52 protein-coding genes and 3 other annotated features (1 of these 55 only partly in view) are annotated in these 57671 nt (G+C 31.6%); of the genes, 10 read left to right on the top strand and 42 right to left on the bottom strand.

What is annotated here, in order from left to right; all coding sequences use genetic code 11:
* Positions 1-294 precede the first annotated feature (294 nt).
* From eutM to B3040_RS03475, 14 genes are all read right to left on the bottom strand, one after another.
* A complete protein-coding gene (gene eutM, locus B3040_RS03540; RefSeq protein ID WP_017416389.1) occupies positions 295-579 on the bottom strand; it encodes an ethanolamine utilization microcompartment protein EutM in 285 nt (94 codons plus the stop codon).
* Between the two features lie 191 nt (positions 580-770).
* Positions 771-2237 carry an acetaldehyde dehydrogenase (acetylating) gene (locus B3040_RS03535; protein WP_291570245.1) on the bottom strand — a complete coding sequence of 489 codons (1467 nt, stop codon included), beginning with the start codon at positions 2235-2237 and terminating at the stop codon, positions 771-773.
* A gap of 15 nt (positions 2238-2252) precedes the next feature.
* Positions 2253-2966: a BMC domain-containing protein gene (locus B3040_RS03530; protein WP_291570243.1), complete on the bottom strand. Its 714-nt coding sequence runs from the start codon at positions 2964-2966 to the stop codon at positions 2253-2255.
* 15 nt (positions 2967-2981) lie between these two features.
* On the bottom strand, positions 2982-3638 hold the full coding sequence (gene eutL / locus B3040_RS03525; protein WP_017416386.1) for an ethanolamine utilization microcompartment protein EutL: 657 nt from the start codon (positions 3636-3638) through the stop codon (positions 2982-2984).
* A gap of 17 nt (positions 3639-3655) precedes the next feature.
* Positions 3656-4537, bottom strand: coding sequence for an ethanolamine ammonia-lyase subunit EutC (gene eutC / locus B3040_RS03520; protein ID WP_291570241.1), 882 nt, complete (start codon positions 4535-4537; stop codon positions 3656-3658).
* A 14-nt stretch (positions 4538-4551) separates the two neighbouring features.
* Positions 4552-5919, bottom strand: a complete 1368-nt coding sequence (locus tag B3040_RS03515; RefSeq protein WP_291570239.1) for an ethanolamine ammonia-lyase subunit EutB — start codon at positions 5917-5919, stop codon at positions 4552-4554.
* A gap of 22 nt (positions 5920-5941) precedes the next feature.
* Positions 5942-7375: an ethanolamine ammonia-lyase reactivating factor EutA gene (gene eutA, locus B3040_RS03510; RefSeq protein ID WP_291570357.1), complete on the bottom strand. Its 1434-nt coding sequence runs from the start codon at positions 7373-7375 to the stop codon at positions 5942-5944.
* A 135-nt stretch (positions 7376-7510) separates the two neighbouring features.
* The gene (locus tag B3040_RS03505; protein ID WP_291570237.1) at positions 7511-8917 is read right to left on the bottom strand and encodes a sensor histidine kinase; all 1407 of its coding nucleotides are present in this window, start codon (positions 8915-8917) and stop codon (positions 7511-7513) included.
* 32 nt (positions 8918-8949) lie between these two features.
* Positions 8950-9528, bottom strand: a complete 579-nt coding sequence (locus tag B3040_RS03500) for an ANTAR domain-containing response regulator (RefSeq protein ID WP_291570235.1) — start codon at positions 9526-9528, stop codon at positions 8950-8952.
* Between the two features lie 42 nt (positions 9529-9570).
* Complete coding sequence (locus B3040_RS03495) at positions 9571-10008, bottom strand: EutP/PduV family microcompartment system protein (protein WP_291570233.1); 438 nt, start codon at positions 10006-10008, stop codon at positions 9571-9573.
* Positions 10009-10018: 10 nt separating this feature from the next.
* Positions 10019-10363, bottom strand: a complete 345-nt coding sequence (gene eutS, locus B3040_RS03490; RefSeq protein WP_017416379.1) for an ethanolamine utilization microcompartment protein EutS — start codon at positions 10361-10363, stop codon at positions 10019-10021.
* A gap of 175 nt (positions 10364-10538) precedes the next feature.
* Positions 10539-11708 carry a 1-propanol dehydrogenase PduQ gene (locus B3040_RS03485; protein ID WP_291570229.1) on the bottom strand — a complete coding sequence of 390 codons (1170 nt, stop codon included), beginning with the start codon at positions 11706-11708 and terminating at the stop codon, positions 10539-10541.
* A gap of 367 nt (positions 11709-12075) precedes the next feature.
* Entirely contained in the window at positions 12076-12465 is a 390-nt protein-coding gene (locus B3040_RS03480) for a YbaN family protein (protein ID WP_291570227.1), read from the bottom strand.
* A 399-nt stretch (positions 12466-12864) separates the two neighbouring features.
* Complete coding sequence (locus B3040_RS03475; protein ID WP_291570225.1) at positions 12865-13506, bottom strand: DUF5105 domain-containing protein; 642 nt, start codon at positions 13504-13506, stop codon at positions 12865-12867.
* 528 nt (positions 13507-14034) lie between these two features.
* On the opposite strand from B3040_RS03475, the gene B3040_RS03470 reads away from it, so the two are divergent.
* Complete coding sequence (locus B3040_RS03470; protein ID WP_291570223.1) at positions 14035-15036, top strand: patatin-like phospholipase family protein; 1002 nt, start codon at positions 14035-14037, stop codon at positions 15034-15036.
* A 368-nt stretch (positions 15037-15404) separates the two neighbouring features.
* Here the strand turns inward: B3040_RS03470 and B3040_RS03465 are convergent, their stop codons facing one another.
* The 3 genes from B3040_RS03465 to B3040_RS03455 all read right to left on the bottom strand — a co-directional run bounded on the left by B3040_RS03465 (position 15405) and on the right by B3040_RS03455 (position 18112).
* Positions 15405-15869, bottom strand: coding sequence for a GNAT family N-acetyltransferase (locus tag B3040_RS03465; protein WP_291570221.1), 465 nt, complete (start codon positions 15867-15869; stop codon positions 15405-15407).
* 232 nt (positions 15870-16101) lie between these two features.
* Positions 16102-16374, bottom strand: a complete 273-nt coding sequence (locus B3040_RS03460; protein ID WP_291570219.1) for a CD3324 family protein — start codon at positions 16372-16374, stop codon at positions 16102-16104.
* A 457-nt stretch (positions 16375-16831) separates the two neighbouring features.
* On the bottom strand, positions 16832-18112 hold the full coding sequence (locus B3040_RS03455) for an FAD-dependent oxidoreductase (protein ID WP_291570217.1): 1281 nt from the start codon (positions 18110-18112) through the stop codon (positions 16832-16834).
* 275 nt (positions 18113-18387) lie between these two features.
* On the opposite strand from B3040_RS03455, the gene B3040_RS03450 reads away from it, so the two are divergent.
* Positions 18388-18924, top strand: a complete 537-nt coding sequence (locus tag B3040_RS03450) for a hypothetical protein (RefSeq protein ID WP_291570215.1) — start codon at positions 18388-18390, stop codon at positions 18922-18924.
* 171 nt (positions 18925-19095) lie between these two features.
* Here B3040_RS03450 and B3040_RS03445 read toward each other — a convergent pair whose 3' ends face one another.
* The 4 genes from B3040_RS03445 to metG all read right to left on the bottom strand — a co-directional run bounded on the left by B3040_RS03445 (position 19096) and on the right by metG (position 23492).
* Positions 19096-20550 carry a PH domain-containing protein gene (locus tag B3040_RS03445; RefSeq protein ID WP_291570212.1) on the bottom strand — a complete coding sequence of 485 codons (1455 nt, stop codon included), beginning with the start codon at positions 20548-20550 and terminating at the stop codon, positions 19096-19098.
* Positions 20540-21031, bottom strand: a complete 492-nt coding sequence (locus tag B3040_RS03440) for a PH domain-containing protein (protein WP_291570210.1) — start codon at positions 21029-21031, stop codon at positions 20540-20542. Before B3040_RS03440 ends, B3040_RS03445 begins: the two co-directional genes overlap by 11 nt.
* 14 nt (positions 21032-21045) lie before the next feature.
* On the bottom strand, positions 21046-21603 hold the full coding sequence (locus B3040_RS03435; RefSeq protein ID WP_291570208.1) for an HD domain-containing protein: 558 nt from the start codon (positions 21601-21603) through the stop codon (positions 21046-21048).
* A 263-nt stretch (positions 21604-21866) separates the two neighbouring features.
* Positions 21867-23492 carry a methionine--tRNA ligase gene (gene metG / locus B3040_RS03430; protein ID WP_291570205.1) on the bottom strand — a complete coding sequence of 542 codons (1626 nt, stop codon included), beginning with the start codon at positions 23490-23492 and terminating at the stop codon, positions 21867-21869.
* A 215-nt stretch (positions 23493-23707) separates the two neighbouring features.
* Positions 23708-23969, bottom strand: a binding site (T-box leader).
* Positions 23970-24185: 216 nt separating this feature from the next.
* On the opposite strand from metG, the gene B3040_RS03425 reads away from it, so the two are divergent.
* The 3 genes from B3040_RS03425 to B3040_RS03415 are packed head-to-tail and all read left to right on the top strand — an operon-like array spanning position 24186 to position 27848.
* The gene (locus B3040_RS03425) at positions 24186-25298 is read left to right on the top strand and encodes a hypothetical protein (RefSeq protein WP_291570203.1); all 1113 of its coding nucleotides are present in this window, start codon (positions 24186-24188) and stop codon (positions 25296-25298) included.
* Entirely contained in the window at positions 25291-26388 is a 1098-nt protein-coding gene (glf, locus tag B3040_RS03420; RefSeq protein ID WP_291570200.1) for a UDP-galactopyranose mutase, read from the top strand. Before B3040_RS03425 ends, glf begins: the two co-directional genes overlap by 8 nt.
* Positions 26388-27848 carry a flippase gene (locus B3040_RS03415; RefSeq protein ID WP_291570198.1) on the top strand — a complete coding sequence of 487 codons (1461 nt, stop codon included), beginning with the start codon at positions 26388-26390 and terminating at the stop codon, positions 27846-27848. The genes glf and B3040_RS03415 overlap by 1 nt, the downstream gene beginning before the upstream one ends.
* A gap of 46 nt (positions 27849-27894) precedes the next feature.
* Here B3040_RS03415 and B3040_RS03410 read toward each other — a convergent pair whose 3' ends face one another.
* Positions 27895-29139, bottom strand: coding sequence for a dicarboxylate/amino acid:cation symporter (locus tag B3040_RS03410; RefSeq protein WP_291570196.1), 1245 nt, complete (start codon positions 29137-29139; stop codon positions 27895-27897).
* Between the two features lie 129 nt (positions 29140-29268).
* On the opposite strand from B3040_RS03410, the gene B3040_RS03405 reads away from it, so the two are divergent.
* Complete coding sequence (locus B3040_RS03405) at positions 29269-30132, top strand: AraC family transcriptional regulator (protein ID WP_291570194.1); 864 nt, start codon at positions 29269-29271, stop codon at positions 30130-30132.
* 268 nt (positions 30133-30400) lie between these two features.
* On the opposite strand, the gene B3040_RS03400 is transcribed toward B3040_RS03405, so the two are convergent.
* From B3040_RS03400 to B3040_RS03355, 10 genes are all read right to left on the bottom strand, one after another.
* The gene (locus B3040_RS03400; protein WP_291570193.1) at positions 30401-31078 is read right to left on the bottom strand and encodes a CPBP family intramembrane glutamic endopeptidase; all 678 of its coding nucleotides are present in this window, start codon (positions 31076-31078) and stop codon (positions 30401-30403) included.
* Between the two features lie 129 nt (positions 31079-31207).
* A complete protein-coding gene (locus tag B3040_RS03395) occupies positions 31208-32632 on the bottom strand; it encodes a sensor histidine kinase (protein ID WP_291570190.1) in 1425 nt (474 codons plus the stop codon).
* 6 nt (positions 32633-32638) lie between these two features.
* A complete protein-coding gene (locus B3040_RS03390; RefSeq protein WP_291570187.1) occupies positions 32639-33322 on the bottom strand; it encodes a response regulator transcription factor in 684 nt (227 codons plus the stop codon).
* 319 nt (positions 33323-33641) lie between these two features.
* Positions 33642-34613, bottom strand: a complete 972-nt coding sequence (locus tag B3040_RS03385) for an Ig-like domain-containing protein (RefSeq protein ID WP_291570184.1) — start codon at positions 34611-34613, stop codon at positions 33642-33644.
* Positions 34614-34792: 179 nt separating this feature from the next.
* Complete coding sequence (locus tag B3040_RS03380) at positions 34793-35557, bottom strand: ABC transporter permease (protein ID WP_291570182.1); 765 nt, start codon at positions 35555-35557, stop codon at positions 34793-34795.
* On the bottom strand, positions 35554-36471 hold the full coding sequence (locus B3040_RS03375; RefSeq protein WP_291570180.1) for an ABC transporter ATP-binding protein: 918 nt from the start codon (positions 36469-36471) through the stop codon (positions 35554-35556). Before B3040_RS03375 ends, B3040_RS03380 begins: the two co-directional genes overlap by 4 nt.
* Complete coding sequence (locus tag B3040_RS03370) at positions 36471-36671, bottom strand: PLD nuclease N-terminal domain-containing protein (protein ID WP_017416352.1); 201 nt, start codon at positions 36669-36671, stop codon at positions 36471-36473. Before B3040_RS03370 ends, B3040_RS03375 begins: the two co-directional genes overlap by 1 nt.
* Positions 36672-36684: 13 nt before the next feature.
* Positions 36685-37791 (bottom strand): helix-turn-helix domain-containing protein, encoded by a 1107-nt coding sequence (locus B3040_RS03365; protein WP_291570177.1) that lies wholly within the window; start codon positions 37789-37791, stop codon positions 36685-36687.
* A gap of 375 nt (positions 37792-38166) precedes the next feature.
* Positions 38167-38991, bottom strand: coding sequence for a DUF2785 domain-containing protein (locus tag B3040_RS03360; protein WP_291570175.1), 825 nt, complete (start codon positions 38989-38991; stop codon positions 38167-38169).
* Between the two features lie 262 nt (positions 38992-39253).
* Complete coding sequence (locus tag B3040_RS03355; RefSeq protein ID WP_291570173.1) at positions 39254-40138, bottom strand: LysR family transcriptional regulator; 885 nt, start codon at positions 40136-40138, stop codon at positions 39254-39256.
* Between the two features lie 111 nt (positions 40139-40249).
* Between B3040_RS03355 and B3040_RS03350 the strand changes: the two genes are divergently transcribed.
* Positions 40250-41443 carry a coenzyme F420-0:L-glutamate ligase gene (locus B3040_RS03350; protein WP_291570171.1) on the top strand — a complete coding sequence of 398 codons (1194 nt, stop codon included), beginning with the start codon at positions 40250-40252 and terminating at the stop codon, positions 41441-41443.
* Positions 41444-41542: 99 nt separating this feature from the next.
* Here the strand turns inward: B3040_RS03350 and B3040_RS03345 are convergent, their stop codons facing one another.
* Both B3040_RS03345 and B3040_RS03340 read right to left on the bottom strand, forming a co-directional pair.
* Positions 41543-42205: a B3/B4 domain-containing protein gene (locus B3040_RS03345; protein WP_291570169.1), complete on the bottom strand. Its 663-nt coding sequence runs from the start codon at positions 42203-42205 to the stop codon at positions 41543-41545.
* 223 nt (positions 42206-42428) lie between these two features.
* Positions 42429-42980: a CGNR zinc finger domain-containing protein gene (locus tag B3040_RS03340; RefSeq protein ID WP_291570167.1), complete on the bottom strand. Its 552-nt coding sequence runs from the start codon at positions 42978-42980 to the stop codon at positions 42429-42431.
* Positions 42981-43090: 110 nt separating this feature from the next.
* Between B3040_RS03340 and B3040_RS03335 the strand changes: the two genes are divergently transcribed.
* Entirely contained in the window at positions 43091-43972 is an 882-nt protein-coding gene (locus B3040_RS03335; protein ID WP_291570165.1) for an arginase family protein, read from the top strand.
* A gap of 182 nt (positions 43973-44154) precedes the next feature.
* On the opposite strand, the gene B3040_RS03330 is transcribed toward B3040_RS03335, so the two are convergent.
* From B3040_RS03330 to thrS, 5 genes are all read right to left on the bottom strand, one after another.
* Positions 44155-46005 carry an ABC transporter ATP-binding protein gene (locus B3040_RS03330; protein WP_291570164.1) on the bottom strand — a complete coding sequence of 617 codons (1851 nt, stop codon included), beginning with the start codon at positions 46003-46005 and terminating at the stop codon, positions 44155-44157.
* On the bottom strand, positions 45989-47824 hold the full coding sequence (locus B3040_RS03325; RefSeq protein ID WP_414632516.1) for an ABC transporter ATP-binding protein: 1836 nt from the start codon (positions 47822-47824) through the stop codon (positions 45989-45991). Before B3040_RS03325 ends, B3040_RS03330 begins: the two co-directional genes overlap by 17 nt.
* Before the next feature lie 184 nt (positions 47825-48008).
* Positions 48009-48848 (bottom strand): alpha/beta fold hydrolase, encoded by an 840-nt coding sequence (locus tag B3040_RS03320; protein WP_291570160.1) that lies wholly within the window; start codon positions 48846-48848, stop codon positions 48009-48011.
* Positions 48848-50071, bottom strand: a complete 1224-nt coding sequence (gene arcA / locus B3040_RS03315) for an arginine deiminase (protein WP_291570158.1) — start codon at positions 50069-50071, stop codon at positions 48848-48850. The genes B3040_RS03320 and arcA overlap by 1 nt, the downstream gene beginning before the upstream one ends.
* A 395-nt stretch (positions 50072-50466) precedes the next feature.
* Entirely contained in the window at positions 50467-52230 is a 1764-nt protein-coding gene (thrS, locus tag B3040_RS03310) for a threonine--tRNA ligase (RefSeq protein ID WP_349679160.1), read from the bottom strand.
* A gap of 261 nt (positions 52231-52491) precedes the next feature.
* Positions 52492-52716: a binding site (T-box leader), on the bottom strand.
* Positions 52717-52920: 204 nt separating this feature from the next.
* Positions 52921-53146 (bottom strand) — a binding site (T-box leader).
* Positions 53147-53573: 427 nt separating this feature from the next.
* On the opposite strand from thrS, the gene B3040_RS03305 reads away from it, so the two are divergent.
* Positions 53574-54803 carry an MFS transporter gene (locus B3040_RS03305; RefSeq protein WP_291570156.1) on the top strand — a complete coding sequence of 410 codons (1230 nt, stop codon included), beginning with the start codon at positions 53574-53576 and terminating at the stop codon, positions 54801-54803.
* A gap of 217 nt (positions 54804-55020) precedes the next feature.
* On the opposite strand, the gene B3040_RS03300 is transcribed toward B3040_RS03305, so the two are convergent.
* Entirely contained in the window at positions 55021-55506 is a 486-nt protein-coding gene (locus B3040_RS03300) for a CD3072 family TudS-related putative desulfidase (RefSeq protein ID WP_291570153.1), read from the bottom strand.
* Positions 55507-55862: 356 nt separating this feature from the next.
* Between B3040_RS03300 and B3040_RS03295 the strand changes: the two genes are divergently transcribed.
* Entirely contained in the window at positions 55863-56429 is a 567-nt protein-coding gene (locus B3040_RS03295) for a CD3073 family putative ECF transporter S component (protein WP_017416339.1), read from the top strand.
* 164 nt (positions 56430-56593) lie between these two features.
* Here the strand turns inward: B3040_RS03295 and B3040_RS03290 are convergent, their stop codons facing one another.
* A complete protein-coding gene (locus B3040_RS03290) occupies positions 56594-57592 on the bottom strand; it encodes a lipoate--protein ligase (protein WP_291570150.1) in 999 nt (332 codons plus the stop codon).
* Positions 57582-57671 carry the final stretch of a dihydrolipoyl dehydrogenase gene (gene lpdA, locus B3040_RS03285; protein ID WP_291570148.1) on the bottom strand. It continues 1611 nt past the right edge of the window, so 90 of the gene's 1701 nt are visible here — the last part of the coding sequence; its start codon lies off the right edge, out of view; the stop codon is at positions 57582-57584. The genes B3040_RS03290 and lpdA overlap by 11 nt, the downstream gene beginning before the upstream one ends.

Here is a 57671-nt window from a genome sequence, read left to right as displayed (position 1 = left end):
ATTCCCTTTTTTATTGATATACAAGTCCTAGGTAGGTATGTTCTTTATATATACTAAGGTTACAATGGGAAGAGACAAATTTTTTAAGTACACTGAGGACTTGTATATCTTTTTTTGAAAAACAACTTCTTGGCTATTAGTTAGTTTAAGGTTAGGGTTGGTTATAGAAGTTGTTTTTCTATATATGAGGAGTCATGGTAAAACTTAACTTGCACATAGATTAATCCTTGACTCCTCTGCTTAAATATGAATTAATTTAAACCCATCTTGAAAGCCTCTATTAATTAAGTTTAACTAAATAGTAGTTTTAGGAAGTATAACTTCTACTTCACTGTGTGGTCTTGGAATTACATGTACTGATACTAATTCTCCAACTCTTTCAGCAGCTGCAGCTCCTGCATCTGTAGCAGCCTTAACAGCTCCAACATCTCCTCTAACTAATACAGTTACTAGTCCGCCACCTACTTGCTCTTTTCCTATTAATGTTACGTTTGCAGCTTTAACCATTGCGTCTGCTGCTTCAATTGCTCCTACTAATCCTTTAGTTTCGATCATTCCTAATGCGTTCATATTTGCCATTTTAATATCCTCCTAAAATTTCATTTAATATTTTATTTTTTGTGTTGTTTATAGTGAACCAAGGCTTGAGCTAAACTTTCGTATACACTCACCTTGATTCTTTAAGGCTTTAAAGTAATTTTTATCTTATAAGCCTAAATTTTTATATTATATTGCGTGGATTAAAGTTTGAATTTTATTATTGGAAAATGTTATTTATTTAGGGCTGATAGTTTTTCAACTACCTTACTTATGATTAGTTCTAAGTACTCTTCATTAATTGTGTTACTAGGCTCTACCTGCTTACTTCCTCTTAAATCTTCAAGTTCTCTAACTCCATAAGCCACTCTTTTTATGTTTAATAGATTCATTGGACCTATATTGTCAGAGGTTGAACTTCCACCAACAGCTCCACAACCTAGAGTTAAAGCTGGTACTAAGTTTGTTGAACCACCTATACCTCCTAGAGCTCCTGGAGTGTTTACAAGAAGCCTTGAAACTGGAATTCTTAGTCCAAATTCCTTAATCACATTTTTATCTTCACTGTGAAGTACTAGAGTATGTCCCTTTCCTTCATTCATTAATATTTCTGTGCAAAGTTTAATACCTTCTTCTAAGTTTTCTACAGTGTAGAAAGCTAGAAGTGGAGTAAGCTTTTCTCTTGAGTAAGGATTATTTTTTCCTACTGTAGTTTGCTCTGAAATTAAAACCCTTGCACCTGTTGGAACCTTTAAATTTGCCATTGAAGCTAAAGCTTCAACACTTTTTCCAACTATTTGTGGATTCATAGTTCCATTGGCTCTTAGAATGAAATTCCCAAGTTTTTTAGATTCTTCTTCATTTAAGAAGTAAGCACCTTGCTTTTTAAGTTCATTCATCACCAATTCCTTCATTGATTTCTCAACTACTACTGATTGTTCTGAAGCACAAATTACTCCATTGTCAAAGGTCTTACTATCTAAAATTCTCTTAACAGCTAGTTCCACCTTTGCAGACTTGTCTATAAAGGCTGGTCCATTTCCTGGTCCTACACCAATTGCTGGCGTTCCAGAGCTGTAAGCTGCCTTTACCATTGCCTCTCCACCTGTCGCAAGAATTAATGCTGTATCCTTATGACTCATTAGTAGGTTTGTACTTTGAAGGGATGGTAGGGTAATGCATCCAATTAATCCTTCTGGTGCTCCTGCTTTAATCGCTGCCTCATTTAGAATTTTTGCTGTTTCAATAATACAGTTTTTAGCATTTGGGTGAGGAGAAACTACTATTCCATTTCCTGATTTTAATGCAATTAAAGTTTTGTAAATTGTAGTAGAGGTTGGATTTGTTGATGGAATTAAACCAGCCACTACTCCAACTGGAACTGCTACCTCAAAGAATTTCTTTTCTTCATCTTCTCTGATTATTCCAACAGTTTTCATATCCTTTATGCTTTCGTACACTACTCTACTTGCAAAGGTATTCTTAACTACCTTATCTTCCCATTTACCAAACCCAGTTTCTTCCCATGCCATTTTCGCAAGTTTAACTGCTTCTTTTTCTACTGCCTTTGCTACTTCTTCAACGATATTATTAACTTTTTCTTGGGTAAAAGTCTTATATATTTCTTGAGCTTCTTTAGCCTTGGCGATAAGATTTCTAGTTTCTTGTATAGACATCAAATCTTTATCTAAGGTTATCATTTATCTTACCTCCTATTAGCCCTTTAGTATGGCTTCAATTAGTTGTTCTTTCTTACTAAACTTAATCTGTTTCTTTGTTAAAGAAATCCTTTGTTCTTCTCTAAGTTTTCTTGCTAAGGATCTAAGTTCTGTAACTTTTAAAGTTTCAAGTTCCTCTCTTTTCATAGAACCATCAAGCTTTTCCTTTGCTTTGATCTGAGTTTTATCTTCTTCTAAATCTTCACTTAGGTTTTCTTTTTTACTTTCTAAAGAGTTTTTATTCTCATCTGTAGATTCAATTGTACTCTTGTCCTCTACTAAGCTGCTGTGCTCTATGGTTGTTATGTCAACCTTTGTATTATCATCCTCTTTAGATTCTTGTTCTTCCTTTTCTTTAACTAAATTTTGATTATTATCTTCTAATTCATTCTTATCTTCAATTAGCTCTGAGGGACTTCTTCTCTGAATTATATCCCACACACCTTCATCCGCTCTTGCAATAACGTGGGTGTTTCTTAAAACTCCTAGCTTGTCTACTGCAATTGCAGCGGCTTCTACTGCTGCTTTTACATAACCTACCTCTCCAGTAATAAGTATGGTAACAATACCACCCTTTACAAACTCACAGCTAACAAGTTCAACACTTGCTGATTTAGTAGCTACATCTAAAGCTTCAACAGCTCCAATAAATCCTTTGGTTTCAATTAATCCTAAGGTGTAATTAGCCCTAGTTAATTTGGAATTAATCATAATCTCTACCTAAGATTAGTAATCTGTAGGATTATCTGCTACAAATTTAACTGCTGCTGCAAAAGCATCACAAGCTGCTTTACAAGCTGATTGGCTTCCAGTTAATAAAGCTCCACCAAAGTTTGTTTCTGATGGTGGTCCAAAGAAAGCTTTAAGATCTACTGCTGCAGCCTTCATTGCTGCATCTAGAGCATACATAGCTTCAAGTGGTGGTGCAATTAAGTAAGCTAGTGCTTCTCCTTCTTCTATTCCAGCTGTTTTAGAAAGATAAGAACCTGTTCTTGATATGCATTGTGCATAGTAAGCAATGCTATCATCTTCATTTGCGCTATAGAAAGTAGCTACTCCACTCTCTATAAAATCTACTGCTGCATTAAGTCCACTTCTAACTTCTGCTGGACTTGGGCCTGCAATGATTCCAATTACTTCTCCAGCAAGTTTTGTGTTAGCATTTGCAGCTCCACCATAAAGGGATCTTCCATATACTACTTCCACATCTGCTGCTTTTGTAGCTTCGTCTAAGGCTGTATATGTAACATCATCGCAATCAGCTGTGATTATTCCTATACTCTTGTGTTCTGGTTTTAATTCAAATTGCTTTGCCATGTCAGTACTTACATTTGGAATTATTTTAACGCTTAATACTGATGGACGAAGTTGATCATTTTTCATTTCTTTTTCCCCCTAAATTATAGTTTTAAATCTAATCCACTGGCTTTTTTCTCTAACATTAATTTAATAATATCTGCTATATAAGCACCTGCTTCAACTGAAGGTGTACCACCCTTGTGAATGTTAGATACCACAGTTCTTCTTGATTCTGGCATTCCAACAGTTCCTTTATAGGCAATGTAAGCACTCATACTTTCTGCTGTAACAAGACCTGGTCTTTCACCGATTAGTACGCAAGTTACATCTGCACCAATTTCTTCAGAAATTACATCCATTGCTCCAACTCTTCCAAGTTTTACGAAGAAAGGTGTTCCAACAGTGATGCCATAACCCTCAAGACCTTGAATTAAAGCTGGTAATATATCTTTTACGTTAGCTTCAATAGCTTTTGAACTTAAACCGTCTGATACATAAATTTGAACTTGAGGTTTTTTCTTGAAGGAACTTAATTTAGCTAGCTCTTCTTTTGATAATTGTCTTCCAAGGTCTGGTCTTGTTATAAACTCATCTTTAGAAGAACAATTAGTTTGTAGAGTTATTAAGTTCATTTCCTTTAAAATATCCTCATTAACATCTGTAAATACTGAGTCCTGAGCTGATGCGTGGTCTGCTCTGAATCTTAGCATGGTTTCAGTTTTATATCTTGCTCCAGTTCTACCGATACCAATTCTTGCTGGAGTGTGTTTTTTCATTTTTAAGTAACCTTCTCTATCTGTAGGATTTTCTACAAGAAGAGTTGTTTTTATGTCAACTTCAGTTATATCTGGAATCATTCCATTTAAATCAACTTCACAAGTTTCCTTTGTTGTGCTCATATCAGTAGCAGATGCTCCTTGCTTTGTAGTCATTTCTACTAACACTTGCTCAACTAATCTTTTTAATTCATTTTCTGAAAACATTTTTTTACCCCCTCTTATTTCTTAAGAAATATAGACCCGTCGCCTGCTTTTCCTGTTAGTCTTCCATTTTCCATGAAGCCCCACTTTTCAAGCCATGCTTCAAACTCAGCTATTGGTCTTTTGCCTAAAAGTTCTCTTAAGGCAGCAGTTTCGTGGAAGCCTGTACATTGATAGTTAAGCATTACATCGTCTCCATGAGGAATTCCCATAAAGTATGTGCATCCTGCAGTACCAAGTAGTATTGCAAGGTTTTCTATATCATTTTGGTCAGCTTTCATGTGGTTTGTATAACAAGCATCACAACCCATTGGAAGTCCTGTTAATTTACCCATGAAGTGATCTTCAAGTCCTGCTCTTATAACCTGTTTATTATCATATAAGTATTCTGGTCCTATAAATCCAACAACGGTATTTACTATGAATGGTTGATACTTTTTAGCAAAACCATAGCATCTAGCTTCCATTGTTACTTGGTCTGCTCCATAGTGAGCATCTGAAGATAACTCTGAACCCTGTCCAGTTTCGAAGTACATAACATTAGGACCTGCTGCAGTACCTTGAGTTAAGGCAAGCTGTCTTGCTTCTTCAATTAAGTCTCCTGATATTCCGAAGGCTTCGTTTCCTTTTTGTGAACCTGCAATACTTTGGAATATTAAGTCTGTTGGAGCACCTTGTCTAATTGCTTCCATTTGTGTAGTTACATGAGCAAGTACACAGTTTTGAGTTGGTATTTCATATTTTTGTTTTATTTCTTCAAACTTCTTAAGTACCTTTGATACACTTCCAACAGTATCATCTACTGGGTTTAATCCTATAACAGCATCACCTATTCCATAAGTTAAACCTTCTAGTAATGATGCTAATATTCCATCTACATCATCTGTTGGGTGATTTGGCTGTAATCTTGCAGATAATCTTCCTGGTTCTCCTATAGTTGTGTTAGCATGAGCAGTTACTTTTATTTTGCTAGCTCCATAAACTAAGTCTAGGTTTGACATTAACTTAGCTACAGCTGCTATAACCTCACTAGTTAATCCTCTGCTAATTCTTCTTATATCTGCTCCTGTAGTTTTTTCATTTAAAATCCACTCTCTTAGCTCAGATATTGTCCAGTTCTTGATTTCTCCATAGATTCTTTCATTAACAGCATCTTGGATAATTCTTGTAACCTCATCCATTTCATAAGGAACTACTGGATTATTTCTAACATCAGCCACAGTTAAATTGCTTAAAACAACCTTAGCTGCAACTCTTTCCTGAGCAGTAATTGCTGCTATTCCTGCTAGCTTATCTCCTGACTTTTCCTCATTAGCTTTTGCTAGAACTTCTTTAACATCTTTAAATTGATACACTTTACCAAACAATTGTGTTTTTAGTATCACTTTGTTCACCCCTCTATTAAAATTATGAATTGAATACTAATGTTTTGATGACTACTGGAACTACCTTACCATTTACAAGTGGACTACCAATGTCAATGTAATCCCCATTTTCAACCTTAATGCTGTCAATGCAAACTACATTATTGCTTTTATTTAGCTGTCTATGAACAGTTTGTCCTAAAACTTTTGCTATATCATTTTCAACTATAATAAATACTGGATAGTTTCGTTGTAAAAGTTCGGTCATTCCATTTATTAAAGCTTTTGACAGGTTTTGAATATCAATAAAACTTGGACTCTTGGGTCCCTTTATTGCCACCGCTACCTGTTGGCTTTCATTTTCTAAGTTAAACCACTTAAGTTTTTCTCTAAGACTTTCTTCTATAGAGTTAAAGCCCTTGGCCTCATCCTCTGAGGAAAGCTTTAGTATAGGCAAATTCTTTATTGGAAATATATTATCTGTGTAGGTTATGGTACTACCACTTATATCAGTGGTATGTGAGCCTGCACCTACAACAGTGGCTCTAATAGTTTCTTTGGCAGGTTTTAGTTTTAAGTTTTTAACTAAGGTTGATTTTGCAATTTCTTCCCCTAAAACTATTCCCATGTCTCCATACTTAAAGGGGTCCGAGTAGTCACTTCCATAAATATAATCAGCCACTCCACCAGAAAAGGTTATGTACTCAATGGTATAACCATCCTTAATGCCCTTCTTAGTTAGAAGCTCCTCATACATTGGAGTTCTTGTCTTTAAACACACTGACTCTTCTAAAATTCCTACCATTGCCTTAGCAATTTTTCTTATTTTGTCTAAATCAGCAACTTGTCCTACATCAATTGATACACCAATGCTTTCTGCCAGCTTTTTAATTTTAGGGTAGATATAATAAATTTTCTTACTTTGTAAATCTATTTTTATCAGTCTACCACCTATATCTAAGCAGCCTGTATCTACTAACTCTCCATTTTTAAACAAGGCTAAGTTAGAAGTACCTCCGCCAATGTCAATGTTTACAACATAGGCATTTTCTTCATCTGAGACTTTATCTGCTCCTGCACCTCTGCCTGCAATGATAGATTCCAAATCAGGCCCTGCAGTTGCTACCACGAAGTCTCCTGCAAAACCACTAAGATTTTGTAATACTTCATTAGCATTTTCTTTTCTAGCAGTATCTCCTGTGATTATCACTGCTCCAGTTTTAACATCTTTTACAGTAACTCCAGCTCTTTCGTATTCCGATGCTATGATTTCTCTTACCTTATTTCCATCAATTTTCTTTTGATCTATTAAAGGTGTGAAGTGGATATTACTTCTGTATATGATTTCTTTATCCACAATTTTAATCCTAGGCACTGTAAAGCTACTTGCTGTATTTTCAATGGTTATATTACTGAACACAAGTTGAGTTGTAGAAGTACCAATGTCAATTCCTACACTTAAAATTTTTTCTTGTATTTTTCTCACCCCTTTTTAGAGAAATATAAAAGCCCAGAATTTATATTTTAAAATAGCTATACAAAATATAACCATTTTAAAATATATACCCTGGGCTCCGTTGCCACCTAATAAGCACGACCTTGTGCTTATATATTAATTTTTAAAATCAAAGACTACCTTTGTGCCTTCTGAATTAGAAAATATATCTAAGTTTCCTTCTAGCTTATCATGAATAAGGCTTCTTACAATCATAAGTCCTAAACTGTTTTTAGGAACAGTCTCTACCTGAAAACCATTACCATTATCTATAATTGAAATAGTGGAATACATATTTCCTTTTTCAATATTAATTATAATTTCTCCTTGGCTCTTTCCTCTAAAGGCATGCTTTATGGAGTTTTGGAGAAGCTCATTTACCACTAGTGCTGTGGTGGTTGCTTTATCAGAACTTATTCTAAAGTCATCGCCAGTAATCTTAATTGCTAAATCTATGTTATCCCTTTTTTCGAAGGTTACCATGCTAGATTTTATTCTATTGATAACTTCCTTAATATTTACCTCATCAATACCTTGCTTTGCAAGGATCTCGTGGGTAGCGGCTATGCTTAGTATTCTATTTATACTGTCATTCATAGCATTTAAGAAAGCCTCGTTGTCAATTCTTCTAGATTGTAATCTTAAAAGACTAGCAATTGTTTGAAGATTATTCTTAACTCTATGGTGAATTTCCCTTATAACCACAGATTTATGAACTAATTCCTTTTCTTTTTCCTTCATATCAGTTATGTCTCTAATGAGAACAACTAACTTTAGTGCCTTATTACTTTGAACTATATATTTCACCTGTAAGCACATTCCCCCTACTTCATGCTCAAAGGTATCAATACAGCAACTTGAAATTATATTTTTGAAGGGTTTATTTGTTACTGACAAGTTTGAAAAGTTCATTCCGAGAATATCTTCATTGTACCCAAGCTTACTATAAAGCAAATCCGCACCAGGATTTTTAAACTTTAAGGTACCATTCTCATCAAAAATTAAAATAGCTTCGTTAACATAATAAGTTATGTCACTTTCTTTTTCATACTTTCCTGCTATTTGTGTGGTTAATTCTTCATTAGCTTCTGCCAATATTTCTATTTTTCTATCATTGCAAAGATCTTCAGTTACGTCCTTTTCAATGATTAAAATACCAATAGTTCTATTTTCCTTATTTCTAATAGGTTCCACACTTTGTTTTACTTTAATTTGTTCTTGGGTTATACCTTTTATATTTCTTCCAGGCATTCCAATTTCAATAGCTCTAATAACTGCAGGTTCATTTTGTCTTATGGCAAGCTTTCCTACAACACTTTCCTTATATAAGGAAGTTTTATTAGTAGGCTTTGCCTCTGCTACTACAATAGCAGCATCATTATGTGTAGTGGGACAATCAATAAAAACATCGCTTTCCGTTGAATCAGCAATAAACTGAATTGTTCTAGCTATATGTTGAATAATTTCTATGTCTGTTTCTTTTAAATTTGTATGTTTTAAGCATAACTCTTTTATTTCATTCATTTCCTATCACATCGCCTTATATATTAGTAAGATTAAGCTCCATCCTTGCTCATAATAATTATTTCTGAAATATCTTCCATGGTAACTCTTTTCTTCATGCTTAAATTCCTAATCATTGAGAAAGCCTCTTGCTCTGTGATTCCATGCTCAACCATTAAAATTCCTTTAGCCTTTTCAATTACTTTTCTAGCTTCAAGCTTCTTCTGAACATTTATCATGTTAGTTTTGATTTCCTTCATTTCTTTAGCTCTAGAAATTGCCACCTCTACTGCAGGTATTAGCGACTTGTTATCCAGTGGCTTTACTAAATATCCAATTACCCCTGCCTCTTTTGCTTTTTCCACAAAGTTAGTATCACTATAGGCACTTAAAAGAATTATGCCATCAGCAAGACCTTCTTGTATAATTATCTTTGAAGCATTTATACCATCCAATAGTGGCATCTTAATATCCATAATTACAATATTCGGAGAAAACTTTCTACACATTTCTATAGCGTCAAAACCATCGGAAGCTTCTCCTACCACGTTGTAGCCTGCTTCCTCTAACATTTCTCTAATATCCATCCTTGTAATAGGTTCATCATCGGCTATTACAATTTTTTTATTCATGTTCCCACCTCTTCTAGAAGTAATAAACCTTAAGTTCCAAAGTTATTGTTCCCAATTTAAATATTTTTTTATTATGTCTATACCTAAATTTTTAGTTGTACTTATCTGAAAAATCTCTTGTGCTCCTGCTTCTTTTAAGTACTTCTCGGAGTCTTTAAGACTTTTCTCTTCTTCACACAAGTCAATTTTGCTAATAATACCAATAACAGGTTTAGCAAAAATACTTCCAAAGCTAGGTGGAAAAATACTCATTTCCTTATTACAAGGTTGAATTAAAGCGATTACATCCACCTCTACAGAACTTGCAATAATTGCATTGTAGTAATTTCTATTTTCAATATATTCCCCTGGAGTATCTACAACAAAATTGTTGAACTCCAAAGCTTGTGTTTTCTTATACTCTAGTGTTTCATTATTTAGCATTTGTGTCAAGGTCGTCTTACCACAACCTGTTTCACCAATTAACATTATTTTCTTCAAAGGCAGCCTCCTAAGATCTTGTAATGTTTGCAGTAGTGAAATTTAGTACGTTTTGTAGCATTTCAGATACAGCTTTCAAGGAAGCTTCTATACTTGAAACATCTCCTACTATTACTAAGGATCCACTAAATCTGTCTACAAAACCAATTTCTACGTCTGCAGCTTTAGTAGCAACATCTGCTGCAATTATTGCTGCTTCACTAGGAGTTATTGTTAAAATTCCAATAGCTTCACTATACTCATCGGATAATCCTAATTTTTTGTAAACATTTTTACTTGGATGAGCAATTAAGTGAGCTAGGGTAATTTGCTTCCCTGGAACATACTCTTGTATTACTCTTTGCTTATTTTCCAAAGTTAATCACTCCATTTAAACATAAAAAGCCCCTAAAACACACCTCGGTGTAATTAGGAGCCTCGTTGCTCATAGTTTAATTTGTTCGCCATTGAACAAATATTAAAAATTTATGACTTAATTATATTAAATTATATTTAATTTGTCAACATTTTATCAATTATTTTTTTAGTTATTATCTTCCATAAAAAGCCTTCTTAAAGAGTTCATTCAACTCTTCCCTAGTAACTTCTCTTGGATTTGTTGGTGTACACCCATCCATTAAAGCAATGTCACTAATTTCATTTAGGCTTTCCTTAAAATCTACTTCGTTAATTTTCAAGTCTAAAATTTTATTTGAAATACCTAGATTTTTAATTAGAGCCTTTACCGCACTAATTAAGGCTTTAACCCCTTCTCGTACGTTGTTTGAGGTAGTTAACCCTAAAAACTTAGCAATTTCTGCATATTTTATAGCTGCTCTAGTATACTCCTGTGCCGAAGTCATTTTAACATTGGCATTGAATTCTATTACATAAGGTAGTAACAGTGCATTTGCCTTCCCATGTGGAATATGGAATCTTCCCCCTAAAATATGGGCCATGCTATGATTTATTCCTAAAGAAGCATTTGTAAAGGCAAGTCCTGCAATACATGAAGCATTATGCATTTTTTCTCTTGCCTCCATGTCATCACCCTCATCGTAAGCTCTTTTCAAATTTTTAAACACAAGTTTAATTGCCTTTTCTGCTAGGGCATCTGTATAATCCGTAGCATTCGTTGACACATAAGCTTCTATAGCGTGAGTTAACACATCTATTCCTGTATCAGCAGTTATGGCTTTGGGTACAGATTTAACTAGTTCAGCATCCAAAATAGCCATATCAGGTATCATAGCTTCTTCTACTAGGGGATATTTCATATTGAATTTCTTATCTGTAATAACTGAAAAAGCTGTTACCTCAGAACCAGTACCACTAGTAGTTGGAATTGCTATAAACTTTGGCTTCGCAATTTTAGCTGAAGAGTCCAGACCAGTTTTTACTAAAGTTCTAAAATAACTAATAGCTTTAGCTGCATCAATAGCTGAACCTCCTCCCATGGTTATAACCGCATCTGGATTAAACTTGTCCATAACTTTGACGCCCTTTGCAATCACTTCAATAGGTGGGTCAGGAACTATTTCTGAAAAAATTTCATAATCAATATTCCCCTGCTCTAATTGTTCTGTAACCTTATTAATAAAACCTGAGGTTACCATAAAAGGGTCTGTTACAATAAAGGCTTTTTTACAATTTATTTCTCTTAGCTTTTTTAGCTCTCCTTGTCCAAAGTAAACCTTAGGACCAACAGAAAAAACACTCATTTAATCACTTCCTACTTTCATGTTTTATATCTAACAGAACTCTCAATTAATAACCATATTTATGATATTCAAAGCACTGGAAGGAGAAATGACGTTCCTAAAGTTTCTTCATCAAACATCCTCAAAATTTTATAAACTCTTTAACCTTGAGTATCTTTAGAAACCTCAAGAGATTATTTGTCACCTTCCAAAATGTAGTTTTATATAAACAAAAAAGCTCCTTAAGAAAAATCTTAAGGAGCACCGTTGCTCACTAGTTATATACGCCTTTGTATATAAAAATATTAAATTAAAAATTCTGCATTATTTAATTTATATGTTATAACTATAATTTATATTTGTCAAGAAACAAAGTTATTTTCAATTTTTATACCTTCTCAACTTCCATCTTTATGGTCTTAATTTTAAATATAAAATAGTAATATTTACATAAAATAATTAGAATAAGTATGATTTTCATTACTACACTTTTTAATATAATCAGTGGAAATGCTATCATGAAGTCTGCAAATAACAATATTGCAATCTTTTGCTTAATAGTCATGGCTCTTTCCTTAACAAAGGTTTCAAGGTGCTTTTTATAAATCTTAGTCTCCTTAAACCATTTATCAAATTTTTCCGATCCTCTTACAAAGCAAAAGGAGGCTAATAAAAGAAAAGGAGTTGTAGGTAAAATTGGCAGTACTACGCCTATTAGGGCACAAGTAAATGCAATGAATCCCATTATTACAAAAATTAGTTTTTTAAATCTTTCCACTACAAAGGCCTCCTTTATTAACTGCTTATTCTTCTAATCTTGAAACAGCCACCATATCAACCACTGGCTAATTAACTGTTCCTAAAGACTTATCTCTTATAATATTATCAAAATCTCCAAGATAATTAAACCTAATTAAATTATCTTTCATTTAATTAGTTGCATAATTAATGTTGTTCTACAAATTAATGCATACTATTCTCTTACTTATTCTTCCAAATGTAGTTTTACACAAACAACAAAGCTCCTTAAGAAAAATCTTAAGGAGCTCATTACTTACTAATTATGTATATTGTTATATATAAACTTTTAAATTAAAAATTATGTTTCTTGTACTTAATATGTTATTGCCATAATTAATATTTGTCACAGAAATAATTTTCTTAAAATAGCAGACTTTTACTGTCCAGATGCTATCACTCCAATGCCATTTCCAAATTCAACCATACTCTCTGGTAACCAAACTCCATGTTGTTTTGTAATCTTAAAGGTCTTTTCTTTTGTGTCTTGTGAAGGCGTAGCACTTTGATAACCCATTAGTAAATTTTTAATATATTCATCCCCAAATTTACTTACGACTTCATTTTCATCAGTCAGACCCATTTGTTTTACTGCTTCTAATGCATCGTTTGCTGCTTTCTCATCAATGGCAACCTCATCTATATATGTAGATTTCACTTTTACTTCTGCACTATCTTTTGTTTGTGAAAGTATTTCTGATGTGCAGGTCAATTTTTTTAATGTTTCTGCACGTACGTTATAAAATTCTTCTAGCTTCTCTTCCTTAACTTCTAAACCAGCAGCTTTTAAATTGTTTCTTACTGAAGAAATTGTAGTATCTTTTTGAATTTTTGCTATAGCATCAACATCTTCCTTTGATATCTTCATTTTTGCTACTGCTTCTTTATCTCCCTTGATATAAAGATTAAACAAACTGGTAGCTGTAATATCAGGTGTAAGTTTTTCCTTAGCACTGCAACCTACAATAAACAGTACACATAGTGCAAGAGATATAACAGCCATTTTTTTAAATTTTTTCATAGTCCCCATCCTTTCAAATTTAACTCCTATAACAGTATATATTATTACATAAAATTTGTCAAATATTGTAGACTTATCTTAAATATGTAATATAATAGAATAATTTTCTAAACAAACTATTATCAGGTTTTATATCTCATTATAATAGCTTCGTATACTCATACTATGTTTTAAATTGTTTTATCTAATTATTAATTTTAAATGCAGTATGGAACTCTTTAATACTAAGACCTCCTATACATTTCATTGCCGAAAATTTATTTTGCTATATATAATAATGGAGTTAAACTTTATTCTAAAGGTATTTCTTTTATGGAGTTACTTACTTCAATTTTTATCTATTTGTTTGAGAGTTTTAGTAAATCACCGTAATCTCACAGAAAGTTAAGTGTTAATTCTATATTGTCTCTTTAAACTATCCTGAGTAATTTCATTATACAAGTGTATGTTAAAGAAACCTTAATCCTCTGTAACCTTTTAAACTCATCTTGAGTATATTAAAGGGAATTAGTTTAATTAGGTGATTTTATGCATAAAATTAGAAACTTGGTTTTTGAAGGGGGAGGTATACACGGAATTGCATATTTAGGGGTTTTGCAATACTTGTATGAAAACAATATGATGTCCTATGTTAAAAGAGTGGCAGGAACTTCTGCTGGAGCAATAACAGCATGTATAACAAGCTTTAACCTTCCTTTTATAGAAGTTAAAAACATTGCTGATTCCTTAGACTTTAAAAAAGTTCCTCAAAAGTATGATAGTAAAGTTATAGACCTAATTCCTCATGAAGTTAAGCTTTACTTAGACAAAATCTATGGAGATTATACCTGTGTTAATAGATTAGTAAAAAACTATGGTTGGTATTCTAGTGAATACTTCTATCAATGGTTAAAAACTCAGATTGAAGGCCAATTTGATAAAAGTAAAAAGGCCCCTCCTTATACCTTCGCGGATTTTAATAACACGGCAATTCACAAGGATAACAGACCTTTCTTTGACTTATATGTTATTGGTACTGATATTTCCTATAAGGCCTCTAAAGTATTTTCTTTTAAAACCACACCAAACATGGAAGTGGCAGAAGCAGTTAGAATTTCTATGTCAATCCCTCTATTTTTCGAAGCCATTACTGTGGATGCTGCTATAGAAGCTTCTGCAAAAGTTAAAAACATTTACTCTGATGGTGGTATTATGAGAAATTATCCTATTAACATTTTTGACTACCCTACCATTAACGACAAAACCATCTATAGATTTAATCCTCAAACCTTAGGGGCAAGGTTTAAGGGACATACAAAATATAAGGAAGTTAATAACTTTTTAGATTTTATATTAAATCTATTCCTTTGTTTTTCAAAAATTCAACAGGACTCTTATAAGGAAAATACACAAGACATTGATAGGTCAATTGACATAGATACTGGTGAAATATCCTCTGTAAACTTTAACGTATCTCCTGGGGACGAAGCCTACAACTTTCTCTATTCCCAAGGATATAAAGCAACTGAAACTTATTTTATGGCCAAATAAGTTCTGCATGTGACAGCTGCAAAAATGTAAAAGTCCCAACTAATACTAATACTAATACTAATACTAATACTGCTTATAAATTTAGAATATATTGTTGCCTTTGTTATTCTTTAAATTCTATGAACCACAAAAGCCATGGATAAATGAAGAATTAATTCCCCCTATTATTCATGGCTCTATTAATATTCAATTATAACTTTCTTGTTATTATAAGAAACAAGCATGATTTGATTTATATCTTGCTCTTACCTTGATTTACTTAAGACCTTTCACAGATGAGCAAAATAATATCATCCTAAAAAAGCCAATAACTAATAAACAGATTTAAATTAATACATATTCCTTTAATCACAGGCATTCTTTTGTTCTTACCAAATTTTCCTCATTTCAAAAAATTCCTTTTCTTCACCATTTACAAACCAAGTAAACTCTTCTGTAACTTCAAAACCTAGTCTTTCATATATTTTTATAGCTCTTTCATTGAACTTGGCAACAAGTAAGTATAATTCATTAAAGTTATAAGTTTTCTTACCAAATTCAAGTATAGTAGCTATTACTTCTGTTCCCATTCCTTTTCCTGTTAAATTTGGTCTCATTTGAACTCCAACCATATACTTCTTGTCCTCTTCATCGTAATCAAAGGAGCAAGTGCCTATTAACTCATTATTTTCATTATACATAGCAAAAATATCATCTTCCTTATGTATGTTACTTGCCCATTGCTGCTTCATCTCAGTTTTGTCATTATCATAAAACGAATATACCCCTTCATACTTCCAAGTGGAAATATCTCTTGAATCATCTTCAATTGGTTTTCTAAAATCAATATTCATTCCCAATACCTCCTATTAATACTATAGTTATATTTTAACGTCAATCCTTCTCCAATGGAAACTCAAAAACTATTGTTAACCGAATTTGAGACTACAAAGCTACTCTTAAGGGAAGTAATTCTGATAAAATAGAATAAACCTAAATTTTCTGTAGCTAAAAAATAAAGAGATATTTCTTATTAACAATATGCAAATAAGAAATGTCTCTCCAAACTAAATTTATAATGACTTTTCACAGGTTCTTTTCCTTACATATTATCCTTCTTATACTTTTGTCAGAAAGATAATATATTTTTGATAGCTCTAAAATAGTGGCTCCCTTAACATATTTATGAAAGATTTCTGCATCTCTTTCCTTAATCGCCTTTCTTGTGCCATTTCTTTCACCCCAAGCTTTTTCCTTACCACTTTTTCTTGGAATGTACAAACATTCACCATCTATATATTCTTGTATTAAACTAATTATTTCTTCTGGCAGAACACTTTCCGCCTTAATATACCCCATAGCTTTGCCTCCTTATTCATCAAATAACTTAGCAAAGACTACTTCAAAATAATTAAATGTTAACCTAATTTAATTTCTTCATAGCAGTCTTTGCTATGAAGTAAAGTACACCTTTATATGATATTTCATTGAACTTCCCCCAATCCAATATTATTAATCAGCGAACAAATTAATTTTGTCCAAGCTCCTCGGAGTGATAAATAACTTTCATGTAAAGATTATAAGGTAAATATCCTTCCGAAGTTGCATTTGGTAATTTTTACTATATATCAATAATACTAGCATTGTATTTTAAATCAGTCAATATTTCTATCATGTATCAATCTATCATTGCTTAACATTGCAATAAAATAACCTTCTAATTTAATCTTATCTTTACCACTGACCAGGCATTAACGCATTAAACTTTTTTCCCTCACTAGAATCTTAGTTCTTAGTTTTCATAATCATCATGAATTTAACATAGTTTCTCATCATACAAACCAATTAAGCCAGTCTTTTCAACTCTACTAAAAAGATCTTCCCTATCTATTGAGTATAAATTAGTTTCTTTCATTCTTTCAAAATAAACTGATCCTGCAAAAGTGAATTTTAGCTTATCTCCCTCTGGCTCATACATTTTCTCATTAGAGAAGGCTATAAAATCTCCTATAGCTAAAGTAGTTGGAAGCTCCACTTGAGGAAGATTTAAAGCACATCTTACACTATTGTGCCCTGCTAAATATCCCGTTACCATAGCTTCTGTGTGACCAATGTAAAAACCACTTTTTTCTCCTGCCACAAAAAGATTTTCAACACCTCGTACTCTCATGGTGTTTTCTCTAGGTGCAATAGATAAATGCCTAATGGAGTTAGCTACTCCCCCTGAATAGGGATCTTCAAATCGTGCTCTTTCAAAGCCTTTAATTTTTCTTAACCTTTCAATTGGATAATAAGGTGCCATAAGTTTTGCATGACCTGTATCTAAAAGCACTATATTTTCTGCAAAGGCATCTAAGGCATAATGCTGACATATTTTAATATTGAGCTTCTCAGTATTTCTCTCCTCGGGTGACAAGGGAATTATAGCTACTCCTTCTTTATTAAGCTTTTCTTGAATTTCTTCACTTAGAGTTTCTTTATTTATCTTTACAGAACCACTAAAAGACCCATAATTTCCATCTTTACGTCTACCCATTCTGTCTTTAATTCCACATTTTTCTGTGATGCTTACTCTTCCCCCAAAGGTTGGACATCTTAATATGCACATAGCGCAGCCATTTCCGTACTTATGGCAATTATTCATTGGCCCTGTGGATCCTGTTGTTTCTACAAAGGCATCTCCTGTAATTTTCTTACCTTCATCTAATAGAATAGCTTTGATTCTGCCATTTTCCATATCCACATTTTTAGCTGTGGTGTAAAATAAGACTTCAATGCCCATTTCTTCAAGCTTTTTTCTTACTTCACTTTCTACTAAGTTTACATCATAAATACTGGCATGTTTATGTCCTGGGAAATCCACATTTCTATGTCTTGAGCACCTATCTGTAATTTCAAATAATTCTCTTCCTCCAAGTAATATGGACTCCTCTGCTGCAGTGTATCTCCCATTATTTCTGGTGAGTCCTCCTACATTACCTAAGCCTAATAACAAATCTGTCCTCTCTAATAAGGTTACCTTAGCTCCTGCTTTCTTAGCTGCTATGGCTGCAGCACATCCTGCCCAACCTCCACCAATTATTACGATTTCTTTCATTTACTGTCCTCCCTAATATTACTGCTTAATAGTTATACAATAACTATTCTATGAACATATATTAGGATTTGGAACTAACTTATAAAAATCAATTAAAGAAAGAAATTTACTGCCTTCGACAGTGTTCTATTCACTAGGTTTAATAAGTTAGAGAAGCAATCTATGTATAGTTTGTGTAAAATATTTGTAATTATGGAATGACTCAATATATAATAGGGTAGTGAACGATTGCAATATTCTGAATTTAAAACAATTACTATTATGGAGGGGTTAAGATGGTAAATATAGATAGTCTTTTAGGCTTTGTTAAACCATACTATGAAGATAAGGACATAATGCATGATTTGTCTCACATAAGCAGAGTATTAATATATGTTGAAAAGTTATTAAAAACAGGAAACTATGAAGCAGATGTGGATACTCTCAAATATGCCGCCTACTTTCATGGATTTATCTATAATTGTGAAGAAAAGATAGTTGAGTGGTTAAAATGCCAAAAACTTTCGAGTAAGATGATAGATAGAATAATCACTGTTGCATGGGAATCGCAAAAGGAGGAAGCAGCACAAACATTAGAGGGTAAAATTCTTCATGATGCACATATGATTGAAGGAGGAAAGACATATCTTATTGTAAAGTCTTTAATAACAGGTTCTGTCAGAGGACAAACATTGAAACAAACCATTGAATATATCGAGAATAATATATTAGGTAAAGGAATTTGCTACTTACCAGAAGCACAGATAATCTATTATCAACAACAAGAATTTGCAAAAGCTTTTGTTAAAGACTTGAAGGAAGGTTTAGCATAACGTTAAATTTACTTATAATACTAATTAAGGGAACTTTTTATAAGTTCCCTTAAAATATAATATATTATCAACATTATTCTTAAATATAGCCTTATCTTAAAATAATTGAAAACCAAGCTACTAAAAACAGCTTTCTTATGATTCCTATAGCAAATGATGTAGAACAGCATACTAAATAATTAAATTTTCATACAAGCTGTCAATAAGCTCTTCCTCCATGTGTCTTACCTTAACTGAATCAGCTAAATTATTTGATTGAATATCCAACTTATAATCACAGACCATAGCTTTTCTCTGAAGTGGATTTTGAATTTTTTCTATAGATTGAATACTACTTTGTCTAATGTAATTTGTAGTTTTATTAAAGCCGCCAGCACTAGTAACAATGATTGTATCAGTTACTCCTAAAGATGTATTCTTATAATTAAGATATCCTGCTATTGCACTTAGTAAAACTATTACTGCTATAACTACTAGCTTAAATTCACTAGGTATAACTTTAATAATAAAATATAAAGGAATTAAAATTATTAGAGGAATTAAGATCCTCATCAACATAAATCTTTTTATACTACTTTTAGGTGGTTTTTCTACCTTATTAGAAAAAATCATCTCTGGCAGCATTTTATCTAGGAATTCTTCTTTAAATTTATTATTTGCTATAGGGTATAGTATGGCTTTCTCATTTTTTTCATCTCCATAACCTATAGTTACAGTCTCTAAGGTGTATATTCCTAACCATTGCTGTAACAAGCCTTGCTTATATTTTAATCCATGTATTTTTTCTATAGGAATAGAATACTCCTTTTTATTTATCAATCCATAACTTATACTAAAATTATTATTCTTCACTATTATAGTGAAGCCATAGAACTTAACTATCTCAAACACAATTGATAGCAAATTTATAATAATATACATGATTAAGAGCAGTCCTATTATCATGAATACAGCCTTAGTTCTATTCTGTAAAACTGTACTATCAATACTAATTGATTCTCCTAAGTCTTTAATTATGGAAGTTTTGGCAAATTTCTCGAAATCATCTGCAAAATTCATTACAGCAAAAAATCCTCCAAAGGCCCAAGCTAGTTTACCTTTTGTAACAGCATACATTACAATTTCCTTTATAGAAATTACTTTTTCCAAGTTTTTTTCATCTTTTTTATCTAGTAAAACTAGTTCACTTTCATTATCTGTTTTACTAGATAATATAGTTTCTCGAAGTTCTTCTGCTAAACTATATTTAAGCTTCATGTTAAATTCTGTTTCTTTCTCAGTAACATTTCCAGTATTTATTTTCACTGTACAAATATTAAAAATTCTATCTACTAAGCTTTTACCAACATCTAATGTATCAATCTTGCTAAAAGGTATCTCTTGCTTAGTACTTCTAAGAAAGCCTGTTTTATAAACTAGCAAATTTTCCTCTATATAAAACTCAGTATTCTTCCACTTTTTTATTGCTTTAATTACTGATCCAATTATGAGTATTCCCATTCCAATATAAACAGCTGCTTTTCTAACGGAAAACATTAATATAAAGAAGATAAATAAATTCTTTAATGAATTAAAAATATCCTGGATTATAACAGTCCAATGGTTTCTACTGGGCTTACTTGTCATTTGCTTCCACCTTTTCCTTAACTTTATCTTTTAAGAACTCACTTATTTCCTCCGCTGTTTTTAGTTCAATATTTGGAATGGTATAACTTCCTCCTGCAGTATAAATCTGAAGGTTAGCTAAATTATATCTTCTATTTATAGGGCCTTCACTTATTTTTATATGTTGAACCCTAACTATTGGTATTACAACTGTTTTAATCCAATATATGCCTTCTGAGAACTCTATTTTATCCTTTGTTATCCTATACTTCCACTGCTTGTACTCTATTGAAGGATACACTATTGTATTTAATATCATAAAAAATATAATAATGCTTACTCCTATAATCATGTATAAGCTTGGGGTTCCACTTAAAAACTCTAGCTTTGTAGTAAGAAAATAGCTTCCTCCTATTAATATGGCTGAAACTATAACTGTTGTTATGGCTCTAGATATAAACCAAGATTTAATTGAATTAACGTGTAATTTACTGTATTCCATGATGCCCTCCTTATCTATTTGAAAATAACTTTAATCATTTCTTTTTTTTGTTTATAGTGCTCTTTACTTTCCTCAGACATTTTATTATAGCTTCTTTCAAGTTTATTTTTGATAAACTCTGTTCCATCTTCAATGCTTAGCTTTCTTTGAACAAAGGCTAAATAAAATAGTGATGGTAGTGTATCATAATGAGAAATAGCATCTGCATCTGCAACACATATTTCTTCTTTGGTAGTTTTTTCTTTTACCACACTTCCTCTATGATTTAATATACATAACTTCACTAGATGAATTTTATCTGGTGGATAGTTATATTCCTTTAGGATTTTTTCTGCCATATCTGCCCCATGAATATGATGATTTTCGTATAGCTTATAATCAGTAATTGAAGCTATATCGTGAAGCCAGGCTGCAATTTCACATACTTCCACATCTGCTTCATATAATTTAGCAAGTTCAATAGCATGTTTAGCTACAATCTCAATATGTTCATAAATTCCAATACTAAAAAAGTTATTTGGACTTTCACATCTTCTTCTTATATCACTTTTTAGCTCCTCAATGATATACATTCTTCCTCACCCATTCCCTATATTTGTTTATATCTTTCCTTTATATTTTCTATGTTTATATTTAATAAATGTTTGTACTTTTCACTTACAATTATATCATATGTATCCAAATACTACCTAATAATTCCCTGTACCTTTGCCTACCCTAATCCATAAATAAAAAAAGAAGTTCTCTGCTAATAAAATAAACTCTTCAAGATGTTTCTATTTTATAGGTTGTATTTTATAATAGAGTACTTCTTCCTCAGTTTAAACTAAATCCATTAATGTGCTAATAACCTTTTTTTCTCTTCTTCAATTAAGCTTTTATCAAGCCTTTGAAATAATATACTGACTTCTCCAATTTCTCTTCCCTTCTCCAGTTCAATTAGATCCCACTGTTTTTCGTGAATTCCTAACCAAGTTTTTATCTTCTCTGAAGATTCCGGCAAGAAAGGTGTTAATAAGTTTGATAAGTTCCCTATTACATAAATACAGTTATAAATTGTGTTTTTGCACCCGTCTATATTACTGTTTATAGTAATCCATGGCGTATTTTCATCAAAGTATTTATTGATACTTCTTATGAATTCAAAGATTTTTTCAAGAGCAAGCTTTAAATTTCCGTTCTCAATATTAGCTCCTACTTCAACATATAGCTCTTGAAGTTCCTTTCTTACTTTACTCTCAACTTCGCCCTTAGGAATCTCATTATTAAGATATTTTTTAGCAAATACTAAAGTCCTATTAACTAAATTTCCATAGGCCCCAAGTAGCTCTCCATTATTGCTATTTATAAATTCTCTCCAAGAAAAGTCTGTATCTCTTCTTTCTGGCCCGTTAATTAAGAAGAAATACCTTAAAGCATCTGTGTTGTAGCGCTCTATAATATCTGGTATCCATACTGCCCAGTTGTTACTTGTAGATATTTTTTTACCTTCTAAGGTCAAGTACTCGCTAGATATTATCCTATCTGGTAACTTTTTATAACCTATTCCATTTATTAATGCTGGTAGAATTATAGAGTGAAAGGGTATATTATCCTTTCCATGGACATAATAAGAAACAGCATCTTCTCTCCAAAACTCTTCATAAGTTACTTTATTCTCTATTGACCACTTTTTACTTAAGGTTAAATAACCTAATACAGCATCAATCCACACATAAACTTTTTTATCTTTAAATCCTTCTATAGGAATATCTATGCCTAGGGATAAGTCCCTTGAAATTGCCCTATCACATAACCCTTCCTTAAGATATCTTTCTGTATTATTAATTGCGTTAACTCTCCAGTTATCCTTTGACTTTTCCAGATTTTCTTCTACTATTTGTTGAAACTTTGATAAAGAAAAGTATAACTGTTTAGTCTCTTTTACTATAGGCTTTTCATTGCATAACTTACAGACTCTTTCAGATAACTGTAGTGGTTCTAAAAGAGTACCACAATTATCACATTGATCTCCTCTAGCTATAGAATTGCATTTTTGACAAATCCCTTCTACATATCTATCAGGTAAGAATTCATTGCAGTGTTCACAATATATCTGCTCCACCTGTTTTTCATAAATTAACCCTTTATTATATAAAGTGATAATTGCTTCTTGAACCTCTCTTTTGTGAAATTCATCATCAGTTCTTCCATAGTAATCATAAGAAAAACTTAGTTTATCAAAACACTCCTTAAACTCTCTGTGGTATTTATCTGCAATAGCCTTTGGTGATACCCCTTCATCTTTTGCTCTTATGGCTATGGGAGTTCCATGACAATCACTTCCAGAAAGGTATAACACCTTATTCCCCTTAGCTCTATGATACCTTGCAATTACATCTCCTGGTAAAAGCGCTGCTATATGTCCTACATGCAATGACCCATTAGCATAAGGCCAAGCTCCTCCTATAAAAATATTCATTTCAATTCCTCCTTTATAATTTTCAATTCATTTCCTAAAGTTAAGTTTCCTACTGCCTAAAACTGTATTTCCTAGGTACAAAATAAGGCTTACTTTTATCTATAATTATTCTAATATCACTGAATAACAGAGGTCTGTTTTAAAATAATGAGGATAATGTAATTATTCCTTGAAAATGTAGTTAAAATAAAAAACTCCCGTCCTAAGAAATTAATCCTAGGAACGAGAGTTAACCTTCGTGTTACCATCCTAATTCATATATATTTCGCAATATATACCTCTTCAAGTACGTCATATATAAATTATATATGATTATACTCTATCACTATAACGGGTGAATCCGTTGCAGCCTTAACTAAAAAATCTCGGTGCACTGCTCCAAGGCCATTTTCACTTTAATATCCTTCGCTTCCTCTCACCATTAGAAACTCTCTGTAAAAGTATTTTTAAAGTTACTTTCCTCTTCTCTGCTTTATACTAATTATACTACTTTGGAACTTACTGTCAATATATTGTGTGAAAATTTAGTATACTTCATTTTCCTGTGATTTGAAGTTTTATACTATTTCTTTGTACTTATTCAATAAAAAGGTATAACCCCATTTCTCATTGTTAATAATAACCAATGGAGCATGAATTTTTGTATTTTCACAAAATATACATTTCAATTAATGATTTAATAGGAGGAAGCTAATGAATAAGTATGTTTTAGAACCCCAAATTTCAAATAAGTTTCATGCAGGTAGTAAGGCTAGAGAGGATGTTAATTACTTCTTGGGAAATAACGGTTTTGAGGTTTTAACCTTTAAGGTAAATGATTCAAAGAAATTTTTAAAAAAGGTTAAGAACTATATGAGGTTTTTTTTGAACTCCAATTCTTTAGTAAATAAGGTTGAGCCAGGCTCCATAGCTTTAGTACAGTATCCTTATCCTCATCGTGCAATGATTCTAAACTCAATTTTTAAAAAGCTTTCAAAGAAAAATGTTAAGGTAGTTGCTTTAGTTCATGATATTGATACCTTGCGATTTGAGAGACCTGAAAAAGAAATTATCAGAGAAATAAATCGGTTAAATTCTTTTCATCATGTTATTTCCCATAACCCCGTGATGACAGAGTGGCTAAAAAATAGAGGTCTGAAAAATAAGGTTTTTAATCTTGAAGTATTCGATTATAGAATGAGTGATCTGGCACCAAATTTTGCAACTGAATTTGCAGAAGAGGTTGCAGTTTACCCTAATACAAATTCAAATAATAGTATTAGGTCCTTAGTTTTTGCTGGAAATCTTTCGATAGACAAATCTAAATTCTTATATAATTTTACTGATGAAATTCTCAAAGACGTAATCTTGAATCTATATGGCATAGAATTTGATGAAAATAAGGTTAACTGTAAGAATTACTCCTATAAGGGTGTTTTCCAGCCTGATGAATTGCCAAGAAAAATGGAAGGAAACTTCGGCCTTATATGGGATGGTGAGGAGCTTAATACCTGCTCAGGACATTTTGGTCAGTATTTGAGATTTAATAACCCTCATAAGTTATCTTTGTACATGGCAGCTGGAATACCTGTGGTTACTTGGAAAAATGCAGCTATAGCAAACTTAGTTTCAAAAAATAAAATTGGTGTTTTGGTAGATAGTTTAGCAGAAATTGCTGATGCCATATCCGAAGTTAGTAATGAACAATACTTAGAAATGAAAGCCAATATATCTGACTTCAATAAAAAGGTAACTAGCGGACATTATATTCAAAACATAGTAAAAAAAATAGAAGAGGATTTTAGCAAGGAGAATGAAAATGTTTAAATATATTGTAGTTGGGGCAGGTTTAAGTGGTGTAACCATAGCAGAAAGAATTGCATCAGAACTTAATGAAGACGTCTTAATAATTGAAAAAAGAAATCATATTGGTGGGAATTGCTATGATTCTTATAATGAAGATGGCATATTAATACATAACTATGGTCCTCATATATTTCACACAAATCACAAAGATGTGTGGGACTATTTAAGTAGTTTCACAAAGTGGTATTACTATCAGCACAGGGTATTAACTTACATTGATGGACAATTAATTCCTATGCCTATAACCACAGAAACAGTAAATAAACTCTACAATGTGAATTTATCAAATTTTGAAGTTGAAGAATTTCTAAAGAAACAAGCTGAACCAATTGCAGAAATTAAAAACTCTGAAGATGTGGTTTTAAGTAAAGCAGGAAAAGAAATATACGAAAAGTTCTTTAAAAATTACACAAAAAAGCAGTGGGATGTATACCCAGATGCTCTAGATAAATCTGTTATCTCTAGAATTCCCGTTAGATATAACAGAGATACACGCTACTTTACTAATCAGTACCAAGGCATGCCTAAGAATGGGTATACTGCTATGGTGCAACAGATGGTAAAGAACCCTAAAATACATATCTTATTAAACACAAATTATAAGGAGGTTATTCATAACTTCAATTATGAAAAACTCATATACACAGGGCCAATAGACTATTTCTTCGATTATAAACATGGAAAGCTTACCTATAGGTCAATTAGGTTCGATTTTGAAACCTTAGATACTTCTTGCTATCAAGAAGCAGCAGTTGTAAACTATCCTAATGACTACGATTTTACTAGAATTACAGAGTTTACAAAAATGACTAATCAAGAAAGTAAAAGAACCACAATTCTAAAAGAATATCCAACTTGGGAAGGAGAGCCTTATTACCCCTACCCAACAAAGGAATGTGCAGAGCAATATAACCTATATAAAGAAGAAGGTAGCAAAGAAAAAAATGTTATCTTTATAGGACGTTTAGCAGAATACAAATACTATGACATGGATGCCACAATTAAGAGAGCCTTAGATACCTTTAATTCAGAATTTATGGGGAAGGTTTAATGAGTAGTATAGCAAAAAACTACACTTATAATGTAATTTATCAAATACTCTCTGTAATAATACCCTTTATCACTGTGCCCTATGTGTCAAGAATATTAGGAGCTGATGGAATCGGAATAAATGCTTATACTGGTTCCATAGTCCAATATTTTGCACTTTTTGGTTCCTTAGGCATAGGTCTCTATGCAGGGAGAACTGTGGCATATAAAAGGGATGATAAGGAAGAGTTATCAAAAGCCTTCTGGAGTATTTTTACTCTCCAATGTGTGCTATGTAGTATTTCCTTTGCTTTGTACATTATATTTACTATATTTTTTGTTGACAAATATAAGTTGATACAATTAATTCAAGCCTTGAATCTATTATCCATTGCTATTGATATAAGCTGGCTATTCGTTGGCATTGAGGATTTTAAAAAGCTAATTATTAGAAGTATCTTCTTTAGAATCTTAGGGGTAATCTGTGTTTTTATATTTATTAGAACCCCTGAAGACTTATGGAAATATATAATCATATCCACCTTATCTGTATTTCTAGGACAAATTGTAATGTGGGCTTATTTGAGAAATATTGTAAACAGAGTAAGAATAACTTTTAAGGATGTAGCTTCTCACTTAAGACCCTCCTTACAGCTATTTATACCTCAAATAGCCATTCAAGTATATTTAGTTGTAAACAAAACCATGCTAGGTGTAATGTCTACCACCCAAGAGGTAGGCTTTTACGAAAGTGCAGACAAGATTATTAAAATATCCCTTGCATCAATTACAGCTATTGGTGGGGTAATGCTTCCTAGGATATCAAATAGCTTTGCAAAAGGTGATAAAGAGAAGATAAATTACTACATTTACACCATATTAAACTTTGTATCCTATTTAGCCATCCCCTTTATGTTTGGTATAATAGGGATTTCTAGAGGCTTTGTAACTTGGTTTTTAGGCAGTGAATTTTCAAAGTGCAGTATTTTACTAATAGTACTTAGTCCAGTAATTATATCTATAGCTTGGAGTAACGTTATGGGAATGCAATACATGATCCCCACAGGAAGAACACAAGAGTTTACTATTTCTGTAGTGATTGGAGCTGTTTTAAACTTAGGTTTAAATTTAGTTTTAATAAAAAGCTTTCAATCCTTAGGAGCAGCTCTGGCAACGGTTTTGGCCGAAATTGCCGTAACAGGAACTCAAATGTATTTTTTAAGAAAGGATATAAATATTTCAAAGTTATATTCAAATATAGGTAAATACTTTATTTCAGGTTTAATAATGTTTATTCCTGTAATACTTATTGGTCATTTTTTTGAGCCCTCTCCAAAAATCACCTTTACACAAATTTCAACGGGTGGAATTGTATATATCCTATGTTTGTTCCTGCTTAAATCAGATATAAATACTTTCATCTTTAGCAAAGTATTTAGTAAATTGTATAAAAAATTTTTAGCTAGGAAAGCTGAAGCCTAAAAAATTTAAGCTATGCTCAAAAGGCATAGCTTAAATAATAAACAATTTACTTTAACCAATTCCTTCCGTCAACCAATCTGGAAACAAGCATTGCACAAACTGTATTTCCTGTTGAATTCAGCACTGTGGCCGGAGCATCTATAATTGTACTAATTACAGCTATGATTGGAAGAGCTTCTGGTGGAAAGCCATAAATACTTATTATAAGCATCTCTCCAATCATTCCACCTCCAGGTATAGCTCCCATTACTGCTCCAACTAAAAATCCTACTGCTAATATTGAAAGTAAAGTTGGAAGGTTATTAAGGTCTTTGCCAAATATACCAAACAAAAATACTACTTTTAGTACTCCTCCAATAACAGATCCATCCTTATGTGTATTTGCCCCTAAAGGTATAACCGTTTCTGCAATATCCTGAGGTACTCCTATTTTTTTAGTTGCTTCAAGATTAACTGGAATAGATGCAGCACTAGAGCAAGTTGCTAATGCTGTTACAGTTGGGGAAAGAGCATTTTTCCAAAAACTCTTAAAGCCCCTTTTTCCTGCTGATAAATAAGAGTATAAGCTAAAGATTCCAAAATAATAAATAAGAGTTAATCCTCCGTATAAAAGAAATACCTTTAAATATCCCTCTAAAATCTGTGTTCCTAATTGCCCTACAACAGAGGCAAAATAGCAGCCTAAACCTATTGGCGCATAGTACATTATTATATCTACCATCTTCATCATTACAACAGTTGATGAGCTTAAAAAGCTCTTTACTACTACTGCTTTTTCTCCTACTAAAGCCGTTGATAATCCAAATATAGTAGAAAAAACAATTAGTTGAAGCATGTTGCTTTTAGAAAGCAATGCTGAAAAATCTCCTACTGTAATTGTTTTTACTAATTGCTGTGATAATGTTATCTTTTCAGTACTGTTACTAACTTGTACATCTGATTGATATAAAAGTGTTTTTATAACTTCGCCCTTTAGTCCTTCAGTTGGATTAAAGATTAATGTTCCTATTATCGCTAATATGCCAGCTATTAAAGCTGTAACCATAAAAACTATTGCAATATTTCCTATTATTTTCCCGAGCCTATTCATATTCCCCATATTAGCTATAGCAGAAGCTACACTAAAGAAAACTAAGGGCACTATTATGGTAAACATTAGGTTTAGAAATATTTGTCCGAAGGGTTCTAGTACTATGGCTTTAGGACCGAGTACAATCCCTATTATCCCGCCAAATAGTATTGATAAAAGTAACATTATGGAAGTCTTATAATTTTTTAATAACCTATTCATATATATCCAACTCCTAAAAAATTCATTTATATTAACTATTATAATAGCTATTAATACAATTTTTATTGTAACTAATGTTTGATTTATTGCATAAAGTGCTATAATTAATATATAGTTTGAGGTGATAATATGAATAATAATATTTCTACTGAAAAGGTAAAAAAAGGATACCTAAACGAAGATTTTCACTTTTTCAACCTAAAAGATCAAAAGAAAAATGAATTTGAAACTCACTACCATGATTTTAATAAAATAATTGTTTTTATTTCTGGGCAGGTTACTTACATAATTGAAGGAAAATCTTATACTCTTAAGCCTTGGGATATTCTTTTAGTGGGAAAAAATGACCTCCATTTACCAATAATAAGTTCTACCACACCCTATGAAAGAATAATATTATGGTTAAATCCCTTGTTTTTAGAAGAACATAATAAGGATAATTGTAACCTTTTGAATTGTTTTCAATTAGCCACTGAAAAAAGACTTAATTTGATTAGATTAAATAGAATGAATATAACTTCACTAAAACAAAATCTTTCTGACCTAGAAGGAGCAATGCAAGATAAGGCTTTTGGTAGTTATATTTTGAAAAATGCATTATTTCTTCAGCTAATGGTGAAAATAAACAGACTATTTCTAGAAACAAATTTTAGTGAACGTATTGAAGATATTAAATACGATCCTAGAATAGAAGATATTTTAAGTTTCATAAATTTAAATCTCCATGAGGATTTATCCATAGATATAATTTCTGAAAAGTTTTATCTAAACAAATATTATTTAATGCATTTATTTAAGCAAGAAACTGGTTACACCTTGCACAGTTATATACAAAAGAAAAGAGTTATACGTGCAGCTGAACTTCTTAAAAGCGGTCTTCAAGCTGGTGAAGTTTGTTCTCTATGTGGCTTTGGAGACTATTCTACCTTTGTAAGGACTTTTAAAAAGGAATTTAATCTATCCCCTAAGCAATATTGTAAATATAATGAGTAAAATTATAAATTAATGGACACCCACTTAAGGGAATATGGCAACAGGAATATTTATTAATTAATATTAATAAAGCCATGTGTATAGAGATGAATAAAATGTCTACTTTATAGGAAACATTTTAAACTAACTCTCAATTTACACATGGCTTTCGTATTATTTATGACCTTTATACACTATATAACTGTCCATTTGCTAATAAAATTGGGTTTTTAAGTATAATTTATAATTAGTTCTCCTAATTAGTTAATTATACTGTTGAGCATTTTCTTTAAAGTATGCCAAACAACATAAACCCCACTGCATTAATTGCAAAATTAGCAAACATATGGACCATCCAGGATGAATACACATTTTCATTTCTTTCGTTCAAAAAGTTAAATATTACTCCACCTGCTATAAGTCCTATGATTACTAACAAGAAAGTACCTATAGAAAACCATCCAATCATCATAGAAACATGATATAAAGCAAAAGCTAAAGAACTTATACTATAGGCAAAAAATCTAGAATTAAACCTTTTTAAAGATAAAAAGGCAAATCCACCAAAAAAGAATTCTTCCAACATGGAATTTATAAAGGATATATATAAAGAAATAAAAACAAAGTTATCTTTGCTTACACCTACATTATTTTCTAATGAAGTTGTTACTTTAGAGAAGTATGCCGCTAGTATTATAATGAATACTCCAATCCCCAATAATAAGGACTTCACAAAGCTCTTCTTCTGGATATAAAACAACTTCTTTAAAGATACTTCCTTATCATAATAAGAGTAAATTACTGGACATGCCAAAAACAAGAAAATCTTAATTAGTGATTTCATTGCATAGCTTGGACTTATGATAGCATCTACAACCCCCATAATGACACAACACACCAAAATAACCGATAGAATTATTGCTAGTTTAGTAGATTTATTTTTCACTGCTAATTCAACAGTTTTCATACTCTTCCCCCATTAAATAAAAAGTGATTCCTACTTTATTATAACATAGGAAGCTATACATAAATTATATGACTTTCCATATAACAATGTGTATTTTATAGATTATTAATTGATTATTTCAAAGTTGCTTTAAGTCCTTAGCATAATTGTTACTTTTACTAAAGCCCCATTTTCTATAACTATTTCACCACCATGTTCTTTAATGATCTCATTGCATAAGTACAATCCAAGTCCTCTACTATCTTTATTATCTACTCCACTAAATTTTACAAAGGGCTCAAATATATTGTTAAAGGTTTCCTCTGGGATAGGGTTACTACTATTTATAATTTCAATAAAATATTTATTTCCTAAAACATAGGAATTAACATAAATTTCTTTTCCCCCATTGGTGTACTTAATTGCATTATCAAGTACATTAATCATTACTTGTCTGATTCTATCCTCCTGAGCTTTAATAGATCCTTCACTTAAGTTTTGTACTAGTTTTAAAGAATACTTACTAGCCTTTATGTTCATATCATTACAGCTCTGCATAATGAGTTTTTTTATATTAACTTCTTTGACTTCCTCTTCTACAACATACAGACCCTTAGATACCTCTATTAATTCAAGAACTAAATTATGAAGTCTTTCACTCTCTGAATAAATTCTTTCAATACCTCTCTTATCAAAGTCTTTATCCTCAACCATACCTGTTAATAATAACTCTGCATATCCTGATATTGCAGTTAAAGGTGTTTTTAACTCATGGGTTACACTATTGAAAAATTCTCTTCTCCCTTTTTCAAGCTTATAAACCTTATCCTTTTCATTTTCAATGGTTTCTATTTGCTCCTTAATTTTATCTCTCATGCTTATAAATTCTCTTGCCAGTATTGCTACTTCATCTTTACCCTGATCATTGATAGAAATAGCATAATTCCCATCTCCAAATTTTTTTATTGCATCTGTTAACTTAGCAATTGGTTTAGTAATCTTAGTTGTCATTAAAAATAGAAATATAAATATTACTGCAAATATGCCACCTTCAATAATATTTATAAAGTTCATAGTACTTTTATAAGTTTTATATTCCAAATCATAGTTTTTTACAATATTTATAATTCCTATATAATTATCATTAATATATAAAGGATAAGTTAATATTGCATTTATTCCACTATCTTTATACTTCAAATTCACAATAGCTTTACCTTCCATGGCCATTTCATTACTAGGTCCTACCACCTTTTTAAATTCCTCATTGAAATTTCCTACCACAAATTCATCCTTCATATTCTTAATATCTAAACTACATTGATAGTTTAAGGATATATATTTTACAATATAGCTACCTTCTTCAACTAAGGCCTCTTCCTTATCCCTTGAACTGCTGGTTAATAGCTTATACTTTATATATTCATGAGTACTGCTCATTACTTGCTTTAATGAGTTGTTTATACTGCTTTCCATATTTTTATTTAATATATTTGTTATTGCAACATTCATTACTACCACGGAAATTATTAGTATAAAAACTAGCCCAATTATAAACTTATTTCTTATTTTCATTAAAAACTACCTCATCACATATCCTGTTCCAAAAACAGTATCTATAATGGATGCCCCCTCTTCCTTATCAAGTTTACTTCTTAATCTTCTAACATGAACATCTACTGTTCTAATCTCTCCATCATAGTCATATCCCCAAACCTTATCTAACAGGTCTTCTCTAGAAAAAACTCTATTCCTATTGTTAACTAAAAACTCTAACAAATCATATTCCTTTGGTTTCAATTTTACTTCTTCACCATCTTTAATTACAATTCTGCCTTCAAGATTAATTTTCACAAACTTATTAATTTCTATAAACAATTGTTCTGAATGCTCTTTATACTTATTAACTCGCCTTATTGCAACCTTTACTCTAGTTAATACCTCTTTTATATGGAATGGCTTAGTAATGTAATCATCAGCACCTAGTTCTAAGCCTAAAACTTTGTCTACAATATCATTTCGTGCAGTTAACATAATTACTGGAATAGAATGTTTATCATTTATATATCTGCATACTTCGAAGCCATTATCATCTGGCAAATTAATGTCCAGTAATACTAAGTCTGGTTTAAACAAATCTAAAGCATTTCTTGCAGCTTTCGCTAAGAAAACTCCTTTAACTGTGTACCCATCTGCTCTTAATGCAGAAACTAAAATATCATTTATTGATACTTCATCCTCAACTACTAAAACTTTAAGACCCATGATAAACTCCCCTTACTATAGTTTTAATACTTTAAATCTAATATATAGGTTTCTAAGTTTGAAATTTATTACATTTTTCTTCAAACCCTTTAATTAAGTACCTTGAATATTTCTCTTATACTAAGTTTTCCTTAATAGTTTTCAAGGGTGTTCAATGAATTTAAAACTTCAAACACCCTGAAATTTTATTACCTATATAATTAATATTTTTGTTTATAACATTTAGAATAGAATTGGGGATTTTCTCATAAATAGTTTTCTAATAAATTCTTATGATACAATTCAAACTACCAGAAATAATTTAGAGCTATTTAAACATCTATGGTACATATTGTTCTTCAATTTTAACTACTACATTATTCTCTAAATAAAAATGACAAAGCAACCTTAAATCACCCTTTTGATTCTTTAACTCTTCAAAATTTACTGGCTTTTGAACTAAGGTCTCTAGATTATATCTATACCCACAGAGAGATATTTTAGCGTCTTGTGCTACCTGTAAACTTTTCAAAGCTTTATTATTATTTCTAATATAATAAACTCCCTCAGAGGCTATAACACCATCTTTTGCAGCTTCTCTATCAGCAATATTATTATCTTTTTCATTAAAATAAAACTCTATTTCATCCATAGTTATATATCTTTTTTCACCTTCTTCGTACACTTTTGTTATATATCCTGTTTTCTTCTCCCTTCTAGTTTCTAAGATTTCAAGATATAATTCAACAGCTCTATCATATTGCTCTATTCGCCCTTCATACTTCACTTCCCCCACTTTACTTGCATCTACAGTGGTATTATTCCAAACAACCTCAACTTCCTTTTCAGCATTATTAATTTTTGCTTTAATTTTAGTTGGCAAGGTATATTCTTTGTTTTTATATAAACTTACCTCTAGTTTAGTTGGTTCGAATTTCAATTTTAACTCGTTAAGAAGCACTTTCATATTCTCAGTGTCTACATTATTACTTATAGCTAACTTAATAATATAATAAGCATCATCTAGTCTTTCCTTTTCTAGATACTTATTTTTTATTTCTATATAAGCTCCCTTATTTGCTTTATCCATGGAAATGGCTTTTTCAAAAGTACTTTTAGCATCATCATATTTTCCTTCATTTAAAAAGTTTGCTCCATCAATAATTATCTTTTTTATTTCATCTTCTTGCATCGCTGTTTCTTGTTTTACATCATTTGTTAGTACCGTTGTCTTTTCTTTATTTCTGCAACCTACTAAACTTAACATAACTATTAAAGCTAAGATTATTAATAGTATTGATGTTTCTCTCATAAATTATCGCTCCTTATATTTGGTATATCTAAATACTAACATGATGTTTTTTCCAACATTAGTTAAATTGTTTCCATATTATTTCCACCATGAAATTTTATTTTCTTATAAAAAATTTTTTTCTTATACAGAAAAAAAATAGTAACTAACCTAAATGGTTAGCTACTATTTCAATTACTTTATAGTGGATTTTTCTTAAATATTTTCAAAGCCCCAATTATAGATAGTGCTATTACTACAATGGTAACTATTATTGTAATATTCATGTACCCTATATCAACTTTATTATTTAACAAATCCATATACTTTGAAGTTAGAGTATAGGGATTAAACTTTGCAACTTTTGGGAACAAATCTCCTAGCATTAATACTCCGTAGATAATAAAAGTCACTATTAGTCCCCCATAGTTTCCCTTGGCTATTGTACTACTAAAAATAATTGTACTAATTAGAAAAACACCAAAGAGCCATAAACAGAAAAGAGACAATGTTAAATTATTAACTGAGTGCTCTCCAAACAAATAGAAGGTATATAGAAAATTAGTGCCTATAGAAATTAAATATCCTATTGTCCAAATAAGAGCAGCTGTAGTAAACTTGGAAAGTATTATAACACTACGAGATACCCCCTTAGACACCATATTCACTAGGGTTCCCCTTGTTAATTCTCCAGATAATAAACCACTAAATATAAGGATTAAAGCAATAAATCCCATTTGACTGATGTTTTTAAAAAATTGAACATAGGCATCTAAAAAAGTTGGCTCTGGGATTTTAATTTCCATCCCTTGAAAATCCATAGAGCCTATAATATCTGGCATTATTTTTGCAAATAAGGGACTCATCATTCCTAAAATAAATAACAAGGCTAAAAGTATAAATAATTTATAGGTTCTTATTTGCTCCATGAACTCTTTTTTTGCAAAAGCTATATAGCTCTTCATTTTACCACCTCCAAAAATAATTTTTCTAAGGATGGTTCTAGAATTTCGTACTTTCTTATTGATATATTATTTTCTGCAAATACTTTTATTATATCTTTGCTAACTTCCTCCATATTCTTTACTTGAAGTTTAACTTCTTTTCCCTCAACAACAACCTCAGTAATATCCTTTATGGACTTTAGCTTTTCTTCTAATATTAACCCTTTATCTTTATCCTGTAGCTCAATAACTATACTATCAGTCTTAAACTTGCTTTTTATTTCCTGTAGGTTTCCATACATTACTATCTTTCCATCATTTAACAATCCTACAGTATCACATATTTTTTCCACATCTGAAAGTATATGTGTAGAAAAAATTATAGTTGTTTTATTTTTTACCTTGTACAAAATATCTAGTATTTCTTTTCTTCCAATAGGATCTAAGGCTGAAGTTGGCTCATCACATATCAGTAGTTTTGGTTCATTGAGTAGAGCTTGAGCAATACCTAACCTTTGCTTCATTCCTCTTGAAAAACCAGATATTTTTCTATTAATCCCTTCTAACCCTACTAAAGTTAGTAGTTCTTCACTTTTTACTTTAATATCCTTTTTCCTCATACCTGTAACTTCACCACAAAGCTTCAAATATTCCTTCGGTGTCATGTACCCGTAGTATTCAGGAACATCAGGAAGATAACCAATATATTTATTTGTGCTTGTATTACCATAGACAACTTTTTCACCACATACATATATTTCACCTTTTGTGGCTTCAAGAAATCCAAGAATCATTTTCATTGTAGTTGTTTTGCCTGCTCCATTTTTTCCAATAAAGCCGAAAATTGAATTTTCCTTCACTGAAAAACTTAAATCTTCTATAACATTAAGCCCTTTAAAGCTTTTAAAAAGGTTATTTACCTTTAAAACTTCCATCACTCATCACTCCTGCCAATGGTGAAATAAAGAATTGGACCTATGATTTGAAATACCACTGAAACTATTATCCATAATACTTTATTTCCAATCTTAAATTTATCATGTTTTATAATGTGGACTACTGCTGAAATCATTAAAGCAAACTCAATTATAATAATTGGTATTAAAAATGGTATATACTCTCTAATACTTTCCATAACATTTTCACTCCTATACTTCTTTTAATCTTTTAATTAATTCAATGAACCTATCTTCTTTTTCTAAAGCATTAAACATAGGGTTATTTATGACACTTGACTTAATGTCTTCCTTTATAACCTTATCACTTCTTGGTGCCGCCCCACCTAAATCTATTCTTTCAAATAAGTGTTCTATAGAGTCAAATAGTTCATTCCTTCCTAACTTAATTGGAAAGAAATTCTCCCTCTTTGCCGTCTTTACATACTCTTCTAACATACTTATTGCTTCTTGTCTTTCCCCCTGCATAACATGGATATAAGCTGTAATATAGTAAATTGATAGTAGCGTTGAAGGATTTACCTCTTTAACTTTAAATATATTAGCCAATTCTATGGCAGTTTCACTCCAAAGTTTTACCTTTTGCTTATCATTACCATATAACCTTATTAGACTTGGTACAGATCCTAATATGCCTAAAAGGGATATATAAATATATTCTTGAAGAATACTTATGGATTTATTTACTTCACCTTTCATTTCATAGGCATTTGCAAGTAAAACCTCAGAACTTAAATACAATTCCGTAATGCTTTCTAAATCCAATATTGCACTATCAACTTCATTTCTCATTAATAGACAAGTTGCCTTTATATAAGTTGCCTGCCTACTTAAGCTAGAATCCTGACTATTTTTTATTACTCTTTGCAGTATGCTCTCAGCCTGTTTATATATCTCACTACATGCCTCCTTATCTCCTGCTATACTTCCATGGTTAACTAGGAGTAATGCTATATGAAATTGAAGTCTCCAACAGGAATAATACTTTTTAATATACTCCATACATTCTTCATAAACTTCCTGAAAAGGTTTTTTGCCGAAATCATCTGATAATCTTACATATAAAGCCTTTATTTTTTCTTTTGATAATTGAGGATGATATCCTAGTAATTCATCCACACTTACATCAAAATAGGTTGCAATTATTGGTAGTAACGTTATATCAGGATAGCTTTGATTTGACTCCCACTTAGATACTGCAGCCTTTGATACTCCAATAAAATTCGCTAATTCTTCTTGAGTTATTCCTTTTTCTTTTCTTTTAATTGCTATATTAATTCCAACATTTATTTCTGCCATGACTATCCCTCCCTATACTTTAATTTTAGCCCTCACACCTATTACTTACAATGGAGCCAAAGTAGATTATATCAAAAAAAATAAACCATTGGTTAACTATTTCCACCCTAAACTTGTCTAGAAGGCAATAATAGCTGGGAATTTATTCTTCCAAAATATCGTTGAATTAACTATATATGAACAAATGCGTGTGTTTACACCCTCTTTTAAATAGCTAGCCATTACTTACACTTTTTACATACATTCTGAAACCCAGCAATTTCAAGGCATTCCAGGCGCTTTTTTAACGCATAAAAAAGTTGAATTAACTATATAATAAAAAACTACCCCCATATCCTGAGTAGTAGTTTTAAGCTTATTATATATAAGTTATTTCTATAAATTATTTAACAGGCCCTTTATTTCTTCAATTATAGCCTCTGCACCTTCCACATTTAACAATCTAAAGTATAAACTTCTTAAGAAATGCTTTATATTTACCTTTAAGTGATAATATTCAACAGTTCTATTACTAGGATTTTCAATTTTAAAATCCTTTAACCAAGAAATGATTTTTAAGGAATTTAAATTCTTCGCCTTAATACAGTTCTCCACCACTGTAACCATTCTTTCATCCTCTTCATCTATATAAACATAATTCCCTACACATACTTTAGCCTTTATGGAATTTAATATGTCCATAAAATCAATGTCATTAAAACAATCGCACTGAATTAACTCATCTAATGCATCTGCTGTATGGGCAGCTGAGTGTGCCCACCCATGTTCCTTCACATATCCTCTAAGGTCCTTTTCCATAAGCATATATTCTACAACAATATTCTTTACTTTATATAGAGTCTCCTCACATAAGAATTTGTCACTTCTATGCTTATATAAAATAAGTGCAACTATCAAAACGGAAAAAGCTCTTTTAAAAACCTGATGATCTTCTTCGCCATTTATCTCATGATGAAGATTTAAATTTTCCAAACTAATATTTAATAAATCCTTAAGTTGTTCTACAGTAAACCTTCCATCTACAATCCAATGATAAAAGGTTGTATAAATTAACTTATCTCTAAGTTCTGGATCTAACACCCCAATACTCTCCATCATTTCTAAGGCTACTTCATAATAAGCTTCTCCACCTTCTAGTAAATAGTTATTTTCTTTAACTTTAATTAACTTTTCTTTTAACATATTTTCCCCATACTCCATTTATATTCCCCCACTTTTTTACTATTCTCTTTTATTATAACCTTTAACTAAACCCTTTTGAAAAATTATTACTAAAATTGCTAATAATTTTTGTGCCTCATAGCTATAAATACTTCACTAAGAGTCTTTCTCCCCGAAATATTATCTTATAATAAATTCATTCTAGTTTATTTTCAAAATATGATTTGTGTTTTTATCATATGAGGTCTAAAGCTTAAATTATTAGGTTTATTACTTTTATAACCCCCACTCTAATGCATTCTTATTTCTCATCCATTATTTCAATAAACTTTTTAGCTGCTTGAGAAGGTGATACACTTTTTAGATAGCAAATGCCGATACTTCTTCTTGGTATCTTTTCTATTGTTTTCACTTCATATAAAGTTCCATCCTCTAAATACCTTTGAGAAAACTCCTTAATAACACAGGCTATTCCAAGGTTTATTTTTGCAAATTCTAACAGTAAATCATGAGCGCCTAACTCAATCTCAGGAATAATTCTAACATTTTTAGAGGCGAAATATTTTTCTACATATTTTCTAGAATTGGATTTAGGCTCCAATAATATTAATGGTAGTTTAGATAATTCCTCAAAGGTTAGTGGTTTAGAAATTATGTCTTTAAATTTACTGCCACAAACAAAGATATCTTGAATATCTTTACAAGGTACTTTTTCCAGAGATGAGTCTTTAATAGGAAAGTTGCATATTCCCAAATCAACTTCTCCAGATTTTAACATATCACAAATTTCTAGAGTTGTTCGATTTATAATTTGAAGCTTAATATTAGGATATTTATCGTGAAACTCTTCTAAATAAGATAGCAAAAAATATCTTGAATTTGTATCTCCCACTCCAAGTTTTAGTTCCCCTGCCATTAAGTTTTTACATTCTAATAGCTTTGTTTCTCCTACGTTGATTAAATTTATAGCAGAACTTATATATTCAAATAAAAGTTGTCCTTCATTAGTTACCACAACACCCTTTGGTGTTCTTGTAAAAAGCCTTGTGTCAAGTTCTTCTTCTAACTGCATGATAGATTGACTCACAGCTGGTTGGGTCATATAAAGCTCCTTTGCTGCCTTTGAAAAACTTTTACACTTGCAAACTTCACTAAACACTTTATATAAATCTAATTTAGTTATCATATAAGCCCTCCTTATATGTAGTATTACATATATTTATTTTACTTATATCATAGACATACTGTATATTACAAGTATGGGATATATTTTATTTAAAAATGAGGAGATGTTAATTTGGAAAGAGTAGTTGGAACTGTAGTTAGAGGCCTTCGTTGCCCAATTATTAATGAAGGGGATAATATCTGTGAAATAGTTGTAGACAGCGTTTTAAACGCCTCTAGTATAGAAGGATTCTCTATTAGTGATAAGGATATTATTGCCGTAACTGAATCTGTTGTAGCACGAGCTCAAGGAAATTATGCAACTATTAACCATATTGCTAAAGATATAGAAGATAAATTTCAAGGAGATACCCTAGGGGTAATATTTCCGATTTTAAGCCGTAATCGTTTTGCTATTTGCCTTCGTGGTATTGCAAAGGGAGCTAAAAAGAAAATCGTTTTGATGCTTAGCTATCCTTCTGATGAGGTTGGTAATCATTTAGTTGATGTAGATTTATTAGATGAGAAGGGTATTAACCCTTGGACAGATGTGTTAACTGAAGAACAATTCTATGACTATTTTGGTAAAATAGAGCATACCTTCACAGGAGTTAATTATATAGAATATTATAAGTCTTTAGTTGAAGAATATGGTATCCAATGTGAAGTTATCTTCTCAAATAATCCAAAAACTATTCTAAACTATACTAAAGATGTGCTGACTTGTGATATTCATACTAGATTTAGAACTAAAAGGATTTTAAAGGCTAACGGTGGTAACAAAATATATAGTCTTGATGATATTTTATCAACTTCAATTGATGGTAGTGGTTGTAATGAAGCTTATGGCCTTTTAGGTTCAAATAAGTCAACCGAAAACACTGTTAAGCTTTTCCCTAGAAATTGTCAACCTATAGTTGATAACATACAAGCTAAAATTAAAGAAACTACTGGTAAAACTGTGGAAGTTATGATTTACGGTGATGGTGCCTTTAAAGATCCAGTAGGTAAAATTTGGGAATTAGCTGATCCAGTGATATCACCAGCCTATACTTCTGGTCTTGAGGGTACCCCTAATGAAGTTAAATTAAAATACCTTGCTGACAACAACTTTGCTGATTTAAGAGGAGATGAACTTAAAAAAGCTATTTCTGAATATATCAAAAATAAAGATTCTAACCTAGTAGGTTCTATGGTATCTCAAGGAACCACTCCAAGAAGACTTACAGATCTCATTGGCTCTCTAGCTGACTTGACTTCTGGAAGTGGTGATAAAGGGACTCCAATTATATACATTCAAGGTTATTTTGATAACTATACAAAATAAACCAATAACTTATGCATTTTCATAATTATTTTCTATATAAAAGAGTTATATCAAGTGGTTAATCACTTATATAACTCTTTTTCACCTCTTTCTATGGTTTTAAGATATTATCTTCACCTCTAAAATCTTACCCATGGCATAGTTTTCTAATAAATTTATACCATAATCTATGTATTTACTTAGCTCCTTATCCCCATTAAAAGATATAATATTCATAACTATGTGTGTAGTTTCCGAAGTTATCATAGCCCTAGTGGAATCTGATGTTGTACTCCCAAAATGTCCTTGTTTATCACTAAACACTGGAAGATTTTCAAGGTTTATTATCCCTCTTCCTATCCCCTCATAGGTTTCTCCTTCTTTTCCTATTGTAAAAACTATAGGGTACTCTACCTTATCTAAATCATAAGTGCCTACTGAATAACTGCTTGTTAAGGATATAAGATTATTAATATCTACCACATTATTAACCTTGTATAAACCATTCCCCTTTACGATCCTCCTAACTAAAGACTCTGAAGATAACCTGTATCTACTTGGATCTTTTCCTAATGCCTTATATGCTCTTCGTGAACTGTCTATATTCTCAATCTTTAATACATCTTCTGGCTTATACTCACTTTCAATTTCCCTACACTTTGCTTCTATAACAGCCCACAATTCCTCGCTTCCACTTTTCACCTTGACACAGGCTTCAATACATCCTATGGTTATGTGTGGACATTTTTCCTTTAGTTTCTCTTCAATTGTAATATCTATCATTAAAATTCTCCTTGCTTTTGATAAAATTCAATATTAAACTTCCAAAGTAATGATGTGTTTTACTCATCACTAAACTCCTTAGCTAACCCATTTTAAGATTAAAGTATAAATTAGAACCAGTCTTTGGTTTTCTATAAATATATTAACGGATACATCTAAAAAATTCAAAATAAAAAATATACTTTTAATAATTTGCTTTAAGGATAAATCTTTTAATACATTGCTACTCAACCAATTCACTTTTCTCCTTATGTTTGGCTCTAAAATTACGAACCTTTATTAAATTTCTACAAGTATCACAACACCATCGTTTACTGTGATTTTTACTGAAATCATAAAAAACAAACCTACAGCTGGAATTTTCACAAATCTTTATATTATCTACGTTGTGATTGCATATTAATTCTGCAAATGACCCTACTATCCTACTAATTACATATTGCCACTGATAAGAACTACAAACATAATCCAAAACAAGTTGTTTATCGCAAATATGAATTTTTCTATATATAAACTCCTCACACATAACTTTATTCAATTCATCTATATATTTTTTATTTATGCTTCCTCTTTCTTGGATATTATCTACTATACTTATCAGTAAATTTCTAAGATATAAAAGTTTATCTAATTCTTTTTCATTGGCTATAGGAATAATTTCTAGATTCCATTTATTAAGAAAGTTATTCACCCACTTCTCTTTAGTAAAAGGCTCCATTGCATCTTGTTCTTTATACCACTTACTATTTATAAAATCAAAGCATATTAAATCCATTTTGTAACCTCCTAAAATTATTATTGATTATTACACATCTTAATGTTATATTTTTATTATAGCATTGTAACCAATAAATTTGAAATTAAACTATTACTAGGAGGAATTTTATGCAAATAAGATTGATAGGAGTTCCAACCTTTTCAGGCAGCTTACATTCAGGTACAGAAACTGCTCCTGCTGCATTCCGACAGGCTGAGCTCAATAATTTACTTAAGAAATCTAATATTGAAGTTTGCGACTTGGGGGATCTATCACTACCAAGTTATTTACCTCGACATAATATAGCTCCTATAAGAAATTGGCCTTCTCCCAGAATTATTTGGGATGAAGTGAGTAACAATTCCCAAAAACTTTTCAACTCAAAAGATTTTTTATTAATTCTTGGAGGAGATTGTAGCATAATTACAGGAGCTGTTCATGGCTTATACAAATTGTATAGTGATAAACTTTATGTTATATGCATAGATGCCCACTTGGATGCTCTGAAACCTTCTTCCCATACTTGTGTTGGAGCGGCAGCTATGGGGTTATGGTTTTTATGTAATGATAATATGTTCTATAATAAACCTGCTGAATTTAATAGTTCTCATATTTCTGTATTAGGAACTCAAGAAAGTTATGAAGAGAGTTATGGAATATCACTATTTAGCCTAAATGATTTACGCTTAAAAGGAATAACAGCTTCCGTATCTAATTTGCTAGCAACTATTCCCAGCGATTCAAAAATACTTATACATTTTGATTTGGATGCTATTACAAAAGAAGAATTACCTTCAGTTTATGCCCCAAGCGATAATGGTTTTTCTTTAAGAGAAGCAAATGAATTACTTTCATGTATTCTAAAAGATACAAGAACTATTGCTATGGAGGTAACTGAATTTTCCGCTATAAAGGATGAAAATGGAGTTGAAGCTAAAAAGGTAGCGAAGTTATTGAATGATGTTTTAGTTAATTTACATTCTGATAAAACTATAAATTTCATTCCTTAAAAACATAAGAAAGTACTGCCACATAATGAGTAAGTATGCATTATGTGTAGCTCTTTATATTTTATATAAAAATATCTATAGGTAAGTATAAGCTTATAGATAAAATAAAAGGAGTTTCAAAACAATTTTTCACATAAATTGCTTTGAAATTCCTTTTATCTTTTATTTAAGGAAAATTTTAATTACTCCTCATAAGATTGGGTGAACTGCTTTGAGTACATATTATAATAAACACCTTTTTTCTCTATAAGTTCCTCATGGCTACCCTTTTCCACTATTTCACCATTATCAATAACCATAATTACATTAGCATCTCGAATAGTGCTTAATCTATGGGCAATGATAAAACTTGTTCTTCCCTTCATTAACTTAAGCATAGCTTCTTGTATGTTAAGTTCAGTACGAGTATCAACACTACTGGTAGCTTCATCTAAAATTAATATAGAAGGATTTGATAAAATTGCTCTTGCAATGGCTAAAAGTTGCTTTTGTCCCTGACTTAAATTGCTTCCACTTTCAGCTAGTACTGTGTCGTATCCCTTAGGTAATCGTCTGATAAAAACATCTGCATTAGCCATAGTTGCAGCTTCTTCAACTTCTCTGTCACTAGCTTCAAGCCTTCCATACCTTATGTTTTCTCTAATAGTTCCTGAAAAAAGATAAGTGTCTTGAAGCACAATTCCAAAGGCTTTTCGGAGGCTATCTCTAGTATATTCTCTAATATCAACCTCATCAATCAATATTCTTCCCTGGGTTACATCATAAAACCTTGCAAGTAAGTTTACAATGGTAGTTTTTCCTGCTCCCGTTGGTCCCACAAGTGCAATATTACTTCCTTCCCTTGCGTGAAAACTTACATCCTTAAGTATTAATTTATCATCTATATATCCAAAGTTAACCTTGTCAAATACCACATCACCTTGAGGTTTATCTAACTCCCTTGCCCCTGGTAGATCTTCTGGATCTTCCTTCTCATCTAATATTTCAAATACTCTTTCTGCCCCTGCAATTGCAGATTGAAGAGTGTTAAAAATATTAGCTAAGTCATTTAAAGGTCTAGAAAACTGCCTTGAGTAGCTTAAAAAGCTAGCAATTACCCCTATAGTAATCATGTCCTTAACAGCTAAAACTCCCCCAACTCCTGCAACTACTGTAAAGCCTATATTATTAATTACATTCATGAGAGGCATGATGTAGCCAGATAATATTTGTGCTTTTGTTCCAACTTCACAAAGCCTATTATTGATTTCATTAAACTCTTCAATAGCCTTTTCCTCATGATTAAAAGCCTTAACCACTAGAATTCCTGATATGGTTTCTTCAATGTGTCCATTGAGCTTTCCAAGTTCCACCTGCTGGTTCTTAAATAGGACTTTAGTTTTCTTAGCCACCGTTCTTGTTAGTAAAAATACTAATGGTATAGTAATCAAGCTAGCTAAGGTAAGGAAGGGACTTAAATATAGCATCATTATAAAAGATCCTAATAAAACTATAGTTCCCGACATTAGTTGAATAGTTGACTGAGAAATTGTGGTACTTACGTTTTCAATATCATTAGAAAGTCTACTCATGATTTCTCCATGGGTATGAAGATCAAAAAAGGAAACAGATAGCTTTTGAAGCTTTTCAAAAAGTGTATTTCTTAACTTCTTCACTATTCTCTGAGCTACTCCTGCCATAAGCCAGCCTTGAAAAAAGTTAATTCCCCCATCAATTATATAGGTTATTATTAAAATACCCACAACTATACTAAGCATATGAAAATCTACACCCTTACTAAAAGACATAGCATCTATAGCTCGACCTAATAAATAGGGTACAGACAATCCAATTGCTGAACTAAACAATATAAAAACAAATATTATAAATAACAGTTTTTGTTCTCCACCGAAATATTGCCAAAGCCTTAAGAGAGTACCTTTAAAATTCTTAGGCTTAGCCACAGGTCCCATTGGTCTTCTTCCTCCAAAACCTCCCCCTCTGTTTAATGGACTAGGAACAATAACTTCACCTTCCTTATGCTTCTTTTCCATTATTTATTGCCTCCTTCCCAATTTGAGAGCGGAATATATCTTTATAGACTTCACTAGTTTTCATAAGATCCTCGTGTTTTCCAAGACCTGCTACTTCGCCATTTTCTAAAACTAATATTCTGTCCGCATTCATAACTGATGTAATACGTTGAGCAATTATAATGGAAGTTAAATTACTCGAATACTTTTTTAAGGCTTCTCTAATCTTTTCTTCAGTAGTCACATCTACAGCACTTGTACAATCATCAAGTATCAGTATCTCTGGCTTTTTAATTAAAGCTCTAGCAATGGAAATACGCTGCTTTTGCCCCCCTGATAAATTAACCCCACCTTGTCCTAAAATAGTGTCATACCCCTTAGGCTGAGTGCTGATAAAGTCATGAGCTTGAGCCACCTGAGCCACTTGAACTACTTCTTCTAGGGTAGCATTTTCCTTTCCCCATTTTATGTTGTCCATAATGGTTCCAGAGAAAAGAACTATTTTTTGAGGTACTAGTGCAATACTCTCTCTTAAGGTTTTGATATCCATTGTTTTTATATCTACATTATTTACTTTTATACTTCCAGAACTTATATTATAAAATCCATTAATTAAGTTCACTAAGGTGGTTTTTCCTGAACCAGTAGAACCGATAATTCCAAGAGTTTCCCCTGGAAGGCAAGAAAAGCTTATATTCTTAAGTACAGGCTCTCCCGAAGTTCCAGCATAGGAAAAACTCACATTATGAAAGTCTATTCTTCCTTTAACTAAAGAGTCTTCCATTGTAGTATCTTTGGAATTAACCTGTTCCTTTAAAACTGCCTGCTTTTTATTAAGCCCATTTGTTACCATGGGTTTTGCAGTTGCACCACCATTATCTATAGGAGAATTCCCCTCAGAAAAAACCTCATCAATTCTCTCTGCTGAAGCCTTTGCTCTAACAAACATATTAAATACATGGGAGATCATCATCAAAGAAAATAATATTTGAGTCATATAATTAGTGAAAGCAATTATCTCTCCCACCTGCATATTTCCCCTATCTACTCTAATTCCACCAATCCAAAGAGTTGCAACTATACCTAAGTTTACTGTTAGGGTTATTCCTGGAGAAAATATTGCCATAACACGCATCCCTCTAGTTGAAATATCCGTTAATTCTTCATTTGTCTTCTTAAATCTCTTAGTTTCATAATTAAACCTATTAAAGGCTTTAACTACTCTAACCCCTGATAAATATTCTCTCATTACACTATTTACATTATCCAAAGCCTTTTGTATCTTTCTGAAAAAAGGATATCCAATTTTCATATTCATAGCTATGAGTAAAACTATTATTGGGATTACAATTAAAAAAATTACAGACATATAGGCATTTAATCTTACAGCCATTATAAGGCTTCCTATGCATAAAAGTGGAGCCTTTACAAATATCCTCATGAGTCCATTCACAAAATTTTGTACTAGGGTTATATCATTAGTAAGTCTTGTAACTAAGGATGCTCCATCATATTTATCTATTTTTTCAAAGGAAAGACTTTGAACCTTACTAAACAGGTCACTTCTTAGCTCTGTGCCAAACTTTTGCGATACAATACTTGCTATAATATTACGGCTAACTGCTCCTAAAGCGCCCATAGCAGTAACTCCAAGCATTAGAAAACTCATTTTTACCACAAAATCCAAATCTCTATTTTTCACTCCTATGTCCACTATTTTGGACATGATAGTGGGCTGTAATAGGTCACAAGTGGCCTCAATAGTTAAGCAAGCCACTGCAAGACAAAAAGGTTTCCAGTATTTTTTAATGTACTTTTTAAGAAATTTCAATATTATCATCCCCATAAATATATTTAAAAGTATTAGCGTTCTTCAACTTATAATTTAAGAGATTTATCTAATACTAAACAACCAACTCATTGATATTGAACATATTCGACAATTAGTTCTTGTATCCTTCAATGAAATAAGCAGGTGCCTTGATAAATTGTCTTTTATCTTAAAACACCTGCTTCATATAACCTTATTTTTCTCTTAAATTATTGATCATATATTTTATCTCATCAATTATTGCCTGTGGGTTATCATCTTGAATCATATGTCCAGAGCCTTTCACTGTAATTTGCTTACTATTATCTGACAAAGTAGCTATGTCTCTTTGAAGTTGTGCCCACCCTACTAATATGGTGCCAGGCACATTTAAATCCGTATTTTCAGCTGAAAGCACAGTGATTGGTATATCTCTCAGTCCATCACTTCTTCTTGCTTTTCTAACTTCAGCAGCACTGTTTAATAAATCATCAAAGGTTCCCTCAGGATTTACAAATTCACCTCTAGTATTTTCATATTCTTTAGGTGCTAATAACTTGTATAAGCTAAACATCTCTTCATGAGCAGCATCCACAAATATTATTCCTGCAACTTCCTCGGGATAGCTATCTGCAAATAATCTAGCATTAAACCCACCAATAGAGTGTGCAACTATAATGTAAGGCCCTTTTACTTTAGTTTTTTGAAGCAACTCATGAAGTTCTCTTACTTGATTTGAGCTAGTTCTGTCTAGAGTGCTTTTATCACTTTCACCAAGTCCTGCCCTATCATAGGAGAAAGTTCTCGTAAGCTTTGAAATCTCTGGCTGTACATTTGTCCAAACGCCAATTCCTCCACCCAATCCTGACTCAAAAATCACAGTTGGAGTTCCCTTGCCTTCAACTTTCACATTAAGTCCATAGCCTCCAATATCTACTTTTCCATTTACTGGCGCTAAGGTTTGTAGCTTTTCATTATACTTAATTATGAAGAAAACACTTGCTATAATTAATAGAGTAACTCCACTAATTATTAACTTGGTTGTTTTTCTCATTACAATTTATCCCTAACTAAAGGCATACTCATACATCTTGGACCTCCACGCCCTCTTGATAATTCATAAGAATCAAATTCTAACACCTCTATTTTACTCCTTCTCAAGGCTTCATTTGTTATATAGTTTCGATTATAACAAACTACCTTTCCTGGAGATATAGCAAGTGTGTTACTTCCATCATTCCACTGTTCTCTACTAGCAGCAATAGGATCCCCATCACCACATCTTATTAGCTCTATTGCTGGCAATCCTAAATGCTCCTTTAATACGGTAGACAAATCTTCATGTTCATATCTAATATTAAGTAAATTATCCTTGCCCTTAGTAATGCTATACACATCAAGAGGTGCCTCTATGCCTGGGAATATAGTAAACTTATCATAATCCACCATAGTAAATACTGTATCTAAATGCATATAAGCTCTTGTTTTAGGAATATCAAAAGCTAAAACTGTATCAAAGGAATCCTCTGAATATAAAAGTTTGTGGGCTAATCTCTCCACTGCCATTGGGTCTGTTCTATCACTAATTCCAATAGCTACCACCTTACTTGACAACACTAAAATGTCTCCGCCTTCAATTGGGTGAGTTTTATCTCTATTATACCATCTAGGCACATTTTTAAATCTAGGATGATAATTAAAGATATACTTTGCAAATATAGTTTCTCTATTTCTAGTTTCATTAGCCATAACATTCAAAGAAATTCCACTTCCTATTGAAGCAAAAGGATCTCTTTGAAAGTACATATTAGGAATTGGATCAAGATAAAAAGGATAAGGTTTTTTCACCATATCACCCAAAGCCTTAGGTTTAATGTGCTTAAGCTCTTCCTTTTTAATACCTCCAATACACTTTACTATAAGTTCCTTTGAGGATAGTGGACTTAAAACTTCCATTATGGCCTCCTGAAGCCCTTGAGTTACAACCTTTCCTTCCTCCACGAATTCTTTCAAAAACTCTTCTCTAACTTTGGTATCCTGCAAAACCTCCGACATTAAATCCGTAAGATAAAGTACCTCTACCCCTTCATTCCTTAAGATTTCTGCAAATTGATTGTGCTCCCTTTGTGCCTGATGTAAAAATACAATTTCATCAAACAAAAGCCTTCTAAGGTAATCTGGAACTATGTTTTCAACTTCCTCTCCTGGACAATGAAGAAGAACAGTTTTAAGCTTTCCAATTTCACTATAAACAGAAATGCTGCTATCAAAACCCATATTCTTCATCCTTTCTTTATAGATTCTAATCAATAGTTTTCTCTATAAAATTTTCATTATTCTTTTTGAAGTTTTTATTTTAAAGTTTAACCCCTAAACTTTAGAAAGCTTAGGGGTTAATAATTAATTTAAGCTTCAAGTAAATTATGCTAAGAATTTATGCGCTTTTATAAAATACCAGCTATAGGGAACCAGAGTTAAAACTTAACTTATACATGAGTCCTACCCTGGTTCCCTTAAGGGGTTATGAAGATGAATAAGTTAAAATTATATCATGGAACCCTATATTCTACCCACTATTTGTAATTCCTTATATTTTTGTATTTATTACTCATAAGCTCTATTGAAAAAACTTTATCCTATTTAAACATACTTAGCTCTCTATATTACAGATTTTATATTTCCTTATTATTTATTTCCTGAGAAATTTTTCTAACAAATTCTTCTAATAATAGATTTCCTTCATCTCCTCCCTTTCTACTTCTAAGAGCTATACTTTGTGACGCTTCTTCCTTTTCACCTACTACAATGATATAGGGAACTCTCTCATTTCTAGCTTCTCTTATTTTAAACCCTATTTTTTCAGCTCTTACATCCATCTCAACTCTTATATTATTATCTTCTAACCTATTTTTTACAGCCTCTGCATAATTATTATATTGCTCTGCTATGGGAAGTATCTTAACTTGAACTGGTGATAACCAAGTTGGAAATTTACCAGCAAAATGCTCTATTAAAATTCCTATAAATCTTTCAATACTTCCAAAAATTACTCTATGAATAACAATTGGTCTATGCTTTTCTCCATCACTACCAATATAATTTAAGTCAAATCTTTGAGGAAGCTGAAAATCTAGTTGTATTGTTCCGCATTGCCATGTTCTTCCTAGGCTATCTTCCAGATGAAAATCAATTTTAGGTCCATAGAAGGCTCCATCACCCTCATTTATTTTAAATTCCATATTCATTTCTTCTAGAGCCCCTTGAAGTGAGTTTTCAGCTAACTGCCACTCTTCATCTGTTCCCATAGAATTTTCTGGTCTTGTAGAAAGTTCTACCTTATATTTAAAACCAAACCTTTTATAAACTTCATTAATAAGCTTAACTACTCCTTTTATTTCATCCTTAATTTGCTCTGGTAACATAAATATATGAGCATCATCCTGAGTAAAGGCTCTAACTCTCATTAGGCCATGAAGGGCTCCTGACAGTTCATGTCTATGAACTCTTCCAAGCTCACCAGCTCTAATTGGTAAATCTCTATAAGAATGAACTTCGGATTTATATACCAGCATTCCACCAGGGCAGTTCATTGGTTTTATTGCATATTCCTGTTCATCAATGTTTACAGTGTACATGTTTTCCTTATAGTGATGCCAGTGTCCTGATGTTTCCCAAAGCTCCCTATTTAAAATCATAGGAGTTTCAATTTCTACATAACCATATTTCTTGTGAAGTTCTCTCCAGTATTCAATCAGCTTATTTTTTAAAACTACACCCTTAGGTAAAAAGAATGGAAATCCTGGCCCTTCTTCCATTATAGTAAATAACTTTAGCTCTTTTCCAAGCTTTCTGTGATCCCTTTTTTTAGCCTCTTCAAGGATATTTAAATATTCCTCTAACTCACTTTTCTTGGAAAATGCTGTACCGTATATCCTTTGGAGCATTTTATTTTTCTCACTACCCCTCCAGTAAGCTCCTGCCACTGACAATAATTTAAAAGCCTTTACCTTTGAAGTTGAAACCACATGAGGTCCTGCACAAAGATCAACAAACTCCCCTTGTTTAAAGAAAGATAATTCCTCTCCCTCAGGTAAATCATTAATAAGTTCTTTCTTATAAGGTTCTTCCATTTTGTCCATTAAATCTAGAGCTTCCACTCTAGACATCACTGACCTTTCCAGCTTTAAATCTTCCTCAATAATTTTTCTCATTTCTTCTTCTATCTTCTCTAAAGCTTCCATTGTAAAAGTCTCTTCCACATCAAAATCATAATAAAAGCCATTGTCTATAGAAGGTCCAACAGCTAGTTTAGCCTTTGGATATAACCTCTTTACAGCTTGAGCAAGAATATGAGCTGCTGTATGTCTTAGTGCCCCTCTTCCTTCTTCTTCATTAGAATTAACTATACTTCCATCCTTTAAAATAACCTTTAACATACTATTACCTCCTCTATAATTATTACATTTCTTTAATTTCCTTTAATTTTCTTCGATTTCATTACTTATTCTTTAAATAATGAACAAGTTCATTTTGTTTAACAACTTTGGAAGCAGATTTTGACTACCACCAAAGCAATTTCTCTAGGCAGAGCAACTGCTACTTAAAGAAGATGGCAGACTTGAAGCTTCCAAAATATTGTTAAATTTTAATTTTTACAATGTAAAGATCCCTCAAAAAAAATAAAACTCCTCCCTAAAATAAGGGACGAGTATCTTCGCGGTTCCACCCAAATTACAGAAGCTTAAATTATTTTCCTTCTGTCACTCAAAGCCATTAACGCTAGCACACGGAATTGTCTACTTTAGTTCAACAATCAACTCAGAGGTGGTTTTCAACAATACTTGCCTAAGAAACCTTTCAGCCGATGAGTTTCTCTCTCTTAAAGCAGTAAATTATTTACTCTTCCTCTTCATAGCTTTCAATTATAATTTTTTATTAACTAAACCTTTCAATTGCAAAGGTCCAAAGGTAAAACTTAAAGCATTCCATAAACTAAGCGATTACCTATGAAATATAGTCCATAAATGAACTAAATTATATCTAGGACTACTATAGACCTTTTATCATGATAAATTTCTTACTTATTAATAATATAAATTTATATAAAATAAAAAACCCGTACCCAAATAAGGGACGAGTTTAATCGCGATTCCACCCAAATTACAAAAGTATAATTTAAACCTACTTTTGTCACTTAAAACCATTAACGCTGGTATGCGGATTTACCTACTTAATTTCAGTAATCAACTCAGAGGTGGTTTTCAATAATACTTGCCTAAGAAACCTTACAGCCGGTGAGTTTCTCTCTCTTAAAGCAGTTAACTATTTACTCTTCCTCTTCATAGCTTTTAATTTAAAGTAATTTTAATCCAACTTATATTTCTTGTCAATACATTTTTTAAATATTCGGAATGTTTATAGCTTTTTTCATTAATTTATTATCTTAAAAAGCATATATATCCAAAATTCTTTTTATTTATTTTATGATAAAACTCCAACAATGTGCTAATATTTCAATGCTCTGTATTATATATTTCAAATTTTATTGAAAAGCTATTAGCATATATAGTAAAATAGTTCAATGACTCTGTTGATTCACCTTAAATATAAAATAAACAAGATCAAAACCCAATATATCTTTAAGTATGTAACCTCTTAATATTAATCCTAAGATATTTACAATAAGTTGATCTTGTCAGACTGTAAAATCTATTTTATATAAAGCTTATTGTTTTAAGTTTCAGAGTTATTAAAGTCAGATTGGAGTGATTAGTTCAATATGAAAACAAATTGGAAGAGAAACGTAATACTTTTTTTGCTTAGCCAAACTATTTCTCTCTTTGGCTCTTCCTTAGTTCAGTATGCAATTTTATGGTATATTACCCTTAATACTAAGTCTGGAGCAATGATGACAATATCTATAATCTGTGGCTTTCTTCCTACTTTTTTTCTCTCTCCCTTTGCTGGGGTGTGGGCAGATCGTTATAATAGAAAGAATTTAATTATGTTATCAGACTCCTTTATTGCCCTAAGTACACTTTTGCTTGCCATATTATTCTTAATGGGCTATGAATCTATGGGTTTACTTTTTGTTATGTCTGCCTTGAGATCCGTAGGTACAGGAATTCAAACCCCAGCTATTGGAGCATTTCTTCCTCAAATAGTTCCTGAAGATAAACTTACAAAGGTGAATGGCATTAACGGTAGTATCCAATCCATGGTGATGCTGATTTCACCAATGATTAGTGGCGCCCTTCTTTCTATGGCCTCCATAGAATCTATCTTTTTTATTGATGTGATTACAGCTGCAGTAGCAGTTTTGGTACTATTATTCTTTCTCAAAATACCAGCTCATAGTAAAGCTCAAGGTCCTCAAGAGGTTAGTTATTTTAAAGATTTACAGGCTGGTGTCAACTACATAAAGGGACATACATATGTTAAAAAGTTCTTTATATTTTGTGCCTTTTTCTTTTTCTTAGTAGCTCCAGTAGCTTTTTTAAGCCCCCTTCAAGTTACAAGAACCTTTGGAGAAGATGTGTGGAGATTAACAGCTGTTGAGATTACCTTTTCTATTGGAATGATGGTAGGTGGAATTATCATGGCTTCTTGGGGAGGCTTTAAAAACAAAATTCATACAATGGCCTTATCTAGTTTCATTACTGGTATGTGCACCTTTTTACTGGGCATTGTACCTAACTTCTGGTTTTACTTATTTATAATGATAGTAGTAGGTATTACTATCCCCTTCTTTAACACACCATCTACGGTTTTACTGCAAGAGAAGGTTGAGCCAGATTTTTTAGGAAGGGTATTCGGTGTTTTAGGTATGATTTCTAGTTCAATGATGCCACTTGGAATGTTGGTTTTTGGTCCAATGTCTGATGTGTTTAAAATCGAATGGATTCTTATTGGAACTGGTCTATTAATGTTCTTTCAAAGTTTCTTCTTAATTGGTAGTAAGGATTTACTTATAGCAGGTTTGTCAAAGGATAATCCTGATAAAGACTAAACTTTCCTATGAATTTATAGATATAAAAGGATGACTGCTAACTATTTATGCAGGCATCCTTTTATATTTATAATACAATTTTTATATAACTTCTATTAATTTTAAATAACTTATATTCTAATCTAAGTGCTGAACAAACTCATTATACTCACCGACTTCAAAAGAAGCTTTAACTTCCACCTAAAAAAGATGGGAGAATTATTTTTCCGCAATGCAATTAAACACCTAATTCTTTTCTCAAAGAGGAATATAGTTCATTGTAATCTTCACCTTCTGTGTAGGTTGTAGGAATTTCAAAATAATTAATTTTTATATTCTCTTTTTCAAGAGCTTCAAGTATCTCCTCCATGAATATTCCTCTCTCTTTTGTAATGCTACAGGTTGGACTTTCATTTATACCTAGGATGCCAAGAAGATTATATCCACTTTTTAAGTATATTTTTATATCCTCTAAAACAGGTTTAAATAAGTTTTTACAAAGCTCCCTGTATTCCTTGCTATCATATTCTTCTTTACTCATTGGCTTCCTCTCTGGTCCTAAAAACTTAAACTCTGGACATGGAAGTTGTAGTATGCCAATGCCCTCTTCTATTAATCCTTTCGCTATAGGGAATGCTCCCTTTGCTCTAGCTAATGGTGGCACTACGGAATTTTGGTTCAATAAACAATGACTTACTAATACTAAATTTTTACCCCTATTCATCTATTCACATCCTAATCAATTTTTACAATTTTATAGTGCATTCTCCCCCTGTTAAAAGACAACAAAAGCCCCAAACACCGCAGAAACACTATATATTGTTATATTCTTTTACTTATATATTCCTATATTTTTTATTTATTTATTGCTGATCTCTTACCTAAGTCTATTAACTAACTATCAAAAAAATAATTCTTTGCATATACCAGCATTTTATCACATTTAATCATAAATTCTTGTAATATTAGGTTTTCTTATAAAGCATCAAGTATCTATTCAAATTAAGTATTGGATTTATAAAGCCTTCATGAATATAATTTACATGGGTTTGTAAATAATTTGATTTTTGGAGGAAAAAAATGAGAGATAAAAAATTGTCCTTAATGATCTTTTGTGCAATAGCAATAGCACTAAACATTGTTCTTGGAATTGTAACTAGCAGTTTAAAACTTCCCTTATACCTTGATACTATAGGTACAATATTTGTGGCAGTTTACTTTGGGCCTTGGTATGGTGCCACTGTAGGTGCTTTAACAAACATATTAACTGGAATTATATTTAATCCAAAGGATATTCCCTTCTTACTAGTTAATGTGGCTGTAGGTCTAATTGTTGGATTTGTAGCTAAGAAATTCAAATGGAGTTTGCTTTCGTCCATTATTACTGGAGTAATTCTAAGTGTAGTATGCCCTCTTATTGGCACTCCTATAGGAATTTGGATGTATGGAGGACTAACTGGTACAGGCTCAGACTTTTTGTTTATGTGGCTACAAAAGGTTGGTAACACTGTATTTGTTTCATCTTTTATCCCTAAAATACTAAATAATCTTTTAGATAAAATAGGTTCTTGTGTGATTGTATGGGCTTTAATTAAATCCCTCCCTCATGAATTTACTAAAGATAAAGTATTCAATAACAATATGTAAATGTTCATCATTTGTTGAATTAAATTATGCTTTACATGTTTCCAATAGTAATTTTAAATTAAAAAGAGCTGTAGATAATTAACATTCTCATTTCTACAGCTCTTTGTTTTAAAAACTTTAAGGATTTCAGCTATTAAATTGTCAACATATCAGCCTATACTGAGTTAAATAGTAGCTTCTTCTATTATTTCTCTTATTCTATTTATCACGTTGATTTGATTTTCTCCATGGTTATCCTTACTAACTTCAAGTGTTTTTAAAATGTAAGCCTTATTAAAATTACACCCCTTTAATAAGTTTTCTATGTAAGCAAACTCTTTAATTAATAAGGAATCAGTGTATATTTTACATTTTTCTATTTTTCCGTCTTCAGTCTTAATATTAAGTTGTATTTTTCCTTCTTTAAAGTTTTTCTCTAGTGACACTTGAAAGTTAGGACAATCTCCATATATCCATAGCTCACTGGAATAGCTCTTAATTAACTCTTCTATATGGCTTAATTTTTCATCTAAACTTTCAATCTTATCAATGTGTCCATAGTTAAATTCAAAGGACTTAATTAATGCCTTTGTAAGACTTTCAATAGTTAGATTTTCTTTGCAATCCTTTAAATTCATTACTCTGCTTTTAACAGAATCTATTCCCTTTGACTCTAGTTTTTCTATAGATGGAGTTAATATTTTAGGTAATATGTCCATATCTACATTGAACAATAAAGTTCCATGATGATAGTATCTATCTTCATCTCTATAAAAGGCATTTCCAGATATTTTTTTATCTTGTACTAAAATATCATTTCTACCTGAAAACCTTGCCTTAATACCTAGGTCTTCTAAGGCATTTATTATCACTGATAACTGTTTATTTAAGTCTTCATTAGTTTCTCTCATTAAAAAGGTAAAGTTTAAGTTTCCTAAATCGTGATAAACTGCTCCCCCACCGGATAGTCTTCTTGCAAGTGTTCCTTTATTTTTAGTTAAAACCTCTAAATTACATTCTTTCCAAGGGTTTTGATTTCTACCAATTACCACTGTATTTTTATTTCTCCAAAGATACAGAATTATCTCCTGTTCTTCTACCTTGTTTAAAAGAAACTCTTCTAAGGCTAAATTAAAGTAAGGGTTGAAGCTTTCAGAAAGAATTACCCTTCTTTTAGTTATCAAAATGAATTGCACCACCTTCTATAGATAGAACTGCTTCATGAATTGCTTCTGAGGTTGTTGGGTGGGCAAAAATTGTTTC

The organism is Clostridium sp. UBA4548, assembly GCF_002387895.1.
GTDB lineage: Bacteria > Bacillota > Clostridia > Clostridiales > Clostridiaceae > Clostridium_J.
The sequence above is the reverse complement of the archived record's forward strand: the minus strand, read 5'-3'. Positions and strand labels throughout refer to the sequence as shown.

Coding starts and splice junctions, on each gene's coding strand:
- B3040_RS03450 (WP_291570215.1), top strand. CDS start 18,388: ATGGTAAATATAGATAGTCTTTTAGGCTTTGTTAAACCATACTATGAA.
- B3040_RS03455 (WP_291570217.1), bottom strand. CDS start 18,112: ATGAAAGAAATCGTAATAATTGGTGGAGGTTGGGCAGGATGTGCTGCA.
- B3040_RS03320 (WP_291570160.1), bottom strand. CDS start 48,848: ATGAGAAAAACAACCAAGTTAATAATTAGTGGAGTTACTCTATTAATT.
- B3040_RS03505 (WP_291570237.1), bottom strand. CDS start 8,917: ATGAATGAAATAAAAGAGTTATGCTTAAAACATACAAATTTAAAAGAA.
- B3040_RS03435 (WP_291570208.1), bottom strand. CDS start 21,603: ATGTATATCATTGAGGAGCTAAAAAGTGATATAAGAAGAAGATGTGAA.
- glf (WP_291570200.1), top strand. CDS start 25,291: ATGTTTAAATATATTGTAGTTGGGGCAGGTTTAAGTGGTGTAACCATA.
- B3040_RS03395 (WP_291570190.1), bottom strand. CDS start 32,632: ATGAAAATAAGAAATAAGTTTATAATTGGGCTAGTTTTTATACTAATA.
- B3040_RS03380 (WP_291570182.1), bottom strand. CDS start 35,557: ATGAAGAGCTATATAGCTTTTGCAAAAAAAGAGTTCATGGAGCAAATA.
- eutC (WP_291570241.1), bottom strand. CDS start 4,537: ATGTTTTCAGAAAATGAATTAAAAAGATTAGTTGAGCAAGTGTTAGTA.
- B3040_RS03445 (WP_291570212.1), bottom strand. CDS start 20,550: ATGACAAGTAAGCCCAGTAGAAACCATTGGACTGTTATAATCCAGGAT.
- metG (WP_291570205.1), bottom strand. CDS start 23,492: ATGAATATTTTTATAGGAGGAGCTTGGCCTTATGCTAATGGGTCATTG.
- B3040_RS03415 (WP_291570198.1), top strand. CDS start 26,388: ATGAGTAGTATAGCAAAAAACTACACTTATAATGTAATTTATCAAATA.
- B3040_RS03460 (WP_291570219.1), bottom strand. CDS start 16,374: ATGGGGTATATTAAGGCGGAAAGTGTTCTGCCAGAAGAAATAATTAGT.
- B3040_RS03410 (WP_291570196.1), bottom strand. CDS start 29,139: ATGAATAGGTTATTAAAAAATTATAAGACTTCCATAATGTTACTTTTA.
- B3040_RS03470 (WP_291570223.1), top strand. CDS start 14,035: ATGCATAAAATTAGAAACTTGGTTTTTGAAGGGGGAGGTATACACGGA.
- B3040_RS03400 (WP_291570193.1), bottom strand. CDS start 31,078: ATGAAAACTGTTGAATTAGCAGTGAAAAATAAATCTACTAAACTAGCA.
- arcA (WP_291570158.1), bottom strand. CDS start 50,071: ATGGGTTTTGATAGCAGCATTTCTGTTTATAGTGAAATTGGAAAGCTT.
- B3040_RS03425 (WP_291570203.1), top strand. CDS start 24,186: ATGAATAAGTATGTTTTAGAACCCCAAATTTCAAATAAGTTTCATGCA.
- B3040_RS03300 (WP_291570153.1), bottom strand. CDS start 55,506: ATGAATAGGGGTAAAAATTTAGTATTAGTAAGTCATTGTTTATTGAAC.
- B3040_RS03385 (WP_291570184.1), bottom strand. CDS start 34,613: ATGAGAGAAACATCAATACTATTAATAATCTTAGCTTTAATAGTTATG.
- B3040_RS03465 (WP_291570221.1), bottom strand. CDS start 15,869: ATGAATATTGATTTTAGAAAACCAATTGAAGATGATTCAAGAGATATT.
- B3040_RS03355 (WP_291570173.1), bottom strand. CDS start 40,138: ATGATAACTAAATTAGATTTATATAAAGTGTTTAGTGAAGTTTGCAAG.
- B3040_RS03535 (WP_291570245.1), bottom strand. CDS start 2,237: ATGATAACCTTAGATAAAGATTTGATGTCTATACAAGAAACTAGAAAT.
- B3040_RS03375 (WP_291570180.1), bottom strand. CDS start 36,471: ATGGAAGTTTTAAAGGTAAATAACCTTTTTAAAAGCTTTAAAGGGCTT.
- B3040_RS03485 (WP_291570229.1), bottom strand. CDS start 11,708: ATGAGTGTTTTTTCTGTTGGTCCTAAGGTTTACTTTGGACAAGGAGAG.
- B3040_RS03365 (WP_291570177.1), bottom strand. CDS start 37,791: ATGGCAGAAATAAATGTTGGAATTAATATAGCAATTAAAAGAAAAGAA.
- B3040_RS03500 (WP_291570235.1), bottom strand. CDS start 9,528: ATGAATAAAAAAATTGTAATAGCCGATGATGAACCTATTACAAGGATG.
- B3040_RS03340 (WP_291570167.1), bottom strand. CDS start 42,980: ATGGATTTAATATGCTTTGATTTTATAAATAGTAAGTGGTATAAAGAA.
- B3040_RS03370 (WP_017416352.1), bottom strand. CDS start 36,671: ATGGAAAGTATTAGAGAGTATATACCATTTTTAATACCAATTATTATA.
- eutM (WP_017416389.1), bottom strand. CDS start 579: ATGGCAAATATGAACGCATTAGGAATGATCGAAACTAAAGGATTAGTA.
- B3040_RS03440 (WP_291570210.1), bottom strand. CDS start 21,031: ATGGAATACAGTAAATTACACGTTAATTCAATTAAATCTTGGTTTATA.
- B3040_RS03360 (WP_291570175.1), bottom strand. CDS start 38,991: ATGGAGTATGGGGAAAATATGTTAAAAGAAAAGTTAATTAAAGTTAAA.
- B3040_RS03305 (WP_291570156.1), top strand. CDS start 53,574: ATGAAAACAAATTGGAAGAGAAACGTAATACTTTTTTTGCTTAGCCAA.
- thrS (WP_349679160.1), bottom strand. CDS start 52,230: ATGTTAAAGGTTATTTTAAAGGATGGAAGTATAGTTAATTCTAATGAA.
- eutL (WP_017416386.1), bottom strand. CDS start 3,638: ATGAAAAATGATCAACTTCGTCCATCAGTATTAAGCGTTAAAATAATT.
- B3040_RS03475 (WP_291570225.1), bottom strand. CDS start 13,506: ATGAAAAAATTTAAAAAAATGGCTGTTATATCTCTTGCACTATGTGTA.
- B3040_RS03390 (WP_291570187.1), bottom strand. CDS start 33,322: ATGGGTCTTAAAGTTTTAGTAGTTGAGGATGAAGTATCAATAAATGAT.
- B3040_RS03295 (WP_017416339.1), top strand. CDS start 55,863: ATGAGAGATAAAAAATTGTCCTTAATGATCTTTTGTGCAATAGCAATA.
- B3040_RS03325 (WP_414632516.1), bottom strand. CDS start 47,824: ATGATAATATTGAAATTTCTTAAAAAGTACATTAAAAAATACTGGAAA.
- B3040_RS03345 (WP_291570169.1), bottom strand. CDS start 42,205: ATGATAGATATTACAATTGAAGAGAAACTAAAGGAAAAATGTCCACAC.
- B3040_RS03330 (WP_291570164.1), bottom strand. CDS start 46,005: ATGGAAAAGAAGCATAAGGAAGGTGAAGTTATTGTTCCTAGTCCATTA.
- B3040_RS03530 (WP_291570243.1), bottom strand. CDS start 2,966: ATGATTAATTCCAAATTAACTAGGGCTAATTACACCTTAGGATTAATT.
- B3040_RS03335 (WP_291570165.1), top strand. CDS start 43,091: ATGCAAATAAGATTGATAGGAGTTCCAACCTTTTCAGGCAGCTTACAT.
- B3040_RS03405 (WP_291570194.1), top strand. CDS start 29,269: ATGAATAATAATATTTCTACTGAAAAGGTAAAAAAAGGATACCTAAAC.